This is a genomic window from Paenibacillus sp. Root52, from assembly GCF_001426865.1.
Lineage (GTDB): Bacteria > Bacillota > Bacilli > Paenibacillales > Paenibacillaceae > Paenibacillus.
Genome location: NZ_LMFO01000003.1, coordinates 57672 through 115342 on the forward strand (window position 1 = coordinate 57672; position 57671 = coordinate 115342).

Consider the following 57671-nt stretch of genomic DNA (forward strand, 5'->3'; position numbering starts at 1 on the left):
GGCATTCAGCAATATCACACTGGAACCGGCTGACCCGCTTGGTAAGTCTATTAGTGACTACATCAAAGCTGGCAACATTGAAGAATCCATGAGTACGCTACCAGCCGATCATTGGTCTAAACTGGGGGCTTCCATGCAGAAGTATTTGGCTGACGTTATTGATCGTGATGCACTGGCCAAAGAAATTCAGAGCTACTGGACTAACGTGAAATAAATAGGTGCTTCTTGGTCAGAGAACGGGGATGAGTTCTCTACCGGTTTCTAAGAGCAGCAGATTAACACATAGAGAGTGGTTGGTATGCCTTAGGCGATAGCAGGCGGGGGATGATTTCAACTCGCTAGCTAGCATTCGTCTTAGGCAAACCAACGGTATACACCTTGGGATAGAGTGGAGGATGACGATGCTGACCGAAAAAGGATTATGGGCTCGCTTGCGCACCCGGCTCATCTTTACCGGCCCGACGCTGTTTGCGTTTGGTACAGTCATGATTATTCCGTTCTTGTATGGGATATATCTGACGTTTACGAACTGGGACGGGATTGCTGTTGAGCAAAGTCTCGTGGGCTGGGATAACTATATCGGCGTGTTCAAGGACACCGTGTTCTGGAAATCGTTTGTGATGACGCTGGAATACGTATTTATTACCGTGGTGCTGACCAATGCTGTTGCATTTTTGCTCGCTTATGCGGTAACTCGTGGAATTAAGGCACAGGGCTTATTCCGGGCAGGCTTCTTCCTACCCAATCTGGTCGGCGGAATTGTGCTGGGCTTCATTTGGCAGTTTATTTTCAACCAAGTATTCGTATTTGCTGGACAAAAAATGAATATTCCCCTGTTCCAAGCCTCCTGGCTGGCAGACCCAGACAAAGCTTTCTGGGCACTAGTGATCGTGACGGTATGGCAATATGCAGGTTATATGATGGTCATCTACATTGCAGGTTTGATGAATGTACCCAAAGACGTGATGGAGGCGGCCAGCATTGACGGAGCAAGTAACCGCAGGATGTTGGGACGAATCGTATTGCCACTGATGGTACCATCGTTCATCGTATGTGTTTTTCTATCGCTCCAGCGTGGTTTTATGGTCTACGATCTCAACGTCTCATTAACGAGCGGGGGCCCATTCAAAAGCACGGAAATGGTATCCATGCATGTGTATGAGCAAGCCTTTCTGGCACGTGATTACGGATTGGGTCAAGCAGAAGCGTTTGTTCTGTTTATCCTTGTTGCCACCATTACATTGCTCCAGGTGTATTTCAGTAAGAAGTTGGAGGTGGAGGCATGATGGCTGGACAATCTCGTATGCTGGGCATGGCTAAATTATGTTCCTTAATCGTAGCGATGATGTTGTTCATTTTCCCATTTCTGCTACTGATCTCGAATTCGTTTAAGGCTAATCAGGCCATTACGTCAGATCCGCTGGGTCTACCCGCATCCTTCCAATGGGATAATTACGTGAGCGCTTTCGATAAAATGGGGTATATATCTGCATTCAGCAATTCATTGCTGATTACGGTGTTGGGTGTAGTGCTAATTGCGTTGTTCGCAGCGATGACGGCTCATTATTTTGTACGGCACAATAGCAAGCTGAATCAATATCTGTTCTTCCTGATGGTTGCAGCGATGATTATTCCTTTTCAGGCAATTATGATTCCGCTCGTGAAAATCTATGGTTCCTTGAGCTTGCTCGATAATAAATGGTCGCTTATTTACATGTACATCGGTTTTGGTAGCCCACTCGCTGTATTTATCTATCATGGGTTTATCAAGAGCATTCCGCTGGAATTGGAAGAAGCAGCACTCATGGACGGGTGCGGACGAGTACAGACCTTCTTTCGCATCGTGCTACCGGTGTTACTGCCAACAAGTGTTACGATTGCGGTGTTAAATGTTCTGTGGATCTGGAATGACTTCCTGCTGCCTTCCTTGGTGCTAACTTCTTCCGAACAGCGGACATTGCCATTATCTACGTTCTATTTCTACGGTACCTATACTGTGGACTACGGCCCGTTGATGGCTGGGCTTGTACTGACATTGTTGCCTGTGTTGGTCGTATATCTATTTGCACAGAAGTATATTATTCAAGGTGTAATGCAAGGCTCCATCAAATAAAAACCACTACAACACTGCCCTTTTGGAACAGGACTAACTAGACATCAACTCATAGATAGAGACAGGAGTGACATTTAAGATGGATAAAGAGCAGGGACGAGAAACGATACAGGAGCATACCCATTCAACAACAGAAGTGAAATATACTCGGGAGCGGGCGAATACCTACATCGAGCAGCATCGACATGAGGTTGACCCTACCTACAGACTGGGATACCATCTCATGCCGCAGGTGGGGTGGATGAATGATCCCAACGGATTTATTTATTTCAATGGAGCATATCATTTGTTCTATCAATTCTATCCTTACGCGCCGGTGTGGGGACCAATGCACTGGGGACATGCCGTGAGCGCTGACTTGGTCACATGGGAACACCAACCTGTAGCACTTGCACCAGATCATACGTATGACATCGATGGGTGCTTCTCAGGGAGTGCGATCATTAAGAATGGAAAGCTCGCGCTGATGTACACGGGTCATGTGGTTACCGGACCTGACAAGGATCATGATTATTACCAGACGCAAAATATCGCGGAATCTGACAATGGCATTGATTTTGTGAAAAGCGCACATAACCCCGTCATCCCACTGGATCTGATCCCAGCACATACGAGTAAGAAGGATTTCCGTGATCCCAAAGTATTCGAACGAAACGGGATGTATTACTGTGTACTCGGATCAAATGATGCAGCAGGCAATGGACTTATACTATTGTACCGTTCAACAGACTTACAGCAATGGAACTTCGTAAACGTGATGGCTCAAAGTGACGGAACCCTTGGCGATAATTGGGAGTGTCCCGATCTGTTTGCCATGGGTGATAAAGATATATTGATCATGTCCCCGCAACGGATGCCAGCTCAAGGAGACAATTATCGTAATTTGCACTCCACAGTTTACATGATGGGAACGTTGGATGAGGAGCAGGGTGTACTGGACTACGAACATTATTATCCGCTTGACTGCGGATTTGATTTTTATGCTCCTCAGACTACGGAGGACGCGCAAGGACGGCGAATTATGGTCGCCTGGATGGAGACATGGGAGACGGAGATCCCAACTCAGAACGCACATAAGTGGGCTGGGGCGATGACGTTGCCACGTGAGCTCATCCGCAAGGGAGACCGCTTGACCTTCCAGCCGCTGCCTGAGCTTAAGCAATATCGAATAGACGGCATGGAGCATAAGGATATTCGTTTGGTTGATGGAGAGCATGATCTAGGGATTAGCGGGGATCGTTATGAATTACATGCTGTATTTGAAGCCGAGCAGGCACAGCAATTTGGATTGAAATTGCGTACTGGCAAGGATGAAGAGACCATCATCTCTTATGATGTGTCTCAGAGCCGACTTTGTTTTGACCGAGAGCGTGCGGGGAAAGGGCCGGGAGGCGAACGGGCTGTTGAGGTTGAACTGCGTGACGGGAAACTGGAACTTCAGATTTTTGTAGATGCCAGCTCAGTCGAAGTATTCATTCAGCAGGGTGAGCAGGTGATGACGGGGCGTATTTATCCTGATCCGAGTTCAACTGGCATTAAGGCATTCTCATCAGGAGTTTGCACACTGACAGAGCTTCGTAAATGGGATTTGCGTGTTTAATTTCGAATAAAATATTATAATAATAACCTTGACCTTGAAGTATACTTCAAGGTTTATTTTATATGTGTCCTAGGGATGATGGAGGTGAAGGTTCACCTCCAAAGTATCGGAACTATGGAAGACACACATCAGGGTAAGAGTAGAGTCGTGTGAAAGGACGGTGAAGTTGAGGTGAGCATGATGACGAGAGGAGAACTAGCCAAGCGTACTGGACTCAGTATGGCGACTCTCCGGTATTATGAAGATAGCGGGGTTCTGCCTGCACCGATCCGTGCATCGAATGGATACCGTAAATATTCTGAGGATTACGTGGTCAAAATCAAATTTATTAAGGATGCTCAAGCATTAGGTTACTCTTTAAAAGAGATAAAGGAGACACTACAACTACTCAGCCGAGAGGATATGGACAGTGAAGTTCTGAGAGTATTGGTTCGCGATCGAATTGCAGATATTCAACAGCATATCAATAATCTAAAGGACATGCAGACACTTCTAGCTTCATTGCTCTTAACGCCAGAATCCGACATCCATACTTATATAGAATCTTTTCGCAATAACTCAGAGGAAGCGGACGGCTCTCCCAAGCCACAAGAATGACATGGATACACTTCATATATATCGAAAAGAACCCCTTTCCCAACGTTTCGGAGAAGAGGTTCTATTTGTTTTGATTACAGCATGATGCATTATTCATTTACATAAAACCCGCTTCCCGTAAAAAATGATGCACAATCTGGCGCTGATATTTGATCCGCACGGAACGCTTCAAGCTCCAACACGTCTCCACAGTGACGGTGCGAGCCTGTAGAAGCCTTGCACCCGCTGTGCGTGCCGATCCAGGCAGTTCATGCTGCTTCAGATTGAAATGTCTGTCCTGGTTCGCGATGGAACGATTCATTTGTTTAATGATGCGTTTGCATACTGGAACCGCACGACTGCCGGGATTAGTAATCAGCGTTTGTCCAAGAACACGGGAACTGAGCTGGGATAAGCCATTGGCTTCATGCAGATCTAACCACCAATCTGGTTGATATTGACGGGCGAGATGAAAGACTGCTGAGGCCAGGGGATGCTTGGCTTTACCTGAGATTCGGCGTGGAAAGGTACGATTCAGATCTGGCTTGCCTCTAATTTTCTTCCGATATGCCTGTTGGTGCACCCGTGGAATGATGATGAGAAGCCCGCGCTGGATGATGTGCCGTCCTGCGATACAATCATCGGCGAGCTGCTGCGCAGCAGCCATACTGGCTGTTTCATTACCGTGTACTCCCGAGGTAATCAGCATTACTGGGCCAGGGTTCACTCCGCGCACAACATAATAGGGGGTAGCATGTACGCTGGATGAAGCAAGGATATGTTTGTTGACAAGCATGAGGCTCACCTCCGTTACTACAATACGTCATGTCCTTCTTGTCTGTAACGGCACTTCAATAGCCGCCTGTCTTATCTTTTGCAAAATGGGTAGCACACCAAATACTTCATCTGGTTAAATACCAATTAATCCCTTCACAGAGAAGACATTTTTTTGCCACAATTCGGAACTTATGCCCCTGTTCAAGAGTGCGTCACAAGACAACAGGCTGTCTGTTCCTTTATAATTAAGAAGGTATTATCGTAAACGTTTACAACTTGAGTTATTTAAATTTAAAATATTACGCCGGCCACGTGCCTGACCAATGAAGATACAGAACGATCAATCCGGCAAGAGAGAAGGATGTCATGAAGAAAATTGCATGGGTCACCGATAGTACGAGTACACTGGATCCTGTTTTCGCTGAGCAAAATCATGTTTATATTGTACCGCTGCGTGTTGTATTTGGAGAGGAATGTTACCGAGAATCAGAGGATATAACACCGGAACTATTCTATGAAAAGCTGGAGACAGCATCCAAAGCCAGCAGCTCACAGCCGCCAATCGGCGAGTTCATTGAATTGTACGAGTCATTGAAGGATCAATACGATGAGATCATAACCATTCATTGTTCTACTGCGCTTAGTGGTACATTACACACATCTATGCAGGCTGCGGAAATAGCAGGTGTGAAGGTGACTGCAATTGATTCAATGGCAGGTGCATATCCTCATCGGGAGATGATCCTGCAAGGTCTGGAGTGGCAGAAACAAGGCGCTAGTGCAGCCGAGATCAAAGCTAACATTGAACAGATGATTGAAAATATGTCCTTTTACCTTATTCCGGCCAGTCTTCAGAATCTTCATCGTAGCGGGCGAGTATCTGGAACACAACTTGTCTTGAGTCAGTTATTGAAGATTCATCTGCTGTTGCGATTTGAGGAAGGTAAAGTTGTTGTGAACGAGAAAATTCGTACATTCAAACGTGCGAAACAACGTATGCTGGATGTACTGAAAGTGGATATGGAGAAAGTGAAGCATGTATGCATCATGCATGCCAACAATCCAGATGAAGCTGTGACTATCAAACAGCAGATATCCGAATTGTTACCACGGCTCAAGACCGAGATTATGCCATTTATCCCTGTGGTCGGTATTCATGCAGGCGCAGGCACGATTGGTCTATGCTGGTTCAGAAATGAGCACGTATAGATTCCATTCTAGATTACATTGTTGATAACATCAGTTCCTAGTTTAGGTCTTGATATGATTATAAATTAATCCCATATACCGGTAGGATGCCCTTGAGTTACAGCAGTTGCAATTGCTGAATTCAAGTAGTATTCTGCCGGTTTTTTCTATGTTTAATTCAGTGATAAGAAGAGCGTGAACGCCAGACATCCTTTCATTGCCAATTGAAACAAAATGTGAGGTAATAAAGATAAATGAACATGTTGGAGGGGAATGTTGTGTCAAGTCACCGATTGTTGCTTGTTGAAGATGATCGTTCGATTAGTGAAATGGTAGGTCCTTATTTGGAAAAAGAGGGCTATGACGTTTCATATGCCTATGATGGTTATGAAGCGGAGGTGCAGTTCAAACAGGCGAAGCAAGCATACGATCTGGTTATTCTAGATCTGATGCTGCCTCGCAAAAATGGCATGGAAGTGTTGCAGACGATTCGCTCGGTCAGCTTGGTGCCCGTACTCATTCTATCGGCCAAGGATGGGGAGGTAGACAAGGCGTTAGGGCTTGGATTCGGCGCAGACGATTATCTAAGCAAACCCTTCTCCCTAATTGAACTGACTGCCCGTATTAAAGCAGCAATCAGGCGCGCCAACTATACGGCACAGCCCATAGAAACTCCCAACGCACCTGTGCAGCATGAACGTCTGGAGTTCGGTGGGTTGGTAATGAATATGGACACCTATGAAGTGGAGCGAGAAGGCGCTGCTATTCGTTTAACCTCTAAAGAATTTGGTATTTTGAAATTGTTAGTGACCCACCCGGGCAAAGTGTTCACGAAGGCTCAGATTTATGCTGCGGTTTGGAATGACCAATATTATGGGGACGAGAACATTATTAACGTACATATGCGTCGTCTGCGCGAGAAGATTGAACGAGATCCTTCAGCGCCCCAATATATTAAGACGTTGTGGGGAATCGGGTATAAGTTGGAGGTGGAACAGACATGATGCTCGTCCTTTTGGGCATTTCTACGGGAGGGTTAGCACTCGTTGTCGTGATCTTAGCCATCAAATTGGCTCAGCGTAGTCAGCAAATGAAGTATATTCATCTTAAACTGGAACATCTGTTGGATCAGGGGACATACGAGCGATTGTTAGTGTTCAGCAACGATGCTCCTATTCAGCAGCTTCTTCGTGATATTAATCAAGTTCTGGATTATGCCCACCGAACTGGAGCTCGTTATGCTAATCAGGAGAAAGAGATGCGTAATATGCTGTCCAACATCTCCCATGATCTGAAAACACCGTTAACGGTTGTACTTGGATATAGTGAGACATTACTACATAGCCCAACATTGACGGAGCAAGAGCGGGAGGTCATGATCGGCAAAATCCATGATAAAGCCCAGGAGGTGCTGCGTTTGATCCACTCCTTCTTTGATCTAGCGAAGCTGGAGTCTGGTGATATGGAGCTGTCCATGACGCGGGTTAATCTAAGTGAGCTATGCCGACTGAAGATGATTTCCTTTTACGAGATGTTAACAGGACTTGGCTTGGAAGTGAAACTGGACATCCCGGAAGGGGATATCTTCGTGCAAGCGAATGAGGAAGCGCTTGACCGTGTGCTGAATAATCTTATGACCAATGCGATGAAATACGGCTCTGACGGCAAAATGTTAGGACTCTCCCTTCGGCATAATGAGAAAGATGGTGTACTGTTGGAAGTTTGGGACCAAGGCAAAGGCATTCCCGAAAGTGAGCACAGCCGTGTGTTTGAGCGAATGTATACGCTGGAGGACTCCCGTAATCGACAGTATCAGGGAAGCGGGCTAGGTCTCACCATCACCAAAAGGCTGGTTGAGCGCATGGGAGGCAGCATTGAATTACGGAGTGTTCCGCACCAACGAACCGTATTTTCGATCTCTTTGAATCCTTGTTAGAAGATATTTATTTTGAAATAAATCAAGATTAAGGTTTTTGTAAGAAATGATTAATAGAAAAGAAGACATTTCTCTTTACAATACAGATATCAGAACCCGGTAGTGAATGTTCATTTAGAGCAGTTTCATCAATAAGACTGAATGAAGCTGCGTATGTTCAACTAAACTTTTTTACACGAAAACGGAGAGGACAGAAATAACGTGAAGAAGCGAAGCGTTCGCCTTTATCCCCGGATTTTCCCTTTGCAGAAGGGGTCAAAAAAATCTGGGGATAACAGCGATTGGAACGTTATTCTGTCATCGCAGTGGTAAGTGTAACACTCTTTAGTTGATTCTATATAGATTCTTGAACAACCACAAAAGGGATCGTAAAGGAGAACAAGAGATATGACTTATATTGCACGTACGATAGGTGTGTCCAAGACATATGAGGGAATAGAAGTAGTGTCCGACGTTAATATGAATATTAAGCAAGGGGAAATTTACGGTTTCTTAGGGCCGAATGGTGCGGGCAAAACAACGATCATGAAAATGCTGACCAATCTAGTGAAGCCAACCTTTGGCGAAATCGAGTTGTTTGGAGAAAAGTTAACGCCCACCTCCTATGAAGTATTGAAGCGGATGGGAAGTATTATCGAATACCCCTTTTTCTACGATAAATTATCAGCTAGAGACAACTTGGAGCTTCATTGTGAGTACATGGGCTTCCACAACAAGAAAGTGATCAACGATATGATAGAAAAGGTGGGCCTGAAGGATACCGGGAAGAAAGCCGTTCGTGATTTCTCCCTTGGCATGAAGCAAAGACTCGGTATTGCGCGAGCACTCATCACAACACCTGAGCTGCTCATTCTAGATGAACCAATCAATGGACTTGATCCTGTAGGGATTAAGGAAATGCGGGATTTATTCAAACGTCTCAGCACGGAATACCGGATCACCTTGTTAATCTCAAGCCATATTCTCGGAGAGATTGAGCAGATTGCTGATACGGTAGGGGTCATTCGCGGTGGGAGATTAGTGGAGGAAGTGTCGATGGAGAGTATCCGTGGTCTTCACAGCGAGTATGTCGAGCTACAGGCTGTGGATATCCGCAAAGCGACTTATGTTATTGAGCATCAGCTTGGACTCCAAAACTTCAAGTTAATGGATGAGCAGACGGTACGCATCTATGATACAGGTCTTGTTCCGTCGCAGTTAACCAGCCAGCTAATCGAGCATGGTGTGCAGATTGAGTCCATCTTCAAACGATCACATTCATTAGAAGAACACTTCTTGAATCTCGTGAAGGGAGATGGAGACGTTGCTTAAGCTCATTGAACTGGAGATGCGGAAACACCACTTTTCTAAAAATCTGATTGCAGCGGGAATAGCTAATATTGTTATCTTTGGGTTTCTAGCCATGATTGCTTTCGTGGACTGGGGAGCGGATGACTATGCTTATTCGAACTATGCGGTATCCTTTATGCTCATTGATGTATGTGCGAGAGCGACCTTTATCGTATTTGCCGGGGCGCTGTTATCCAAGTTCATTATCCAAGAGTACCGGAATAAAACGATGAACGTCATGTTTACCTACCCGATCAAGCGCCATAAAATTATCGCTGCCAAATTGATTATCATATTCGGGTTTACCTTCTGCATGATCATGTTCACCAATTTATTGATGGGCGCAATTCTATTGACCGTGAATCACTACTATCCTTTTGTTGCAGACGCATTAACGACCAATGAAGCATGGAGGTTGTTATTGAAGTATAGTATTAGCTCCCTATCTGCTGCGGCTATGGCGCTAATTCCATTGTACTTCGGTATGCGTAAAAAGTCGGTTACAGCCACGTTGGTCTCTTCGATCATTCTCGTGTTTATTATCTGTTCAGGTGGTAGTGGATCCTCGCTTTCACTGAATTCCATTATTATTATCCCTATTACTTTAGGGGCGATTGGTTTATGGATTGCATCCTTGTCGATGCATCGTCTAGAGACAAAAGACGTAAACTAAAATCCTGCTCAAAAGCATACCCGGTATGGCTTCAGATGCCATTGACATCCGCTCGTACAAGGGATAGGATAATGTCAACTGAGACATGAAGGAGAATGCAACTACCATGACGATTCCAAAAACTTTGACAATAGCTGGTTCAGACACAAGCGGCGGTGCAGGAATTCAAGCCGATTTGAAAACTTTTCAGGAGCTAGGTGTGTACGGTATGACCGTATTAACTACCGTTGTGGCAATGAAGCCTGAAACATGGGATCACCAGGTATTTCCTGTTGAATTAAATGTAGTGGAAGCACAGCTTCGTACAGTTCTCGACGGTATCGGATTTGATGCAATGAAGACGGGCATGTTGGGCTCTGTAGACATTATTGAGCTTGTGTCTAAACATATTCGTCGCAGCGGTCTTCCACAGATTGTTATCGATCCGGTAATGGTCTGCAAAGGTACAGATGAAGTGTTGCAGCCTGAAAATACAGAAGCGATGATTGAGTTTTTGTTGCCAGGCGCAGATCTCGTTACTCCGAATTTGTTTGAAGCTTCACAACTCGCGAAAAGTGGCCCAATTCGCTCGAAGGAACAGATGGAAGCTGCTGCATCCATCATCCATGACCAAGGGGCGAAGCATGTCCTAATTAAAGATCGTGGTGTAATCAATCCAGGTAAAGCGATGGATCTTCTCTATGACGGTAAAAACTATGAATGGTATGAAGCTGATGTTGTTGGCTCTGGTTATACGCACGGAGCAGGATGCACAACCTCTGCAGCGATTACCGCAGGTTTGGCACGCGGTCTGACCGTGAAAGAGGCTGTTCGTGAAGGGAAAGCCTTTATTACTAAAGCGATTGCAGGTGGATTCCCACTGAATCGTTTTGTTGGCCCAACACTGCATGCGGCACATCGCCTGGAACATCAACGTTAATTCGCGACAGGTGCGATTCATGCCAGAGACGATAGGTCTTTAATTTCATGGTGGTTGTCAATGAGCGGTGAAAGGCTCGTTGATGGCCACCTTTTTGTGTTATTTTTAAAAATAGTAACATTTGGTATGTATTAGGCGTTTATATCAAGGCACACGCACTTTAAGAGGACGTTGTTGGACACATGAACGACACACCGAATCGTTATGTTATTATCAGAACTTAAAAAGGAGAGTCGGCCATGGTCAGAACAGTGCTTCTGGTGGAAGACGAAAGCCGCATTCGTGAGATTGTGGCCGATTATTTTATAAAAGAACAGTGGAATGTCCTAGAAGCCGAGCACGGATTCGAGGCACTTGAACAGTTAGAACAACATGAAGTGGATTTGGTTATTCTGGATGTGTTGATGCCGGAGATGGATGGATGGACACTTTGTGGTCATATTCGATCTCAATCGACCGTACCTATTATCATGCTGACTGCGCGATCGGAGGATGATGACAAGATTCACGGTTTCCAGCTTGGCGTGGATGATTATGTAACCAAACCGTTTAGTCCTCGTGTACTTGTGGCTCGTGCAGAGACATTAATGAAAAGGGTCGAAGGTGCCGTTAGTAAAGATCAGAGTGTCATTCGATTTGGAGACGTGACGTTGGACCCTTGGGCAAGAAGGCTTGAGCGAAACGGCGTAGAGATTGAGTTGGCACCCAAAGAATATGAACTATTGCTCTATCTAACTCGAAATCAGGGTCTTGTGTTATCCCGTGATGCAATACTGAACCGCGTATGGGGCTATGATTTTGATGGGGATTCTCGGGTGGTCGATACACACATTAAGAAACTTCGCAGCAAGCTTGGTGAAGAAGCCAAATGCATCCGTACGGTAATTGGTACCGGCTATCGATTCGAGGTTGAGGCATGAGACGTACGGGTGTAACGATGAAGCTGTTTCTGGTGATGGCGGGGTTCTTGCTCCTACTGTACGGAACTACGGTGATTGCTCAGCTGGTATGGTTCCCGGACTTCTACCAACACCAGAAGATTACCAGCATTAAGAAAAAATTGTCGAGATTTGAACAACAGTATTCCACAGGGCATTGGAATGATATACAACTGGCGAAGGAAACCGGCAAATTCATGCGTCAGAACCAGTCTCATCTGGTCATCCTGACCAACACTGGCAAGCTAGTGAATGACCCATTTCACATTACGTTGCTGCAAGAGGATGGTTCGGAGGTTGAGGTGTCACTGTCCCTTTTTATCAACAGTGAGAATGCAGGCTGGATTGCTTCCCACCTGAAGTATGGACAGCAATTAACCATAACGGGATCAGCCAATGGATTGCATGAACCGATGATCTATCCGTTCAAGATCAAAGACAACAACACTTCGGTATGGGGTACGGGAAGCTTTGAAGAATTGAACGAACCTGTGCAGGAGTGGTCTGGCATATTGACCAAAGTCGTTCTTCCCAATCTGGGGACATGGAGTCAGCGACAAGGTTTGCTCGTGCAAGCGTTGGATAGTTTCTTCCCCCTTTCATCAGAGAATCAACTTAGTCTGAAGAATGGGAAGATGTTAAACCAGGAGTGGACGGATAGCTGGAGTGGAGTAAGAAATGTAATCGCCATAGCCCCAGTTCGCAATGCTGAATCTGGGGAACAACAACTCATTTTCTCGTTGACATCTCTGCAGGAGATGCGTGAAGCCAATGAAGCGACAAGGTTATTCTATGGGTATTTCGGAATTGCTGCATTTGTACTTATCTTGTTCTTGGCTCTGTTACTGTCGCGTATTGTTACGAAGCCACTACTGGCACTGAATCATGTTGCGAAGAAGATGTCAACGTTAGACTTCACTGTAAAATCACCCATTCGGCGTAATGATGAGATCGGTAGTTTGTCTGAAAGTCTGAATGCTCTGTCGACGACACTTGGGCAGACGCTGGAGGAGCTCAGACAGGCGAATAGTCAGATGCGCACAGATATGGAGATGAAGCAGCGGATCGAGAAGCGACAGCGTGAATTTTTTGCAGATGCCTCTCATGAACTCAAAACGCCAATCAGTATCATCAAAGGATATTCTGAAGGGCTAAGAGATGGTGTAAGTGAGAACAAACGTGAACGTTACATTGAGATTATTGCAGATGAAGCTGTAAAAATGGAAACGATGGTCGAAGAGATGCTGGATCTTGTTCGGCTAGAATCGCAAGCCATTAAGCTGAACACCGATGCAGTAGCTCTCGGAGATATGATAGAAGATATTGCTGGACGTCTGAGTCCACAATTGAAGGGAAAAGAACTACATGTCGTGTTGGTCTCCACAACAGAGCAGACCGTTGAGGGAGATCGCAGTAAGCTGGAGCAAGTAATCTACAATATGCTGATGAACGCAATCCGCCATGCTGTGCCGCAATCAGACATCTTGATTGAGATCAGCCGTCTGGAAGGGCAGGTTCGTATCTCTATCGAGAACAAAGGTGAGGGCATATCGGAACCTGAACGTCAGAATATATGGGAACGATTTTACCGGGTAGAACGTTCGCGTAATCGCAAAATGGGGGGAACCGGGCTTGGCCTGGCCATTGCGAAGCAGATTCTGGATCTACATGGATGTCGTTACGGTGTTGAGAACACACCAGAAGGAGTCCGCTTCTATATTATTTTTCCTAATGCTTAGTTAGAAAGGGAGTTAAGTCTTATGAAATCTTTGCCATCAATTTTAACCTTGGGTAATTTAACTTCGGGTATGCTGGCGGTCATTATGGCCATACATGGGGAATTTGCACTTGCTGTAACGTTGATCTGGGTCGCAATGTTCTTTGATTTGTTTGACGGTTTTGCTGCTCGTAAATTGCACTGTGAAGGGGAATTTGGCAAAGCACTAGACTCCCTTGCTGATGTGATTTCATTCGGTACAGCTCCAATACTGATTCTGTATCTGAACGTTATGAACGGAGGAAGTATTTTGGCGATGGCACTCACGGCTCTGTTTCCGATCTGTGGTGCTCTCCGACTGGCACGCTACAATTGCCAGAAGACAGCGACTCAAGGTTTTGTCGGCATGCCGATTACATTTGCGGGTGGCCTAATGTCCTTTTTCGCTCTATGGAGCCCTTATTTTACTCTTGGTGTAGCCTATCTCGTCATCGTTGTGTTATCTGGTCTAATGGTTAGCCAAATTCGATTCCCCTCTCTAAAACAGGTATTGACCCCTCAAGAGAAGGATATCGTGGAACCGAAATAAGGAGCGAGTCAGTGATGGAATTTGCAAAAGAATTTATTGGTCAGTACGGCTATTTCGCAATCTATGGACTACTGGCTCTGGGTGTAATCGGTATGCCTATACCGGACGAGGTGATGATGACGTTTGTTGGTTATCTTGCCTCGATCTCGGTTTTGAATTATTCGGTAAGTATTGTTGTCAGTTTTGGTGGTGCGTTCACCGGTGGACTACTCAGCTATATGATTGGCAAGAAGGCCGGCAGGCCGCTAGTCGTGAAATACGGTAAATGGGTGGGGGTAAACGCCAAACGGCTGGTCAGGGTAGAGTCCTGGTTTATGAAGTATGGGTACTGGTCCATCGTTCTAGGCTACTTCATTCCCGGGATTCGTCACCTGATGTGCTGCTTCTCAGGAATCAGTCGTATGGCTATGGGGAGATATATCCTCTTCTCCGGCATCGGTGCATTTCTATGGTGCGTTGTGTTCATATCGATTGGATTCTATGTTGGAGTGTTGACTTAAAATCGGACAGCCTATCAGCGTGATGGGCAAGCTAAGCTAAAGACCTTTTGTGTGAAAGGGTCTTTTTTGTTTTTTTGAATACAATGTAAAGATATCAACAAACTGAAGCAAACTTATTATAATGAACATGTATTTGGTTTATAATAAACATGTATACGTAGAAGGATTTTTAGGTACTTTCAGAAAAGTAAAAGATTTATCTGTATTTCTATCATATAAAAACAGGAAATTTAAGGGGACTTCATATGAGAAAATTATCGGATGTTTTAAAGGGTACAGAAAGATCTACTAGGTTCTTTATGTCCGGTACGTTTATGGAGAAGCAACCAGATTCCAAACCAAGAGATAGTGAACAACGAGACATGTTAATAATGACGGATATTAAAATAATCTCTAATAGATTGGGAAAATCAAAGCTTATGAGAGATGGCAAGCTCATAAGAGTAGGTGATCAAATTGAGAAATATAGAATATCTATATGAAGCCACAAAAGCAACTGATGATCTGTTCGAACGTAGATTGATGGTTGTAGCTATTCTAACAAAAATGATTGAAGAAGAGCATGATACCGTTCCCGTAATAGTAGGTGGATCAGCAGTAGCTATCTATTCTCAAGGGCTCTATGCAACAAATGACACTGATTTAATTTTGCTGTCTTATGTTGATGTACAACCTTACATGACAAAATTAAATTTCAATAAATTTGGTAAAGATTATTACAATAATGATCTTGATGTTCTTGTAGAATTTCCTTCAGGACATTTAGCGGGTAGTCCGGAAAAAATAACAATCCATGATGTATGGGAAAACTATCCTGTCTATATTTTAGGAGTTGAAGATCTTATATTAGATCGAGTGAATTCTCATGTTTCTACCAATGATACGGGTTCTAAAGAATGGGCACTTAGGTTGATGGGGGCTTTGTATGATAGCATTGACTGGTCCTACATTCATAAGGTTGCTCATGAGCAAGAAGTTCTTCAAACGATAGAGAAATTTCAAAGAACAGTGAAGCGTTACAGGCGTAACCTCGATAAATTATTCTAAATTATGTTGTATTTCTTTGATAAAGTTTAATGAAATAACAAAACACGCTCAAACCTTAACTTGTAATTAAGGAGAGCGTGTTTTTTTTATTGTCATAATAAATGAAAAAAGTGAAGCTTAAAATTAATTAAAAGTTTAAACTTAAGCAACTTTGCAGCTCCCAGTGCACGTGGGCACCACTCCAAGACTCTATCATTTATCCAGAGATATTGGACTCTTGAATTCCTCGTTCAATACGGCGTTCGCCTTTTTTACGGCTAAATGTGATTTTGAGCAATGGTGGTGTTACTAGAGTCGTAATAATAACCATAATCACAACACTGGTGAAATACTCGGAGTCCAGCAGCCCAGAAGCAAGCCCAGTTGACGCGATAATAAGTGCGACCTCCCCCCGGGATATCATACCTGCACCTATAGCTAGGGAAGACATGCGATCGAATCCAGTTAGACGCGCACCAGCTCCGCCTCCAATCAGCTTTGTAACGATGGCGATCAAACTAATTACGACGATAAACCAAATTTGAGATCCAACACCGTCAAATGTAACATTTAATCCAATACTTACAAAGAATACAGGAACAAAAATACTATAAGCAATTGGCTCTAACTTGGATTCAACTTCATGCTTGAAGTTAGTTTGAGAAATGGCGATCCCTGCTGCAAACGCGCCGATGATACCAGCAACGCCCATCCACTCTGCAAAGTAGGAAAATCCGAAGCAAATGATTAGACCTGCTGTAATAACTGTTTCGGTTACCTTGAGCGGTGCCATCCATTTCATAATTCGTGGAACCAGGAACCACCCTACAGCGATAATGACAACAAAGAACAGTAATTTTTTTCCGATGAGAAGGGTAATAGATGTATCTCCTGCCCCTGTACCAAGCAAGCTCATCATAACAGCGAGCAAGACAACAACCAGCACGTCATCTACAACAGCTGCTCCCAAGATCGTTGTTCCTTCACGCGAACTGAGCTGATCCATGTCTTTTAATGTCTGAACTGAAATACTTACAGATGTGGCACAGAACAGAAGACCAAAGAACAAAGCATGTGTTTGGGTCATGCCAAAAGCAATAGCAGATCCGTATCCACCGATAAATGGAAGGATGATACCACCTACGGCAACGGCAAAAGCCGCTTTCCAATTTTTCTTTAATTGATCTAGATCCGTCTCAAGACCTGCGATGAACATGAGCAACAGAACTCCAATCTCAGCAATATAATGGATGAAATCAGATTTCGGTACCCAGTTCAACAGAGCAGGACCTAGGATAACGCCTACAATTAACTTCCCGAGCACCGATGGTTGACCTAGCCTTACGGACAAGTCACCCGCAAGTTTTGTGAAGATTAGAATCAAAGCAAGAGATAAAATAAATTCCATAAATGTGCTCCTCTCCAACAAGTGGCGTTAATAAGATGGCCTCACCAAGGCGGCTTCATACCTTCCTATAAACAAAAAAAATGGCATAGAAGGGCATAAAACAACCAAACCCTAACATGTCATTAAAAAAGACAAGGAGGGGCCTTGGTGACAGGCTCCTCCTTGTTAAACGCGTATGTGATTAATGACATTAATTATAACATATTTGCGATCATGGGTAAATACATTGCACGACCGATTCATCAAAATCCGGGCGTTGGGCAATATAAATGGATACTGGCGTCCATTTTTGTTCAGAGTGTTGTCACTTAACAGCCGACAAATGCCGAGATATAATGACATAGAACATAGAAGTTAGGATATGAGGAGGATTTTACATTGGGCAAACAGGCCAAAGGGGACCCGAACAAGCAATCGAACCAAATTACCCCGACCAGTAATAAAAATTTTGCAGGTATTATCATCACCATTTCCATTCTCGCCAATGTCATTATTTTATTGTTGTTCTTCGCGCCATCGATCGGCTACAAGGGAAGTGTAGACTTTGATATTACCATACTGCCGCGTTTTAATGCTGTATTTAACAGCTTCACCTTCATCTTCTTGCTAGCGGCACTAATTGCCATTATCAAACGAAATGTGAAACTACACAAACGATTTATTATTGCCGCATTTTCGACGACACTGTTATTTCTTGTAACGTATTTGTCATTCCACTACCTCTCCCCGGAAACTTCAAAATATGGCGGAGAAGGCATCATTCGTTCCATTTATTTCTTCATCCTGATTACGCACAGTATTCTCGCAGCATTGATTGTGCCATTGGCTCTATTCACCCTGGTATGGGGCTGGACGAATCAATTGAAGAAACACCGTAAAATTGCTCGTTGGACCATGCCGATCTGGCTGTATGTCAGCTCTACGGGTGTTGTAGTCTACCTGATGATGGCACCATATTATTAATGTCATAAATAAAGTTTAACGAAGTATATCCTGTAGCACTTGCGGGTAATGTTTCCATGGAAGGAGGTTCACGGTCGTGTACAGAGTTGTATTAATTCGCCATGGACAGAGTATGTGGAACGTAGAAAATCGTTTTACGGGCTGGACGGACGTGGATCTAACCACAGATGGGTACGGAGAAGCCCGTAAAGCAGGTAAGATTTTGAAGGAGCAAGGCTTTGATTTTGACTATGCTTATGCTTCTGTACTGAAACGTTCCATACGAACATTGGATATCGCATTAGATGAGATGGATCGCATGTGGATTCCTATTACGAAGACATGGAAACTGAACGAACGCCACTATGGTGCTCTGCAAGGCTTGAACAAACAACAGACCGCAGTCAAGTACGGGGAAGATCAAGTGATGGAGTGGAGACGCTCCATTAGCGTGTCGCCCCCAGCTCTAGACGAGACGGATGACCGGTACGTACAAGATCAGGACAAGTATGCCCGATTGGGTTGTACCATTCCTCGCACGGAGAACTTACTGGATACATCGAAGCGGGTTCTGGAGTATTGGGACAATGAGATCAAACCGGTTGTATCAGCGGGTAAACGGGTGCTTATCTCCGCTCATGGCAATACGCTCCGTTCATTGGTCATGCACTTGGATCAGATGTCTGAAGCCGATGTGATGGCGCTTAATATTCCAACGGGCATTCCGCTTGTCTACGAATTGGATGAAGATCTTCACCCGATCGGACACTTTTATCTGACAGCCGATGGTTCAACGTATAAGCATGAAGAAATGACTCATGTGGCTACGCCATCAGATTAATATCCAAGATGAGATGACCCCTGCATTCACATGTGGGGGTCATTTTTGTGCGTATAGCGAATCAACTTCATTTCATAACATAAGACTTTAGCTGGGTTTAGATCAGGACAAGCTATGGATCATACCCGTTCAATTAGCCTATATAACTACTTGCATAATTTATGTCTGAAGTGAGATATGAGATGAATGTATCGTATTCTTTTATTTTTTCAATGGCTTATTCAGGACGTTTCGATTTCGGCACAACGGGTAAATTTCAAACAAGACACGATGTACATTTATCCTTAAAGGAGGAAGAACACATGTCTAAACGTAAAGGAATTATCATGACAGCTATTGGTGCAGGCGTAACGTATCTGATGAGGAACAAGCAGGCAAGGGATAAGTTATTTTCGACAGTCTCAGGCATGATGAAAGGCTCAAGCTCGTCTACTGGCAAAAGACCACAACGTATCGATATAAAATAGATCCATCCAATCAACATGCAATGTCAAGCCCGGAGCTTCTTAGTCCGGGTTTTTGCCTGTTCACTTACTTTTCGACGTTAGTTGCTGAGCTAGATCTTGAACTAAACATTTACACGATACAGCGATCGAAGGGTTATTCTGTCATCGGAGTGGCAAGTGGGAATATTCTTTCGTCCGACATATATAGATGCTGCTTTTTAAAGGACAGGATGCGATTTTTACAATGAAGAATGATACAATGGATACTTGCAGAAATTATGGGAGGTGGTGCACGTATGAAGAAAAATCGTCTAGGCTCATCTGAATTGATGGTGGGAGAGATTGGTCTTGGCTGTATGTCACTCGGAACTGATGTGAATCCAGCCGTAGCCCTGATCCATGAAGCGTTGGATCACGGTGTGAATTTGCTCGATACAGCCGATCTGTATGACGCGGGGCGCAATGAAGAGATCGTAGGGCAAGCGATTAAGGGACGACGGGATCAGGTTATTGTAGCTACCAAGGTTGGGAACCGAAGAATACAAGGTCAAGAAGGTTGGGCATGGGATCCATCCAAGGCGTATATCAAACAGGCGGTACATGACAGTCTCAAACGTCTCCAGACTGACTATATTGATCTGTATCAACTGCATGGCGGTACCATTGAAGATCCAATGGAAGAGACCATCGAGGCATTTGAAGAACTTAAGCAGGAGGGGCTAATTCGCTATTACGGTATTTCCTCCATTCGGCCTAATGTCATACGGGAATATGTGAGAAGAGCTCAGATTGTAAGTGTCATGAACCAATATAGCCTAGTGGATCGTCGTGCGGAGGAAGAGGTATTGCCGTTATTGGAGCAAAAGGGGATTAGTGTGATCGCCCGCGGGCCAGTGGCCAGTGGAGTACTCGCTGATTCTGGCGCAGCTAAGGTTGATAAAGGCTATCTGGATTATACGCCGGCTGAGCTTCACAGCATTCGGGAAACGCTGGGACGTTATGTTACGGACGGGCGCAGTTTGACCCAAACGGCAATTCGATATGCCTTGTCTCATCCAGCCGTAGCGGCGGTTGTACCTGGCGCGAGTTCTAGAGAACAATTGCTGCATAATATTGCTGCTTCAGCATCAGCACCGCTCACAACAGCGGAGATCCAACAAATAAAGGAATCGAATCCGGCTAACCTGTACAAGCAGCACCGCTGAGATAGGAAGTCCTATTTTCAAATGTAACTATTCAAGGTACAATGAAATAAAGTTAAAATATTAACTATTCCGTTTCAGGTACACATGATCATGCTGTGGCTGAACATATATAGACAAGGGAGAGAACATCTATGGAAAGAATTCTTAGTGAACAACAATATCGCGATACCATTAATTCAGACAGTCTAACGGTTATTAAGTTTGATACAACCTGGTGTGTTGACTGCAAAAACCTGGACCGTTTTATCGGAGATGTAGTTGACCAGCACGCCGACAAAACGTTCTATGCTATGGACGCGGAAGAATTACAGCCTTTGGCTGAGGAGAATGGGGTACGCGGTATTCCAAGCTTGCTTGTTTTCCAAAATGGCAAGAAAATCGCACACCTGCACAGCAAATGGGCGAAGACTCCTGCTCAAATCTCGGAATATCTGACTACATTGGAATCCAAAGTATAACTAAAACGTAGCGTTTTTATCTAAACACATATAAGCACCTTCAATCATACCCATGATTTGAAGGTGTTTTTTTAATGTTCTACTCCAATTCATAACTTTCTAAAGGTGTTCAGAATTTGTTTAGACCCTAGCAGTACAATGTTAAAGCGACATAAGCTGAACATCGGTTCAACTCATGTGGTATAAACCTAACCTAATACTGGAGTGAACAGAGATTACTATGAGTAAAGCTATCTTTCAAGAAATGCATCAACTGAGTCGTAATGATGAACTAAGATATCAATTATTGATGCGAGGAGTGAGAAGACGGCTAGAGGAGCAGAAGCAGAATAGATATAATTTGATTGAGCAGATGAGATATCGGAAGAAATTAAGAGAAATTCAAGTGAAGCAGTGGTACTAGATCTATAGGTTCACCAAAAGTAAAAAAGCCTCTATGTCATCTATACATAGGACTCGATTAATTGGATTTAGCACTTAGCACATGTAACACATAAATCAAATGGCGGCTCAGTTCCAGAGGAACGTGAGACCGCCATTTATATTGCGCTACGATGTTTGCCGTTACATTAGAATGATGAAGAATACGGCTGCTAGAACGAAGCGATATACCGCAAAGACCGTAAGACTCAGTCGTTTGAGAATGGACAAGAATGTTTTGATCGCAAGCATCGCAACGATGAAGGCTGCAATAAAACCGATAGCGAAGATCGGGAAGTCACTGCCATTCAGATGATCGATACTTTTGTATAGATCATATCCTGTAGCACCAATCATAATTGGCACAGATACGAGGAACGTAAATTCGGCTGCAGCTACACGGCTGATCCCTGCGAATAGACCGCCAGAGATCGTTGAGCCGGAACGAGAGAAGCCAGGCCACAGTGCCAAAATCTGAAATAGCCCGACTACAAAGGCTTGTTTATACGAAATATCGTCTACATCATGGGTAGTGATGCGCTCACTACGGTGGCTCCAGCGCTCAGCTACAATCATCAGAACGCCCCCAATGACAAGGCTGTACAGTACCGTCTCAGGGCCGAATAAATGGGCTTTGATCCAATCCCGGAAGACAAGTCCAATGACTACAGCAGGAACCATTGCGAGAAAAATGTGTCCAAGGTTTAGACGACGGGAATAACTTCGTTTTCCCCCAGTGAAGCGGAACATGTCGATAAACTTGTTCCAGTACAACACCACGACTGCAAGTACAGCTCCGAGTTGAACAACCACCTCAAACGTTTTGACTGACTCGTTGTCCTCCGATAAACCCAGCAGGTGGGCGGTCAGAATCATGTGTCCTGTTGAGGACACGGGCAAAAACTCAGTCAAACCCTCGATGATGCCCATAATAATAGATGATATAAAGTCCAATTCTCTTCCTCCTTGAAATGCAGATGGCAGAAGTGAGCTGCCCTGCTTCACAATGCCTGTCCTCTAGAACATGGCTATGCTCTATTATGATCAGAAATGCATACAACTTCAACTTCTCTCATGAATCTATTGTTTAAAACTATATTGACAAAAACCTAGTTATCCCATAGGATATACATTAACTGACTGACTGATCAATCGGGAGGGTTAAACGTATGAGTAAAGGTAATACTTTGGAACCTGGCGAAGACCGTCGGAACCAGATTATACGCATAGCACTAGAGCGTTTTGCAACGCAGGGTTATCATCAGACCAAAATTTCCGATATTGTTCGGGAAGCGGGTGTCGCTCAGGGAACCTTCTATTGGCACTTCAAAAGCAAGGAAGCCATTGCCTCCGAGATTGTACTCACAGGAAGAGAGAAACTGCTTGAAGCGATTGGACAAGGATATCGCAAGGATGCCGGAACGGTAGAGGATATGGTGAAGGCTTCGGAACGACTGTTTACCGATTTATTCTCTTTTGCCGCAAATAATCGTTACTTCATGGAGCTACTTCTCAAAGGCATCGTTAGCGAAGATGCAGTTCGCCGTCTGGTTGAGGAGACACGCAATGCGGTGGAAACGGCATTTCGTCACAACATGGAGAGAGCCATGGAGCTGGGAATGTTGCCAAAATCAATGGATATTCCGCTCAGAGCAGCATTGCTTGTCAGCATGATTGAAGGCATGATAACGCGCTGGCTATTTGGTTCAGAGGATCTGCACAACGAGTTCTCTTCCATGACAGCATCGTCGCTCGCGGCGGAAGCAGCAAGCTTTGAATTTTACGGATTGTTAGGCACATGAAGTCATCGCCTGATTCCGAAGCATTTATTTTGAAATAAGGATGAGCATTTGAATAGGTAAATGAAAGTATGTCCTATCACATGTTTCAGCCACGAGCAGGGAATAATGGGGATAACTGCTGTATCACGATACATTAGGTACCACATATAACCATGCTCCTGTATGCACAACCACATAACGACTTGAGAGGAAGAACACAACATGAATACTGGATTGAACATTCGTAAGAACAAAACACGCAAAGGCTGGACGCTAACGGCATTGCTACTGATCACCATGCTGGTACTTAGCGCTTGCGGCAGCAAAGCTACAACTGATAATGGCGGAGATGCTGCGGCACCAGCAAGCAATGAACTGGAACAGATCAAGTCGGCTGGCGTTATCAAAGTGGGGATGATGGGAACGTATCGTCCATACAACTTCCTGAATGATAAGAAGGAAATGGATGGCTTTGATGCAGATATCGCACGTGAGGTTGCGAAGCGTCTGGGAGTTGAGGTTGAATTTGTATCCCAGGAGTTCTCTGGACTGACACCAAGTCTACAATCCAAGAAACTGGATGCGATCATTAGCCAAATGACGATCACCGATGAACGCAAAAAAGCACTGGATTTCAGTGATCCGTACATTACCAACTCCGTAAAAATCATTGTGAAAAATGATAATAACGATATTACGACGTTAGAGGATTTCAAAGGAAAAACGATCGGCGTAGGTTTGGGTACCAATGATGAAACGTATCTGCGTAATGAAGTACTGCCCAAAGTTGGCGATTTCACGATCAAAACGTATGACGATGTTATCTCTTCCCTGAAAGATCTGGATGCAGGTCGTATCGATGCAACAATCAATAACCTGTATGCGCTCAAACCTATTGTGGATGCAAATGGCTTCAAGATCAAAGCTGTAGGCGAACCAATCAAAAGTGACCAAGCCGGAATCGCAGTTCGTAAAGACAATCCGGAACTCGTAGCTGCACTGAACGATGCACTCAAAGGCATGAAGGACGATGGCACATACAACACCATTTTCAAAAAATGGTTTGATGAAGAGCCTGCGCAATAATGAACCTGCAAGGCGAAGGGAAGTTTGATCCATGGAACTTGATTTGATACTTGAGAATGTCCCCTTCTTTTTGAAGGGGGCGTATTACACTCTATATGTAACTGTGATATCAATGTTTTTTGCCTTTATCATTGGGGTAATCGTCGCCGTAGCTCGTCTCAAAGGGCCAATGTGGCTTCGGTTGATTGCCCGATTTTATGTATCCATCATGCGAGGAACACCGTTGCTCGTGCAATTATTCGTTATCTATTACGGGTTAGTGGACTACGGGGTAACCTTAGGCTCACTTACCGCTGCTTGTCTTGCACTCAGCTTGAATGCAGGTGCTTTTTTGTCTGAAACCTTCCGTGGTGCAATCCAAGCTGTTCCCAAAGGGCAGACAGAGGCGGCTTATGCGACAGGCATGACACCGGCTCAGACGATGAGACGCATTGTGTTCCCACAGGCTGTCCGGATCGCTATTCCCCCGATGGGTAATACGTTTATTGGTATGCTGAAGGAAACGTCACTTGTGGCCGCAATCGGGGTAACCGAGTTGTTGCGTTCGGCACAATTACTGGTTTCTCAATATGCACTAAACATGCCGTTTTATCTAGCGATCGGTGTGATCTACTGGATCATGAGCATCGGCTTCTCGGCCATTCTGGAACAAGTGGAGCGCAGACTTGCTCGGGCTTACTGATAGGAGGAGGAGAACCGATGATTACTACGACAGGGCTTAGCAAGCGCTTTGAGAACAACGAAGTACTTAAAAATATAGATTTACATGTGAACGCCAAAGATATCGTTGTACTGCTCGGACCAAGCGGTTCAGGCAAGAGCACATTGCTGCGCTGCTTGAACGGTCTGGAGCAGTTGTCTGGTGGACGGATTGAAGTGAACGGTACTGTGGTAGACAGTGCGGATTCTCTACGTGTACAGCGTGCGAGAGTGTTAGAAATTCGTCGTCAGACGGGCATGGTATTTCAGCAATTTAACCTCTATCCGCATAAGACGGTGCTGGGTAATGTGATGGAGGGGCTTGTCACAGTCAAAAAGATCAAGCGTGATGAAGCCGCCGAACGAGGCAAGCTCTTACTTGATCGTGTTGGTCTTTCGGATAAGCAGGATGCTTATCCATCCCGTTTATCTGGTGGACAGCAGCAACGTGTTGCCATTGCCCGAGCGCTCGCGATGGAGCCAGAGGTAATGCTGTTCGATGAACCTACATCGGCACTTGATCCAGAGCTCGTAGGTGAAGTGTTGTCTGTCATGAAGGAACTGGCTCAGGAAGGCATGACGATGCTTGTGGTGACCCATGAATTGAAATTCGCCCGTAATGTAGCGAACAAAATTGTGTTCATGGCGGACGGATCGATTGTGGAGGAAGCAAGTCCTCAGGCGTTCTTTGAACATCCAGAACAAGAACGAACACGCAAGTTTTTACAACAAATCACTGAATTTTAATTAAGAAAGAAGGATGACATCATGAATGTAACTACGGTATGGAAAGGCAAACGCGCATTTACGTCTGAAGGTCCGTCCGGCTACGCTGTAGGTATGGATGCAACGGCTGCTTATGGCGGAGATAGCCAAGGAGCGACACCAATGGAACTGCTGTTGGCAGGTCTTGGCGGCTGCATGGGCATTGATATTACGATGATTCTGGACGCGTTCTTAGACAAGATCAAGTCTATTGAAATTGAGGCACAAGGTACACGCAGTGAAGGGATGCCCAAAGGCTTCACTTCCATTGACCTAATTTTCAAAGTCGACGGAGATATTCCGGATTACCGGATCTGGAAAGCGATCCAGATGGCAGAAGAGAAGTATTGCGCGGTATCCGCTTCACTAAGTGCAGACATTCATCCGCAATTGATCCTTAATGGTGTAGAGACGCCACGTCCATAATCAATCGGATTCACTCGGTGCATCAAGTTTTAGCGCTGCGCCGAACCATTGGGATGCGATAGTAAAACAGATCCAGGCACAGAGCTCACTGAGCTGAGCATCGGTAAAATGTTCACGCAGAACGGGGAAAACGGCAGAATCCACATTGCCACCCGTCTGGACAAATAACTCCGCAAGTCCGGTCGCCATACTCATGGCGGCCTCTTCGGGTTTCGGATCAGGAGCCCCTTTGGCACGACAGTACATACAGCCGTTCCGATGAGCGAGCGTTCGCCTTACCTGTTCCTTGAGCTGGGCGGATAACAAATGATCCCCAGCTAGGGTATCTCCCAATGCGTTCCAGTGCAGCATAATCGATGGATTATGACCAAGTAGACGTTGAAAGGCAGTTTCGCCATTAGATGAATAAGAAATGTTAGGCATATGATGTAATCGCTCCTTTTAAGAAACTTGTTGTACACAGTATATGTACGAATAGAGGTTGTTCTAAAGTTTTAGTACACGCACGAATACTGATGAATTATCGTTGTAACTAAATTTTATCGTATGGTTGAAGGAGCTCTCCACTGCAAATGATTGCGAATGTATGATAATCTAAGACAAATGTCTTGAAAAAAGGAGCCTGGGTAGACAAATGAACCTGGATCGCACGGATTATCATATCAGACCTTATTTTGAAGACCGAGCAACTTTCTTTGGGTTGAAAAGTAAGATTGAGCCCTGATTAGGGCTTTTTCCGTGGTATGATAAGATATATAAGAAGGCAAGGTTGGCGTAAGCCTGCCCTTATATATGTAAGCGCTTGTACAAGATGACGGAAGGTGCAGACATGTTAAAGAGGCTAATACAAGTATCGAATAATCTCAAAATGAAGCATAAATTGCTGATCTCCTATGTACTCGTCGTCATGGTTCCAGTCTTAATCGTTGGTCTTGCTGTCACGGCTTATTTCCGCCAACAGGCACTGAATAATGCCATCGAACAGACCATTAATAACGTGGACAAAATCAAGAGTCAGACAGCCACATTATTACGTGTGCCAACGGATATCTCGAACATCCTGATGTTCAACAAGGATTTGGAGAAGATTGTGAACACACGATATGAATCGGTGATGGAGCTGACGAGGGCGTATTTGGCATATAAGGATTTTCAGGAGTACAAGCGTCAGTATCGTGAAATTGCTGGAATCCGTTTCTACTCTACCAACCCAACGTTGATCAACAATTTGGAAATTATTCCGGTGGATCAACAAACGAAGGATAGCTACTGGTATCAGAAGGCGCTCACGTCCACCAGCATTGGATGGTTTTACATTCCTAATAAGGAAGACAATCCAGTACACAAACTAAGCTTAGTTCGTAAGGTTCCCTTTCCCGAATACCGTACCGAAGGTGTTCTTATGATAGGGATTAATCAGGATGAGCTGAATGAGTTATTGCGCCAAGAGCCATTTGAGACGCTGATCACGGACGAGCAGGGTTATATCGTTGCAGCCAAAAATACCGAACTGGTGGGTCAAACGTTGAATCAACTCGATTTTGGTATTGATCTGCAGAATCAAGTGAAGGGCACCTTAGAGGCCGACTTTCAAGGTGAGCCTTCCAACATCGTTATCGATGAGCTTAATCCCTCGTCCAGTATTAATAGTCTGAAGGTCATTTCAGTATTTGCGACCAAAAATATAGTGAAGGATGCCAATAAAATCAGCTTGATTGGTATGAGTTTTATGATATTGGTATTGGTGATTGCACTGTTGCTGGTGTATATCATCTCATTCCTCACTTCTAACCGATTACTGCGGCTTAGTAGACATCTGAACAAGCTTGCTCTAGGAGATCTGAATGTCACATCACGTATTGACGGGAATGATGAGATTGGGCAACTTTCTAGACAATTCAATTATATGGTGAAAAGTATTAATGATCTGATGACCCAGGTTGTGGAGACTTCTGAGCAGAATACACAATTGGAAATCGCCCAAAAAGAGATTAAACTAAAAATGATGGCAAGCCAGATCAACCCTCATTTTTTATTTAATGCTTTGGAATCCATCCGTATGAAAGCCCATATTCAAGGGGAAGCGGAGATCGCCAATATTGTGCGGTTGTTAGGCAAGCTTATGCGTAAGAGTTTAGAGATTGGTAGCGGCAAAACAACCCTTAAGGCAGAACTTGAAATGGTACGTTCTTATTTGGAAATTCAGAAATTTCGTTATGGTGATCGTCTCGCATTCGTCATTGATATTCATCCAGAGGTAGAGAAAATCTCTATACCTCCATTAATCATCCAACCCCTTGTGGAGAATGCCATCGTGCATGGTCTAGAAAATAAAGAGGGTACGGTGCGTGTGAACATTAGCATCTATCCGATGGATGAAGTAATTCAGGTTCATGTAAAGGACGATGGAGCAGGCATTACCCCAGAACGGTTGGGTGAGGTTATGCAGTTCATCTGTGAACCTGAGGAACAGGAGAAAAGCCGAATCGGTCTACGCAATGTACACCAGCGGTTGACGCTGACTTACGGCGAGCCTCATGGATTGCAGATCAAGAGTGTGTACGGGGAAGGAACAGAGGTTTCTTTCACCTTGCCAGCAGGAGGGAACCAGCATGTATAAAGTGTTTTTGGTAGATGATGAACCCAGTATTCGAGAGGGATTAACAACGATTATTAACTGGGAAGAATATGGATTTGAAGTCATCGGTACCGCAGCAAGCGGTCGTGAAGCGATAGAACGTTTTGACGAGCTCAAGCCAGATCTGACGATCATCGATATCCGGATGCCTGGCATGACGGGTTTGGATGTCATTGAAGAGGTGCGCCAACATCATGCGGATGCCCATTTTCTTATCTTAAGCGGGTATGCGGATTTTGATTATGCCAAAAAAGCGATCAGCTTCGGTGTAGATGGTTATCTGCTTAAACCGGTAGATGAGGAAGAGATCATTAGCGAACTTCAGCGTATATCTGTCGTGCTGACACGAGAACGAGAGACGAGTGCGCGTCATGCGGGTGAGGATACGGCATATCGAGAGCATCAGATTGAAGCGTTGCTTTTTGATAATCATGAAGGTGCTGTCACCATTCAAGAAGATGTGCTTGGGCTAAAGTGGCCTCAATATCAGATTATATTGCTGGAGATTCATGCTGCACCTGATCTGCAGCGAGGTAATGCCCTTAAGCGCAAGCTGGTTGAAGCCTTTGATCAGCAGCAGCGGGGGATCGTGTTTTCGTTCCATTCGGGATTAGGGCTGCTGTACAAAGAGCCGATTATTTCTATCGACGGAGCCCGTAATCTTCATGATGAATTGAGGAGTCTATTAGGGGAGTGGAATATTCACATGTATGTGGCAGCAGGTCAGCCTGTCCCATCTACAGCAGAGATCTCGAAGTCCTATCGTCAGGCAAACGCCATGTTGGCTGATCGGTTCTTGTTCTCCGAAGAACGAATGATGCTCTGGAATGATCAGGTCATTGGTGAGAATCACATGCATTCAATTGAAGACTCCAGACCAGACGGTTTCGAACCGGATGAAGCTGAACTTGCAGACAAACTGTACTATGCACTCGATATTCGAAGTCATGAATCGGTGATGCGGGTTCTTGGCGAGATGCAGGATCGAATTGTGCCCTATCATCGAACAGAACAAGCGATCAAGACGGCGTTCTCCCAGACATTCTCTTTGGCGATTAATAAACTTGCTGCTGCCAATCAGCAGATGCAGTCTATTTTGCAGGAGCATTCGATGTTAATTACCGAGGTGTATCATCAGCATACACTGCGGGATCTGCAAGTGATGGCTGCTGAGCATCTGAACCGCCTTATTCAGCGTATGGGTGGGGGAAGTACGGATACCGTGTTAAAACAAATGATTGAATTTATCCGGCGTAATCCCGGTGAGAATTTGAAACTAGAAGTACTCTCTGATGTATTCAACTACAATAGTAGTTATCTGGGGAAACTGTTCAAAAATCATACAGGAGAGTCGTTTAATGCTTTTCTGGATAAGGTGCGGATGGAGAAGGCGAAGGAATTGCTGAACGAGGGGTTAAAGGTACATCAAGTTGCCGCGAGAGTAGGATATGCCAATGTGGATTACTTCCACGGAAAGTTCAGAAAATATGTAGGTGAATCTCCGTCAGCGTACAAACACGCCAGAGAACATACTAAATTACAATCCAAAGAGAAGCCTGGAGAAAACCCGAGCGAGTAATAGTTAGACATAGAGAGGTTAGTACGTATTCAGTTTTTGTAAAACGTTTTCAGAAATATTGACATGGACACCTGTAGATCATCTGTAGGTGTTCTTATCATTTCATGAGATAGTCCATGCTCTTCCGTGTTTATGCAATGGTACAGCCTAGAACGTACCTTTTAAACTGAATGTAAATGATAAGGTGAGGAGCGACAAGCAGATGCAATCATTCGATCCTAGTACTGTTCGTCAAACATATAACCTGAACGGAACCTGGCAATTCTGCCTTGCTGCCAATGATACAGGTAGTCTAGTTTCACCATCCTGTGATGATCCTGTATGGGGGGAGATACAAGTTCCTGGCTCGTGGGAAGAACAGGGGTACGGTGAAGAGCCAAGTTATCAACGTGTGGACACGTGGACTAAGGTACGTGAGTACGAAGGAGCTGCCTGGTACACAAGGAGTTTTGAGATCGCTTCCACGGATATGGATTGTGCTTATATATTGCGATTAAAGGGGGTACGCTGGACAACGGATCTCTGGGTGAATGGTCAATACGTTGGTGATTGCGACAGCCTGGTTAACACACAAGAATGGGACATTACGCCTTGGATTCGAGAAGGATCATTGAACGAATTGAAGCTGCGTGTCGATAACACGATGAAGCTTCCTCTAGCGGGGAGTCATATTCACTCTTTGCACACAGCTACTGCTTGGGGTGGGATTACAGGTGGAGCAACGTTAGAATGCATACCAATGAACCGCATCGACCAATTGAGCCTATATCCTGATGCCAAGCAGGAGATCCTAACAATCAAAGGAACGATTAATATTGCCCCAAATGTTACGTCTTCAGCACTGCGGTTACAGATCGAGATTCGGCATCCTGATGGAACCTGGCTCGATGATCAGAGCTTCAAGGTGGAGATAAGGAAGCATGAGGACGATGAAAGAACAGAAGCAATAGAAGCAGACGGGCAACGGATCGCAGAGATTCAACCATTGCAATTAAACCTTGCACAGGAACAAGGTCTTGCCTTGTGGTCAGATGAGTCTCCTTCACTTTATCAAGCTATGATTCGCTTATATGATGGAGAGCTACAGCTTGATCAGCAACATCGAACATTTGGTGTTCGCTCTTTCCAGGCTCATGGACAGAAGCTTATGCTGAATGATATTCCAGTTTTTCTGCGTGGTTACGTAGATTGCTGTATTTTCCCACTTACAGGGTATCCAGTCTGGGACAAGCAGCACTATGTTCGGCAGTTTCAGATTGCCAAGTCATACGGGTTCAACCATGTGCGTCTGCATGGCTGGAGTGCACCACAACCTTTCTGGGAGGCAGCAGATGAAGAGGGAATGTTGGTACAGGCTGAGCTTCCGCATTGGTCACGATTATTCGAGAATCGAGAACAGCCTGCGCCAGCAGAAGTGTTGACCTACCTAACTCACGAGCTCGAAGGTCTGTTATCGTCGCTGCACGATCATCCTTCGTTTGTACTCTTTTCTATGGGGAATGAGTTGATTGGTTCTAACGGTCATCCGGAATTAAATGAGCTGGTGAGAAAGGCACAAGCACTTGACCCGTCTCGTCTGTATACCGATAACACGGGATTCGGTCAGCTCCCAGCTCAAGGTCGGGAAGGGGATTTCTATATTCAATCCCTGAACTGGCATCCTCCACTGGAATCAGAGTTGTCCGCCGTCCCGGATACAACACTAGATTATCAAGCAGTGACCCGGCTGACTGATCGCCCGGTCATTGGTCATGAGCATGCACAATACACGATGTACGTGCGTCCAGAGGAACGTGAGAAATATACAGGGGTTCTTCGTCCTAGCTGGTTGCCACCGATTGAAGAGTCTCTAACTCGTAAAGGCATAGCTGCGGATCTGGAGCAATTCCAGCAAGCGAGTGGCACACATCTGGTGCGTTCCTTAAAAGAAGCGATGGAGCGAGTACGTCGTACCCCGAATGCAGCAGGTATACAGCTGCTGGATATCCGTGACTTTCCTGGACAGGGGCATGCCACAACAGGCATACTGGATGTGTTCTGGGACGGCAAAGGGATTGCAGAGCCGGCAGATTTTCAACAGTTTAACGAGAATACAGTCTTACTTCTAAGCTGTAGAGAGCGAACGTTTTATGCTGGTGAAGCGATACAAGTCGAAGCGCGAGTATCTCATTATGGACAGCAGCCCATTAAGGACGCAATCGTTCATTGGAAGCTGATAAGCAATAATGTAGTTTTAGAAGATGGACATTGGCATTATGGAGAAGTAGATCGAGGCATGGTGTTACCTCTTGGATACGTAACGATACATGCGCCTTCAGACTACGCGACGGCCTTTAAGCTAGAAGCAGAGATTCGTTCAGGAGATGACAAGGTGATTGCAGCGAATGTGTGGTATGGCTGGTCATTTCCCCATTACCGCACACATGAGCAGACCCACCGCATCTGGAACAGTGTGACTGAACTTCAGCCACATCTGCTAGGGGCGCATCAGGATCACGTGGATCATCTAGATGGGAGTACATTACGAAGAGGCTCACAATTTAACCTTGTTATTGCTAAGTCTCTTACACCGAACGTACTAGATTATCTAGTTAATGGAGGACAGGTGTGGATTCAGACTCCACCAGAAGGGCTATATGATCCGGTAGAGACAAAGTATTTGCCTGTGTTCTGGAATTATCTGATGTTTGCTACCCAACCCGGGGCAACGATGGGGTTAAACTTGAAGGAGCAGACCGCGATGTTAGGTCGTTTCCCTTACGATCATGCTTCGGATTGGCAGTGGTATCACCTTGTCAATGGTACACCTGCGATCTGTCTTGATACGCTTCGCGGAGTAAGTCCCTTAATTGAGGTGATTGATCACTTCCATCGAGCGAAACGTCTTACCTATGCTTTTGAAGCGAGGGTTGGACAGGGAAAATTATTGGTATCTTCATTGCCATTTACCGAGCTGTCTCTGATGAAGCGCCCGGAGGTAGCCTATTTGTTCCAAGAGATTGTATCGTACCTGCTGAGTGATCAATTCGAACCTGAATCGGCTATTTCTGTGGGGGAACTGTTGGGCATATTGAAGTTACAAACGATACGTTTTGCACTCTAATTTGAAGAGCCCGAGAGGGCTCTTTTTTAATGCAAAAATGGGAAATAAACGATTTCGAAAAAACGTTTTCGGAAATTGTAATTTTGGCGTGTAAATTCCTTTTTATTTCATATATTGAATTTAAAATGCTTAAAATGAACTGATTTTGAATCAAATATGTCGGATTATATAGGGGTATATCTAATTTTTATATGATTTTCTCTAAAATCAAGCTGGTATTTTGAAAACGCTCTATCTAGTATGATGGTTTTATAAAAACAGAGGAGGGGGAACGGAGATGGAAACGTTAACAGAAAAATCCGCTTCCGCGAAAAGAAGCAGTGACCCCAATCCGCCTACTAAAAAAGGCCGGAACGGAATTTGGGACAGCATTAAGCAACAAAAGTTTCTCTATCTCATGTCATTGCCATTCGTTGCTTGGGTATTTGTATTCAACTATCTACCTTTATGGGGATGGACGATGGCATTCCAAAACTATAAACCAGCTAGATCGTTCGGTGAACAAGAATGGGTTGGTTTTAAACACTTTGTAGAATTGTTCAGTGACGAACGCTTCTATCTTGTACTACGAAACACACTAGCCATGAGCATCATGGGTCTAGTCGTAGGTTTTGTCGTGCCAATTTTCTTCGCAATTCTCTTGAATGAACTTAAAGGTGTGTTCTTGAAGCGCACAGTACAAACCGTGTCGTACCTTCCTCACTTTGTATCCTGGGTCGTTGTTGCCGGGATCGTTACGAAAATGCTCTCCACTGATGGAGGCGTAATCAATGACATCTTGATGGGTCTTCACATTATTAACGAACCTATTCAATTCATGGCGCAAGGTAACCTGTTCTGGTACATTGTAACCGCTTCAGATATGTGGAAAGAAACCGGTTGGAATGCCATTATCTATCTGGCAGCTATTACGGGTATTGACCAAGAACTGTACGAAGCCTCTCGTGTCGATGGAGCTAACCGCTGGAGACAGATGTGGCACATTACATTGCCTGGTATTCGGACAACCATGTCGGTCCTGTTCATCATGGCTATTGGTCACTTGACTAGCACAGGTTTTGAGAAGCAACTCTTGCTCGGTAACAGTCTTGTCACCGACTATGCGGAAGTATTAGACCTATACGCACTGAATTACGGTATATATCTAGGACGATTCTCGTACGGTACAGCCATAGGGATATTTAACTCCGTAGTTAGTATTCTTCTTCTGTTTGCAGCGAACGGATTGTTCAAAAAAATCACTAAAGAAAGCATCATGTAGGGAGGGGACGACATTATGGCGAACAAAGCATTCAATGCAACACGGGGCGATAAAGTGTTCAATATATTTAATATCCTCGCGATGACCATGGTGCTGATTGTAACACTGTATCCATTCCTGAACGTACTGGCGATCTCGTTTAATGACTCAACAGATACAGTGCGTGGCGGAGTTTATCTGTGGCCGCGGGAATTTACATTGGAGAACTACAAAACGATTTTCCAATACGAAGGATTGCTGACAGGTTTGAAAATATCCGTATTGCGTACGCTAATTGGTACGTTCCTCGGATTGCTGAGTTCATCGATGATTGCTTACACGCTCAGCCGGCCTGATTTTAAAATTAGAAAATTTGTCTCTGTCTCACTCGCTCTGACGATGTATTTCTCGGGTGGTCTGATCCCGACATATATCCTCATGCGCGACCTGAGCTTGATCGGTACGTTCTGGGTATACATTTTCCCATTGATGATCTCTGCCTTTAACGTGTTTGTCATTCGTTCCTTCATGGACGGTTTGCCATATGCATTGCAGGAATCAGCTAAACTCGATGGTGCAAACGACTTCACCATTTACTACAAAATCATTCTTCCATTATGTAAGCCAGTACTTGCTACTATCGCGTTGTTCTTGGCGGTAGGACAGTGGAATCAATGGATTGATACGTACATCTACAACAACAATAAACCTAACCTGACAACGCTCCAATACGAGCTTATGAAGGTACTACAAAGTACACAACAGGGCTCGAGCGCTGGACGTAACGCCAATGACATGGCGCAGCAGATGGCACAGATTTCACCGGAATCTATTAAGATGGCGATTACGATCGTCGCTACAGTTCCAATCCTGCTAGTTTATCCATTCCTGCAAAAGTACTTTGTAGGTGGTATGACACTCGGAGCTGTTAAAGCATAATTCAATGATTTGAATCGTTTGGTAGGTAGGAGACCTGCGATACACAGTGTAGGCGTGGCTGAGGGGCTGCGCTTACCGTATCGGGGGATTAGCCTGCGGTGAGTTTTACATTAATTTGTCCAAAACCGAGTTAGCTAGACGTTTGGAATCAAAGTTCGACTTTGATAGTCCAAACCATAAAGTGTTGAAGATACCTTGAATATGTTCAAAGAAATATAACAATTAAATCGTTTTCCGAAAAACGTTTTCTGTAAAATAAATTCACTATTGACAAGGGTAATAACAACATTTATGATTCAAATATGAAAGCACTTTCATTAATGACTTGTTAGATTTCTAACCTACATGATGGTGAGTGAATGGTAATAAACTGAATTAGGGGATAACGATCTACATTTCGGGCATTTACCCAAAAAACAGAAAGCGCTTTTAAAATGTCTAGTCAGAGGGGTCACATCGAGTACAGTCAGCCACGTAAAGGTATGTGCAGGGCAGCCTGTTATACAAAATATAGCTTCATTATATCCATAAGGGGGATTACACATGAAGGGCAAAACACCAAAAACGTTTGCAATGCTACTGTTAGCCAGTGCATTAGCAATCACAGCCGGTTGCGGAGGCAGTACAGCATCAGAAACACCAGTAGATACAGGGGATACAACATCTCCAATGACGATCACATTCTTCGGTGCAGACGCAAGTCCTAACTGGAATAAAATGCAGGATGCAATCGGTAAAGAAATAACTAAACAAACCGGTATTACAATTGAAGCTGAGTACGATGTGAACAATGGTGGCGATCAAAAGGTTGCGTTGATGGCAGCAAGTGGCGACTACCCTGATTTGATATATCCAAAAGGTAATCTGTCCAAACTCGTTGATGCAGGAGCGATGCTGGATCTGACGGATCTGATTGAAGAACATGCACCGAACCTGAAGAAAATTTACGGGGATCAGATGAACCGTCTGAAATATAGCTTGGAAGATCAAGCGATCTATACGATTCCAACCAATATGGGCGTTGATAACGTTGCATTTGATGCTACTGGTGGATTCGAAATTCAACAACGTGTGTTGAAAGAATTGGGATATCCTGAAGTGAAAACGCTACAGGATTACGAGAATGTACTCAAAGAGTACGTGGCTAAACATCCAACGATTGATGGCCAACCAACGATTCCACTGACGCTGAATGCAGATGATTGGAAAATTATGATCACGGTAACCAACCCAGCATTCCAAGCTACAGGTGGCCCGGATGATGGTGAGTACTATATCAACCCTGAAACGTATGAAGCACAGCTTCACTACAAACGTCCGGAAGAGAAAGAATACTTCCGTTGGTTGAACCACATGTATGCTGAAGGACTTCTCGATAAAGATACATTCGTACAAAAAGATGACCAGTATAAATCCAAAATTGCTAGTGGTCGTGTACTGGGTCTGATTGACCAAGAGTGGAACTATCAAGATGGAGAGAATGCGCTGAAAGCAGCGGGTAAAGACGATGCGACTTATGCTCACTTCTCCGTATCATTGAACGAAGATATCGTTGATCATACGTTCCAACCGACTGGTTTTGACGGTTACGGACTCGGAATCTCAACAGAAGCTAAAGATCCAGTACGTATTATTAAATTCATGGATTGGATGGCTTCCGATGAAGGTCAAGTGTTGAGAAACTGGGGAATTGAAGGCGAACATTATAAAGTAGAGAATGGTAAACGTATTATCCCTGAAGATGTTCAGGATCGTAAAACAAACGATAACACTGCTTTCACGAAAGAATCAGGTGTAGGATTGTATAACGTATTTAGCGCAAGATATGGCGATGGTGTTAAAGATTCCACAGATAACTACTACACAACGAACTTCCCTGAGCAGATTGTAGCAGGTTACACTGCAGCTGAGAAAGAAACGTTGAAAGCTTATGGAATTACAACATGGAAAGAGTTCTACCCATCTGAGGAAGAATTACCACTGAAACCTTGGGGTGCAGCGTACAACATGCCTGTTCCTTCAGACACAGATTACAACGTGACATTCCAAAAAACACAGGATATCATTCGTAAACGTATTCCAGAAGCAATTCTGACTAAACCAGAAAACTTCGACAAAGTGTATGATGATTTCCTTGCTGAGCTTGACAGAAATGGTGCAGTAGAAATGGAGCAACAATACACCGTGTGGATTAAAGAGCGCGTAGCACTGTGGACTGGTGAAGACGTTAAGTAATTCGGAATGGAATTCCGAATGACATAAGGGATAATTGTAGAAGAACCCCTGAGAAGGGGTTCTTCTACAGATTGATGAGAAATTTAAGATCACCTATAATTTATTGTAATCACTTTCAGCAAACGCTTTTATCGGATAAGAACAATATCAGCACCTATTCAAGGCTCGGCTAACGAGGAGGATATACACGATGAGAGGCAAAATGAAGAGTAAGACACCAAAGACATTTGCAATGTTGATGCTGGCAAGTGCGCTATTGGTTACAGCTGGTTGTGGCAACTCAGGCAGCAAAGATGCTTCATCTGAGGGTTCAACAGGCACTGATCCAGTGACATTTACATTTTTCGGAGCTGACGCAAGCCCTAACTGGAACAGAATGCAAGACGAAGTAGGTCAAGAGATTACGAAGCAAACGGGTGTTACGATTGATGCGGAGTATGATGTAAACAATGGTGGTGACCAGAAGATCGCCTTGATGGCAGCAAGTGGAGATTACCCGGATATCATTTATCCAAAAGGGAATTTGTCCAAGCTTGTTGATGCAGGGGCTATGCTGGATCTGACTGATCTGATTGAGGAGCACGCTCCTAATTTGAAGAAGATCTATGGCGAACAGATGAATCGTCTAAAGTATAGCTTGGAAGATCAAGCGATCTATACGCTGCCAACGAATATGGGTGTAGATAACGTTGCGTTTGATGCAACAGACGGATTCGAGATTCAGCAAAAGGTATTGAAAGAGCTTGGTTACCCAGAAGTGAAAACCTTGCAGGATTATGAAAATGTACTACGTGCATATGTTGAGAAGTACCCAACAATTGATGGTCAACCAACCATTCCACTGTCGCTCAATGCAGACGATTGGAAGATTATGATTACAGTTACCAACCCAGCTTCCGCAACAACGGGTGGCAGCAATGATGGAGAATATTACATCGATCCAGAGACATATGAAGCGATGTTACATGTTAAACGTCCGATTGAAAAAGAATATTTCCGCTGGTTGAACCATATGTACAATGAGGGATTGCTCGATAAGGATACATTTGTTCAAAAAGAAGACCAATATAAATCCAAAATTGCCAGTGGACGTGTGCTGGGTCTCATCGATGCTGAGTGGGGATATTCAGACGCTGAGAATGCTCTGAAAGCTGCAGGCAAAGATGATAGTACGTATGCTCACTTCTCTGTCATGTTGAATAAGGATCTGAAAGATACGACGTTCCAACCAACAGGATTCGATGGTTATGGTATCGGGATTTCAACATCAGCGAAAGATCCAGTTCGCATCATTAAATTCTTCGACTGGCTTGCTTCTGATGAGGGTCAAGTACTTAGAAACTGGGGTATTGAAGGTAAGCACTACAACGTAGTTGATGGCAAACGTGTCATTCCTGAAGAGATTCAGGATCGCAAAACGAACGATAATGCTGCATTCACCAAAGAAACAGGTGTCGAGCTGTACTCGATCTTTAGTGCAAGATACGGAGACGGTGTGAAGGATGCAACGGACAATTATTACACAACGAGATTCCCGGAGCAGATCATCGCGGGTTATACTCCAGCTGAGAAAGAAACATTAAAAGCGTATGGAATTACAACCTGGAAGGATTTCTTCCCATCTGAGGATGAGTTCGAGGTTAAAGAGTGGGGCGCGGCGTACAACATGCCAGTTCCATCGGATACAGATTACAACGTGCAGTACCAAAAAACACAGGACATCATCCGTAAACGTATCCCAGAAGCAGTGCTTGCTAAAAAAGAAAACTTCGATAAAGTATACGATGATTTCCTCGCAGAACTTGATCGAGCAGGTGCTGTAGAAATGGAGCAACAATACACGGTTTGGGTCAAAGAGCGTGTAGCACTCTGGACAGGTAAAGACGTTAAATAATACGTCTTAGTTGAAAGGCAATGGAACCGAAGAAAAGACCCTAGAATGAAGGGTCTTTTCTTCATTTTACTGTGATGTTTTACATTGACGATAAAGGTGAAATCTCCTATAATTTTGTTAGTGTAAGCACTTTCAGGTTGATCTGAAATGAGCTTGGAATGTAGTAGCATAGAAGGCGAATTTACGAATAAATTAGTGTCGTTAGCACATTTACCGAAAACGTTTTATAAAATCAAACTAGAATAACATTACTTCAGGGACAGGAGCTATGTAATGACCTCACTAACGAAGAACACACAGCCGAATCGTTTATGGTATCGTCAGCCAGCAACCCGTTGGGAAGAGGCTCTTCCTATAGGAAATGGGCGTCTTGGGGGGATGGTCTACGGCGGCGATGTGGAAGAACGCATTCAATTGAACGAAGACACACTATGGTCAGGATACCCGCGCGACACAGTACAGTACAGCAGCCAGCGATATCTGAAGAAGACTCGTGAGTTAATTATGGCAGGACAGTATAGTGAAGCAGAAGAACTGTTGAACCGTGAAATGTTAGGGCGGGATGTTGAAGCTTACCAGCCAATGGGACACTTCCTATTGAAGCAGGAGCAGCTGATTGGAACCCCTGTACAGGACTTCGAACGAGAGCTTGATCTGGAAACTGGAATTGCAGCGACAAATTATATCTGTGATGGTGTTCGTTATAAACGTGAAGTGTATGCGAGTGCTTCGGACGATGTAATGGTGTGTACGCTCTCAGCCGACCAGGCGGGAGCAGTGAACGTTAGTCTTTCACTAGACAGCCCACACCCATATACTTCACAAATATCAGAAGAGGGCGTGACATTGTTCAGTCGTTGTCCCAGTCATGTTGAATCGAACTATTTCCGGGATCATCCTGAATCCGTCATTTATGAAGATGACCGTGGAACCGCTTATGCTGTCAGCGTAAGTGTGAGTACCGTAGGCAGCAAGGCTCAGGTTGTGGTTGAAGAGGGTAACCTACGTGTTCAAGGAGCAGATCAGGTTGTGTTCTACCTGGCGGCTGCAACGTCATTTGAACGTTATGATGTCATGCCAGTGAAAGAAGGCGTGTTGTTAGAGCAGGTATGTCATGAGGTCATTGCAAAAGCCAAGTCCTTCAATCCTGAGCAGCTCAGGAAACGCCATGAGCAGGATCATAGGGCGTTATTTGCAAGAGTTGATCTGAATCTAGGTATGACAGGCAATGGTGAGTTGCCTACCGATGAGCGATTGTTAGCTTACCAAGAAGGGGTGGAAGACCCTGGACTGGAGGCTCTGTATTTTCAATATGGTCGTTATCTGCTCATGGCAAGCTCACGTCCTGGTACGCAACCAGCCAACTTACAAGGTATATGGAATCATCAGGTGGAGCCGCCGTGGCACAGTGATTACACGACGAATATCAACACAGAGATGAATTATTGGCCTGCCGAAGTCTGCAATTTGAGTGAATGCCATGACCCATTATTTGCGATGCTTGATGATTTGAGCCAGACAGGACGTAGAACCGCTCGTATTCACTATGGGGCTCGTGGCTGGACTGCACATCACAATGTGGATATATGGAGAACATCAACGCCAACAGGAGGCGATGCTAGCTGGGCATTCTGGCCAATGGGTGGTGTATGGCTGACCGCACATCTGTGGGAGCGATATCTGTTTACGGGGGATCAGCAATTCTTGGCAGAGCGTGCATACCCGATCATGAAGGAAGCAGCTCTATTCTGTTTAGATTGGCTTATTGAAGGGCCAGGGGGTTATCTGGTGACGGCTCCATCTACCTCACCAGAGAATAAGTTCTTGACGGAGGAAGGGGATGCTCGAAGCGTATCCATGGCTTCAACGATGGATATGAGCTTAATTCGAGAATTGTTTGACCGCTCTATCACTGCTGCGAAGCAGCTTGGGCTAGATTCGGAATTAGCACAGGAGCTCTCAGAGGCGAAGAGCAAGCTATATCCTTTCCAGATTGGTAGCGAGGGGCAGCTGCAAGAATGGTTCCAAGATTTTGCCGAATCAGAGCCAGGTCATCGCCATGTATCACATCTATATGGGCTGTATCCGGGGGATCAGATCAATCGAGTACATACACCTGAGCTTGTTGAAGCCGCACGTGTATCGCTTGAGCGTCGTATTTCACAAGGCGGCGGGCATACAGGTTGGAGCTGTGCGTGGTTGATCAATCTATACGCACGTCTGTTGGATCGTAAGCATGCACATCAATTCGTACGTACCTTGCTTGCGCGATCGACTCATCCCAACTTGTTTGATGACCATCCTCCGTTTCAGATCGATGGCAATTTTGGAGGAACGGCCGGCATTGCTGAGATGTTACTGCAAAGTCACATGGGGGAGATCCACCTCCTGCCTACGCTGCCTGAAGCTTGGGCGAGTGGTAGCGTGAAGGGATTACGTGCACGAGGGGCTTATACGGTGGCTGTGGTATGGGAGCACGGCAAGTTAGTGACAGCTGAAGTTACTGCAGACCACAGCGGTTCACTAACGCTTCGTAGTGCTTATCCTGTAAGTATTGAAGGACATGAGCAGAGCATGTCAGAGAGTACGGCGCAAGGCGATTACGTAACGACAATACGGATGACAAGCGGGCAGACGGTTCGTGTGTCAACAGAGACGGAGGAATAAACGATGACTATTTTTCAATTTCCGAAGGATTTCCGCTGGGGAACGGCAACCGCTTCTTATCAGATCGAAGGAGCAGCACAGGAAGGTGGGCGTGGGGTATCCATATGGGATACATTTGCCCGTACACCTGGTAAAGTTTTTAATGGAGATAACGGGGATATTGCTTGTGATAGCTACCACCGCTATGAAGAAGACATCGAACTAATGAAAAAGCTTGGCATTAACACATACCGGTTCTCGATTGCTTGGCCACGTATTATTCCGGATGGGGATGGAGAGATCAATAGAGAAGGATTAGACTTCTACCATCGGTTCGTTGATAAACTGCTTGAAGCAGGAATTGAACCGTTCTGCACGTTGTATCACTGGGATCTACCGCAAACGCTGGAGGATGACGGGGGTTGGGGCAATCGTAGAACGGTAGACGCATTTGTGAAATACGCCGAAGTGATCTTTAAAGAGTTTTCCGGAAAAATTAATTTCTGGCTGACTTTTAATGAACCGTGGTGTATTGCTTTCTTGTCCAATCTGTTAGGGATACATGCGCCAGGAAATCGTGATCTGCAAACGTCAATCAATGTTGCTCATGGATTGCTCGTTGCTCACGGCAAAGCTGTCCAATCCTTCCGTCGCTTGGGTATCACCGGACAGATTGGGATTGCTCCGAATGTGTGTTGGGCAGAGCCTTATAGCAAGTCTCCTGAAGATCAGGCTGCGTGTGACCGTTCAATTGCTCTGAATACGGATTGGTTCCTCGACCCAATCTACAAAGGCAGCTACCCACAGTTTATGGTGGACTGGTTCGCTGAAGCTGGTGCTACTGTGCCAATTCAGGAAGGTGACATGGAGATCATCTCACAGCCGATCGACCTGCTTGGCATTAATTATTACACAATGGGACTCAACCGCTTCAATCCAGAAGCAGGAGTGCTGCAATCGGAAGAAGTAGATATGGGGCTGACAAAGACGGATATTGGCTGGCCTATCGAATCCCGCGGGCTGTATGAATTTATGCACTACCTGCAAAAGTATGGAAATGTGGATGTATACATTACGGAGAACGGTGCTTGCATCAATGATGATCTGGATAATGGCAAAATTAATGATGATCGCCGGATCTCCTATTATGAACAGCATCTGGCTCAGATTCATCGGATCATCAATGATGGCATCAACCTCAAAGGCTACATGGCTTGGTCGCTGATGGATAACTTTGAATGGGCTGAAGGGTACCGTATGCGCTTTGGACTCATTCATGTGGATTACCGTTCACTTGTAAGAACACCGAAAGAAAGCTTCTATTGGTACCAAAATGTGATCAAGAACAATTGGCTGGAAACGCGCAGCTAAATGCAAGAAACATGAAGTAGGCTGGACTATAGAACGGATTCAGTCTTGATTAGCAATCATATGAAACGGTGCTCCGGTCAGACGGAGTCACCGTTTTTTTATTTCTTTAAAATTTGTACACAAAGATTCACCGCAGGTCGTTCACGAATGTTTCAAAAGCTTGTTTGCAATTCCTGTTATGAAGCAGTGATTTTTGGGTTATACATAACAAGAAGGTAAATATTTATTTTGTCAACAGGTAAACAAAAAATAAAGTGTCCAAATTGAGAATAAAATTTGAACATTTGTTGACTAAAAATCATACTAATGTGGTATATTGGTATCAGTAAATAACTTACAAAAAGGGAAAAGGAAGTGTTTACTATGGCATCGAAGACAGCAATGGTAAGCCAATTGGAGCGTAAGGATAAAAATATGCGGCGCGCAGTCTTAACGATGACAGTTTTTGCCTGGATCGCGCTGATTACAGGCGTAGTGATGTGTTTGATCAACTTGAATGAATTTAATGACCGTAATCTTGGCTTGATGGTGGGTATTGGTTTCCTGGTTGGTAGCGTATTCATTTACGTTATTGCAAAAGCGATCGGATTAGTTCATACACGTCATGAAGACGAAGGTGCGGATTAATTATAATCTGCAGGTTATTCGTCCATACTAAGACTGGATAAGTAATCGGAATCCAGTCAATATAGCCCTTTGCGGATTCGTTGACCTATTCAACGAGACTGCAAAGGGCTTTATTTTTTTACGTGACATGTGATGTTTTATAATACGGAAATATCAAGTGTGCAAGTAATTTGTGAGAAAAAATTCACACATTTAGGGTGTAAAATCGACAAATTTGTTAACAAGAACAAAAAAGTTGCTCATTTCTGATATCTTTAGAAGGAATAGAGTAGTATACTGATTTTTCAGTATGAGCGAATTTAAGGAGAGGGGATCAAGATGAACAAGAAACCTAGGTCGCTAGCCCGGATTATTATTCCGGTTGTCCTGACGTTGGTTACCATCGCATTGATTGTCTGGCCAATGCTGGCAGGCGGGCAGTACGTTGTTCTGGATCCAAAGGGACCGATTGGCGCTTCACAGAGAGATTTGATCGTAATTTCAACCATTCTGTGTGCTGTCATCATCGTACCTGTGTTGATTTTGTCTGCAGTAATCGTATGGCGTTACCGCGACAAACCGGACAATAAAGCTGCATATGAGCCGAACTGGTCTCATAGTACCAAAGCTGAGGTCATCTGGTGGACGGTTCCAATTATCATCATTGGAATACTCGCTATTGTAACAGTTCGTTACACTTATGATCTAGAGCCTTCGAAGCCACTGGCTTCTGAGAAAGCACCTGTGACGATCCAAGTATCATCATTGGACTGGAAATGGTTGTTCATGTATCCAGAGCAAGGGATTGCAACGGTCAATACGTTGAATATTCCGGCAGACCGGCCCGTGAAATTTGAACTTACCGCGGATTCACCAATGAACTCGTTCTGGATTCCGCAACTTGGTGGTCAGATTTACACAATGTCGGGTATGGCGATGACTTTGTACCTGCAAGCTGACCATGAAGGACAGTATTGGGGCTCAGGCGCCAACTTTACAGGTGAGCATTTTGGCAAAATGCGTTTTGATGTGAATGCTACATCAGACGAAGAGTTTGACAATTGGGTAACAGAAGTGAAACAAAATTCCCAAGAGTTGACACAAGAAGGATACGATGCACTTACTGAGCCTGGAACAAGCAATGTTGCTTATTACTCAGCCTTCCCAGAAGGTCTGTTCCAGAAAATCGTAACCAAGTATGTTGTAGATGGTAATGGAGCTCATAGTAAGCACGAAAGCTCAAGTGAAGCTGCTGGAGCTAATCAAGCCACTCAAGAGTCCAAGCAAGACGAGGACAAGAGTGCTAACTAAAGATTCGAAAGGAGAGCCCAATGTTAGAGACAATTAAAGAGTTTGCATCGGAGTTTTTCGTAACTGGTGATCCACTCATCTATGGTGCGATGGTATCGATCGGGATTACGATGATTGCTATTGTAGCGGTGCTAACTTATTTTAAAAAATGGGGCTGGCTCTGGCGTAACTGGTTAACTACTGTCGATCACAAGAAGATCGGTATTATGTATATCATCGCTTCCATTATCATGTTATTCCGTGGTGGTGTGGATGCGCTGATGATGCGTCTTCAGCTAGCAATGCCTAATATGGATTTCTTACACCCTGAGCATTATAATCAGGTCTTTACAACTCATGGTACGATCATGATCTTGTTCATGGCGATGCCATTTATGTTTGGTTTATTTAACGTTATCGTGCCACTTCAGATCGGAGCGAGAGACGTTGCGTTCCCGTTCCTGAATGCACTGAGCTTCTGGTTGTTCTTCCTAGGAGCAATGCTGTTTAACCTTTCCTTCGTTATTGGTGGTTCACCTGACGCAGGATGGCTGAGTTATCCGCCTCTATCGGAGCTGTCGCACAGTCCGGGGGTAGGACAGAACTTCTATATATGGGGTATCCAAATATCGGGTATCGGTTCCCTGGCTACCGGTATCAACTTTATGGTTACCATCATTAAAATGCGCGCGCCAGGTATGCGTTGGATGAAGCTGCCGATGTTCACATGGTCAGTATTCTCCACTTGTATTATTATCTTGTTTGCATTCCCGATCTTGACTGTGACACTTGCATTGCTCTTCCTCGACAGGTTTGCCGGGGCGCATTTCTTCACACTTGATCTGGGCGGTAACCCAATGATGTATATCAACTTGATCTGGATGTGGGGTCACCCTGAGGTATACATTGTCGTCTTGCCGGCTTTTGGTGTGTTCTCCGAGATCGTAAGTACGTTCTCGCGGAAAAAACTGTTTGGTTACAAATCAATGGTATTCGCGATGTTGATCATCAGCTTCCTGTCCTTCTTCACATGGGCGCATCACTTCTTCACGATGGGTTCCGGAGCGGACGTGAATGCATTCTTCGCAGTAACCACGATGTTGATTGCAATCCCAACAGGGGTTAAGATATTTAACTGGTTGTTTACGATGTATCGAGGAAGAATTCGCATGGCAACGCCAATGATGTGGACACTTGCCTTTATCCCATGCTTTATCGTCGGGGGGATGACGGGCGTTCTCTTGTCGGTTGCTCCTGCAGACTTCCAGTTCCACAACAGTTACTTCTTGATTGCCCACTTCCACCAAGTATTGATCGGTGGCGTTGTATTCGGATACTTCGCAGGTCTGTACTACTGGTGGCCTAAAATGTTCGGTTTCCAACTTGAAGAGAAACTGGGCAAATGGGCATTCTGGACTTGGAATATTGGTTTCTATGTCTGCTTCATGCCGCAGTACGCTGTCGGTCTGATGGGTATGACACGTCGTCTGAGCACTTACGGCTGGGACACTGGCTGGTGGGAATTGAACTTCGTATCAACGATTGGTGCATTCCTGATGGGTGTCGGATTCTTGTTCCAAGTTGCACAAATCGCAGACGGTATTCGCAAATACAAATCACTCAAAGCTTCTGGCGACCCATGGGATGCTCGTACACTTGAGTGGTCGATTCCTTCACCAGCTCCTGAGTACAACTTCGCAGTTACACCTCGCGGAGATGATATTGATGAGTGGTGGGAAGAGAAAGAACGTCGTGCTAAAGGCATCTATCCGCCAGAGCAAAAACTCGAGCCGATTCATATGCCGAAAAACTCTGGAATTCCGTTCGTTATGTCTGTCTTCTGGTTCATCGCCGGCTTCGGCTTTGTATTCGGATGGCTGTGGATGGCGATTCTCGGACTTGCCGGCGTAGGTATTTGCATGATCGCCCGTTCATTCTCATACGACACGGATTATTACATTCCGGTTGACGAAATTAAGCGTACCGAAGCGTCGTTAAGGGGGTCGGTATAGATGGCTCAAGCAGCCGCTAAGCACGGTGAGAATCATGCACATGGTCATGACCATGGCCACCATGATCCACAGGAAATGAAAATTCTCGGTTTCTGGTTCTTCCTGATTTCCGACGTAATCTTGTTCTCCGTATTGTTCGCAACCTTCATTGTGTTGCGTGACAATACGGCGGGCGGACCAATTTTGTCTGACTTGATTAAAATGCCTGGTGTTATTGCTGAAACATTCCTCTTGCTCACAAGTTCATTTACGAGCGGACTTGCTGTTCTGGCAATGAACCAAGGTAAAGTTAAACAGTTGATTAACTGGCTTATCGTTACAGCCGTTCTAGGTGCAGGCTTCCTTGCACTGGAAATTTATGAGTTTGTTGAGATGGTTCACGAAGGATTCAGCTACACGACGAGTGCTGCTTCTGGCGCATTCTTCACCTTGGTGGGTACTCACGGACTTCACGTATCGCTCGGTCTGATCTGGATGATTGGATTGATGTTCCAACTGAAAAAACGTGGAATTACCGATGTAACTCGCGGTAAAATCAACGTAATCAGCTTGTACTGGCACTTCTTGGACGTTGTATGGATCTTCCTTCTGTCCATCGTCTATCTGATGGGGGTGATGTAGATGGCAGAGCACAACACACATGATTCCCATGGCCATGAACAACATGGCTCGCTGAAGTCCTATGTCATCGGTTTTATTCTCTCTATCGTTCTAACGATCATCCCGCTGGTGGTTGTTCTGAACGACATGATGGGTAAAACAGGAACAATGGTTGTTATTCTTGGTACAGCTGCACTTCAGTTTGTGGTTCAACTCTTCTTCTTCATGCATATTCGTGAAACAGAGAAACCACGCTGGAATGTTATGGCTCTCATTTTCGGGCTTCTGATGATGATGACCATCGTTATCGGCTCGATCTGGATCATGCTTAATAACGCAGTTGCACATTAAGTTTCAGATTCAAAGGGATTTCCCGGTCTATCTATGACCGTGGGAATCCCTTTTTTTTTTTGTTTGGAGTTTTTCGCCTAAAACTCGGACCGTTTTATCTAGCTTTCATGTGATTCCGGCGAACGGATTGATTGAACAAGTCAAACTTGTGAGATTGTATGGATACGGATATTAATATGAATGTACATATTTAACTACATTGGTTGTTTTATTTTGAAAAAAAGGTACACAAAAGATATAAAATGAACTAAAATGAACTTATATGAACATCATTCAAATGACGAAGGGAATGGATTAAACATGGAAAACCGTTACGCTGCACACCCTAATGAAGTAAAAACATATGATACGTCTCGTCTGCGTGAGGAATTTTTGATGGAGCAGCTATTCGCTGTAGATGAATTGGTAACCGTATATTCCCATGTGGATCGTTATATTGTAGGAACGGCTGTACCACAGAGCAAGGATATTACGCTCGAAGTGAACTTGAAGGATATTGGAACAGACTTTTTCTTAGAGCGTCGTGAAATCGGTATCATTAATGTTGGCGGACATGGAACGGTAACCGCTGATGGTCAAGGCTATGAGATCGGTGCGAAGGAATGTCTGTATATTGGACGTGGCGTTAAAGAGGTTCTGTTCAAGAGCAGCGACAATGCTCAGCCAGCACAATTCTACTTCGTTTCAACACCAGCACACCATACGTATCCAACGGTAAAAGCTACACAAGAACAAGCACAGCCTAACCATCTGGGTAGCATCGAAAGCTCGAATGAACGCACAATCTATCGTTATATCCACCAAGGCGAAGGCGGCATTAAGAGCTGTCAACTTGTCATGGGTATTACTGAGCTCAACAAGGGGAACATGTGGAACACCATGCCTGCACATACCCATAATCGTCGTTCCGAAGTATACTTGTATTGGAACCTGCCAGAGGATGGCGTAGTGTTCCACATGATGGGCGAACCAAACGAAACACGTCATCTGGTTGTTCGTGATCGTCAGGCGATCATTTCACCAAGCTGGTCTATTCACAGTGGCGTAGGTACAAGCAATTATACGTTCTGCTGGGCGATGGCTGGTGAGAACCAAACCTTCGAGGATATGGACGGCGTAGCAATGAAAGATCTGAAGTAATACACTGTATATGAGACAGGTTAGTCATTTTAATTCAGTTATATAGGAAGTTGATTGTGATGAATCCATTGAAGCGACATGAAAAAATTATGGAGGCGTTGTTACAACGCCAGGAAGTGACCGTTAGTGATCTAAGTGAACTGCTGCAGGTTACGGGTAAGACGGTAAGGGAAGATCTTGCCAAGCTGGAGAGCATGGGTTTGCTTGTCCGTGTGCACGGTGGGGCAATGCTGGCTCAGAACGACCAATATGGTATTCTGAACAGCCGCGGAGTCATTGAGAAACACCATCCGGAAAAAACGGAAATTGCCGAACGGGCACTTGCTTATATACGTCCTGGAGATATTGTTGCATTGGACGGCGGAAGTACGACGCTAGAGATGGCGAGACGTATGGATAATCTCTCGTTGACCGTGGTCACGAATGACCTGTTTATTATTGCGGAGTTAACGAAGAAGGAACAGGTTCGATTGGTTGTGCCAGGGGGAGCGCGAGTTCGAAATATGCTGGTAGGTGACGATACGGCTACCTTTATTTCGGGGCTTAATATCCATAAAGCATTTATCTCCACCACTGCACTTCATCCCGAGTTCGGATTATCCATCTATACAGGTGATCTCGTACCGTTGAAAAAAGCAATGATCTCAGCATCCCAACAAGTATACGGTGTTGTGGATCATCATAAATTCGGACAATTTGCCCTGAGAACCTTTGCGAATTGTTCAGAGCTTGATTGCATTATCAGCGATCATCGACTAGATGAAGAGACAGCGGCGCTATATAGTCAGAGCGGTGTCAAAGTGGATTATCAAAGTTAACTTAATTACGGTTTGCATATCATAACATGCGGAGGAATCACATATGAACTCATTTGATTTGAGTGGACAAGTTGCTCTCGTGACCGGAACATCTGGAGGGCTGGGACAAGGTATGGCGATCGGGCTGGCAGAAGCAGGAGCCGATGTTGTCCTGGTGTCCTATTCCAAACCTGTGGAAACAGCCAGTGCTATCGAGGCATTGGGACGCAAAGCTTATGTTATAGAAGCAGATCTGAGTATTGAGGATGAACTGTCTAAAGTGTTTGAAGAGGCACTATCCTTTCAAGGCAAAATTGATATTCTAGTAAACAACGCAGGTATCATTCGCCGTACACCGGCTGCAGATCATGGGCAGCAGGATTGGCATGATGTTATTGCCATTAATTTGAATAGCGTATTTTTCCTGAGCCAACTGGCGGGTAGACATATGATCGAACGTGGTAGCGGCAAAATCATAAACATTGCATCTATGTTGTCCTATCAGGGTGGAATTAATGTACCTGGATATACAGCTAGTAAACATGGTGTTGCTGGTCTGACCAAAGCGCTTGCGAATGAGTGGGCAGGTAAAGGTATACAGATTAACGCAATCGCACCAGGTTATATGGAAACGGACAATACGACGCAGATCCGGGCAGATGAGAATCGGTACCGTGATATTACAGCGCGCATCCCGGCTGGACGTTGGGGAACACCCGAAGACTTGAAAGGGCCGGTTGTATTCTTGGCTTCTTCAGCCTCGGACTACTTGAACGGTCATGTACTTAATGTCGATGGTGGCTGGCTCGCTCGCTAGGTTTCCGCCCATCCGATTATAAAGGAGATATGAATAATGAAACTTGGTATTCTAGCGCATACGTTCGGTAAGCAGCCTACAGCACAGCTTGCGCAGACGATCGCAGATAACGGGTTCAATTCGGTGCAGCTTGCGCTTGCCAAAGCACTCTCCGATGTTGATTCTGCGAATGGTAAGTTAAGCCCTGGGCTGGCGAATGAAATTGGAGATCAATTTGCACAGCGCGGTGTGAAGATTGCAGTGCTCGGCTGTTATATTAATCCGATTGACCCCGATCCGGTGAGCCGGCGTGCAGATATTGATCGATTCAAGGAACACCTAAGGTATGCTAGAGATTTCGGGTGCAGCATGGTTGCAACCGAAACGGGTGGTTTGGACACGTATCTCAGTACACATCCGGATACGTATGAAGAACATGCATGGAATGTATTGCGAGCAACAGTAGAGGAGATCGCGGAAGAGGCTGAGAAGTGGGGCGTTCATGCTGCGATTGAGCCTGTGTCGACGCACACATTGCATACGCGTGAACATATGGTGCGTTTGTTTGAAGAGATTCCTTCCTCCAATCTGGGAATGTTGTTCGATCCATGTAACTTGATTAAACAACATCATGTAGCTGATCAGGCAGGGTTCCTGCGTGAAGTAATGGAGACGCTGGATCAGCGCATCATTGTGATTCATGCCAAGGACGTGGCTTTCAATGCCCAAGGGGAGAAGTTTAATCCTGTACCTGGTGCCGGTATTTTAGATTATCCGTTATTTTTTGAACTGTTGAAGCAATATAAGCCGCATATTGATATTTCATTAGAAGGTGTGACTGCGGAAGAGGCAGTACCTGCAGCTAAATATCTGCGTGAAGTATGGAATGGCGTACGAGTATAAACGTTAGCTATGGTTGATTCGCAGCAGGAATGAAGTGAGTGAAAATAACTAAGGAACCTTTGCACTAGCAAAGGTTTTTTGGTATACCAAGGCGATGAATGCTATATTTATAATTTCTTATCGGAAAAATCGGAAATAATTCTTTTCAAATGCGACATCTTGTGAGAGAATATGGAAAACATACGCCACCAAGTGAGTACATCCAGAGATTCAGAGACGTATACCTAAGGGAGGATACAGATCTTATGTCAAACGAACGTGAGCTTTCATTTGAGACATTGGCAATTCATGCAGGCCAGGAAATAGACCCAACAACTCATGCACGTGCTGTACCTTTGTATCAGACAACATCTTATGGTTTCCGTGACACTGAACATGCTGCCAATTTGTTTGGATTGAAAGAGTTTGGCAACATCTATACACGTCTGATGAATCCAACAACGGATGTATTTGAGCAACGTATTGCAGCACTGGAAGGTGGAGCTGGAGCTTTGGCTACAGCTTCAGGTCAGGCGGCAATCACCTTCTCACTTCTCAATATTGCTGGCGCGGGTGATGAGATTGTGTCCTCGGCAAGTCTCTATGGTGGAACATACAACTTATTCTCCACGACACTGCCGAAGCTAGGAATTGACGTAAAATTCGTAGATTCTAGCGATCCTGAAAATTTCCGGGCAGCAATTACGGAGAAAACAAAGGCATTGTACGCCGAAACGATCGGTAACCCTCAAGGGAATGTGCTAGATATTGAAGCTGTAGCGGCGATTGCACATGAGCATGGTATTCCGTTGATTGTAGACAATACGTTCCCAAGCCCATATCTGCTTCGACCGATTGAGCATGGGGCGGATATCGTTGTGCACTCTGCTACCAAATTCATCGGGGGTCATGGGACATCGATCGGTGGCGTTATTGTAGACAGCGGCAAATTCGATTGGAAGGCAAGTGGGAAGTTCCCAGGTCTGACTGAGCCTGATTCCAGCTACCATGGAGTAGTGTACACGGAGGCTGTTGGGCCAATCGCCTATATTATCAAAGCACGTGTGCAGTTGCTAAGAGACATCGGTGCAACGATCTCCCCTTTCAACTCATGGCTGTTGCTGCAGGGACTGGAGACACTTCACCTCCGTGTGGAACGTCATAGCAGCAATGCACTGGCGGTGGCGGAATATCTAGAGAAACATGACGATGTATTGTGGGTAAGCTATGCAGGTCTGCCAAGTCATGCATCGTATGAACTCGCACAAAAGTATCTACCGAGAGGTCAAGGCGCAATTCTAACCTTCGGTATCAAAGGTGGAGTAGATGCAGGACGTAAGCTGATCGAGAACGTGAAGCTGTTCTCTCACCTTGCGAATGTGGGCGACTCTAAATCTCTAATTATTCACCCAGCAAGTACAACACATCAGCAATTGTCAGAAGATGAGCAGACGGCGGCTGGCGTTAATCCAGAGCTGATTCGTTTATCGGTGGGTACGGAGAATATTCAAGATATCCTGTATGATCTGGAGCAAGCAATCAAAGCAAGTCAACAAGCAAGCGTTAGTGTATAAGTTAGTGTGAAGTTTAGCTTCTCATGTGAATTACATGTGAAGATGATATCTGGAAGCTCAGATGAACTAATATGTCGTATTAACCTCTAAGACAAAGACACTAAATTTAAGTCACCATCCTTTTGGATCGGTGGCTTTTTGCTTTTTTTCTTCGAACAACTGTGAAAATACCCATTTACAAATGTTGATCATAGGCATATAATAATCAAAAGTTGGTTGAGGTAAAAATAATTGCATAAGTACAAAAATGATTATCATTCTCATTTGATCACCATGCTGCTGCGGGATTCCCGCAGCAGCATGTGTCATTTTTAGGGCATTAACAATGGATCTCATTCTCAATACAACTCATCTTTGGAACACGAAATGGCGAAGTCAGCCAGATTATTCGTTCCAACATTCAGAAAGGACAGTGACGAATATGCAAGCTATACATCAACCCATCCACAAGCAAGTTAAGGCAGAGAAGAGCTCAACCAATACGCCTAATCCAAACCGTGGTCGTAGGCCAAACTTTCGAGCGATGCTCCACAACAAGGAGATGCAGGCAGCACTAGGCAGTGGACTCATGATGTTAATTGCTTGGAGTACGGCTTCGTGGTCTCAGCCATTATCCATCATGATATACATTGTGGCTTATGCTGTGGGCGGTTGGACAAAGGCAAAAGAGGGAATAGAGACTCTGATCAAGGATCGAGATCTGGACGTGAATTTACTTATGATTGCAGCATCGCTTGGGGCTGCGGCGATTGGGTACTGGAATGAAGGAGCAATGCTTATCTTTATTTTTGCGCTCAGTGGGGCACTGGAAAGTTATGCGACAGAACGCAGTCATAAGGATATCTCATCCTTACTGGCGCTGAAACCTGAAACAGCGCTCCGTATTGAGGAAGGACAGATGAACCTTGTTGCGATTGATGAGCTGCAGCCTGGCGATCTGCTGTTAGTCAAACCAGGAGAAATGATTCCTGCTGATGGGGTTGTGTACCGTGGAAGTTCTTTTATTAATCAGTCATCGATTACCGGGGAATCATTGCCAGTGGATAAAGGTGCTGGTGACGAGGTCTATGCTGGGACAATGAACGGTGAAGGTGCATTATATGTGGAAGTTACCAAGTCGGCTGAGGGCTCACTCTTTGGCAAAATTATTAAGCTAGTAGAGGAAGCGCAAGCGGAAGTACCTGATTCACAACGTTTCATCGAACGATTTGAAGGGATCTATGCTCGCATCGTTGTGGTCGTGACATTACTGATTATCGGAGGAACACCGTTATTGCTTGGCTGGACGTGGGGGGATGCGTTTTATAAAGCGATGGTATTTCTGGTTGTAGCTTCTCCTTGTGCTCTTGTATCTTCTATTATGCCAGTGATGTTATCCGCAATGTCCAGCAGTGCCCGTCGAGGAATTCTCTTCAAGGGTGGAGCACATGTGGAGAACCTCGCACAGACCCAAGTGGTTGCTTTTGATAAAACAGGAACATTAACGATGGGTACACCTCAGGTCACGGACATCATAACAGCAGAAGCTTACGACCGTACCCAAGTGCTCGCTGCGACAGCAAGTATTGAGAATCTCTCGATGCATCCACTCGCTCGCGCAATTGTAGATCAGGCAATGCTTGAGAACATTGCACTTCCACAAGCGGAGCAGGTACAGGCACTAACCGGCTGGGGCATCGTAGGTAAGGTGAAAGATGTCCATTGGAGAATAGGGAAAACAGATGAGATCGATGCAGATCCGTCTAGCCGATGGCATAATGAACGTGCCCGTCTAGAAGGTGAAGGTAAGACCGTCTCGGTCGTAACAGCAGATGGAGAAATCGTAGGACTGTTAGCGATGCGGGACACGGTTCGTCCACAGGCAGCAGCGGCCGTAAGAAAGCTTAAAGCGATGGGTGTGCATGTAGCGATGCTGACAGGTGATCGTGCAGAGGCAGCTACTGTTATCGCACGTGAAACTGGAGTAGATATCGTCTATGCGGATCTGTTCCCAGAAGATAAGGTGAGACAGATACACGCTTTGCGCAAGCAATATGGCCAGGTATTGATGGTGGGCGATGGCGTTAATGATGCCCCTGCACTTGCCGCAGCGACGGTAGGAATGGGTATGGGGGTATCCGGAAGTGGTACGGCACTAGAAGTAGCTGATGTTGTGTTGATGAATGATCGTATCGAAGAAATTGCATGGGTGATTGCGCAAGCTCGACGTGCGCAGCGGACTATTAAGCAAAATATGGTGTTTGCGATTACCGTTATCCTTGCATTAATTGCCGGAAACTTCCTTCAGGATGTAGCATTGCCTCTAGGCGTTGTGGGGCATGAAGGCAGTACGATTCTGGTAATCTTGAATGGTCTTAGACTGCTGCGATAGGGCATTAAACGGTATTATCCTTTCAATCCTGATTCGATGATGTGTAGTCACTTACAATGAATTCCAACTATTTCATGGAATCTTCATTTATGGACAAAAAGAGAACCCCATCGGCAGCGGTGAGCTGTTGGATCGGGTTCTCTTTTTGTGATCTCATATATACGTTTTACGTTATGAGATGTGTTATGTGTGGAACTAGAAAAGTTCAGTCAGACCAATCATGGTGATAAGTCCGAGCAGGAATGAAACGGTTGCGACTCGTGCATTGCCATCCCCGTGGCTTTCGGGAATTAACTCTTTGTAGACAATGAACATCATTGCTCCTGCTGCAAATGCCAGTCCATACGGTACAAGACCCTCAACCAGACTGCTAAGCGTGTATCCGATCATTGCTGTAATAATCTCAACGGCTCCCGTGAGAGTAGCAATACCCAGAGCTTTGAAGCGACCAATGTTCTGATTGACGAGGAAAAGCGCGACCAGGAATCCTTCAGGTGCATTTTGCAAACCAATGGATAGTGCAATCAGGTTACCTAGATTAGCATCCTCACTGGCGTAACTAACACCAACGGATAGTCCTTCAGGCAAGTTATGCATTGTAATGGCTGCGATAATCATGAAGGCTTTGGCTTCAATTTTGAATGGCATCTTCTCGGGATTTTCCAGATCCACATGCGGAATCTTCATCTCTAACACGAGTAGAACCATACTACCGAGCAAAATGCCAACAGCCAATACAAATAGGTTCGATTGACCGAGTGCTTCGGGAATGAGATTGTACACGGAGGCAGAGGTCATGATACCTGCTGCGTAAGCAAGCAAAATATCACGGAGTCGATGTGTTACTTTGCGCATAAATAAAATCGGTATGGCACCAAGGCCGGTGGACATGGCTGAAATAAAGCTGCCAATGAGTGCTTCGTTCATGCTTCTATTTTCCCTCCTGATGAAGACTTCTTCATAATCGCTGCAGAGCATTGACACCTTACATAAAAGAGATCATAATGAACAACAGATTAGAATGATTATAAATTAGAATTCCGTTTCTGCATAGGGCAATTGTCATAACAGTCCAGTCATATGGACATGATCTGGGCTCTCATTTTTAGTGTATGCAAAGGCGTTTGCTTTTGATGCTGGAGAGTCGAACCTTTTTGTAGAAACCGGGGGAGGAACTATACATGTATAAATCAATTATTATTGGAACAGGTCCTGCGGGACTGACAGCAGCAATCTATCTGGCACGCGC

Annotated in this window: 56 protein-coding genes (2 of these 56 cut by a window edge); 50 read left to right on the forward strand and 6 right to left on the reverse strand. The window is 44.8% G+C overall.

Annotation, left to right across the window (positions count from 1 at the left end):
- From ASD24_RS06275 to ASD24_RS06295, 5 genes are all read left to right on the forward strand, one after another.
- A protein-coding gene (locus ASD24_RS06275; protein WP_056693155.1) for an ABC transporter substrate-binding protein crosses the window boundary here: on the forward strand, nt 1-214 show its 3' portion. It extends 1109 nt beyond the left edge of the window; only the last 214 of its 1323 coding nucleotides appear in the window; its start codon lies off the left edge, out of view; it ends in the stop codon at nt 212-214.
- A 187-nt stretch (nt 215-401) separates the two neighbouring features.
- Nucleotides 402-1286 carry a carbohydrate ABC transporter permease gene (locus tag ASD24_RS06280; protein ID WP_056693158.1) on the forward strand — a complete coding sequence of 295 codons (885 nt, stop codon included), beginning with the start codon at nt 402-404 and terminating at the stop codon, nt 1284-1286.
- Nucleotides 1286-2113: a carbohydrate ABC transporter permease gene (locus ASD24_RS06285; RefSeq protein WP_056693493.1), complete on the forward strand. Its 828-nt coding sequence runs from the start codon at nt 1286-1288 to the stop codon at nt 2111-2113. Before ASD24_RS06280 ends, ASD24_RS06285 begins: the two co-directional genes overlap by 1 nt.
- Nucleotides 2114-2192: 79 nt before the next feature.
- Complete coding sequence (locus tag ASD24_RS06290; RefSeq protein WP_082560306.1) at nt 2193-3713, forward strand: glycoside hydrolase family 32 protein; 1521 nt, start codon at nt 2193-2195, stop codon at nt 3711-3713.
- A 177-nt stretch (nt 3714-3890) separates the two neighbouring features.
- Complete coding sequence (locus tag ASD24_RS06295) at nt 3891-4310, forward strand: MerR family transcriptional regulator (protein ID WP_327205229.1); 420 nt, start codon at nt 3891-3893, stop codon at nt 4308-4310.
- 97 nt (nt 4311-4407) lie between these two features.
- Here the strand turns inward: ASD24_RS06295 and ASD24_RS06300 are convergent, their stop codons facing one another.
- Nucleotides 4408-5085: a succinylglutamate desuccinylase/aspartoacylase family protein gene (locus tag ASD24_RS06300; protein ID WP_056693164.1), complete on the reverse strand. Its 678-nt coding sequence runs from the start codon at nt 5083-5085 to the stop codon at nt 4408-4410.
- Nucleotides 5086-5432: 347 nt separating this feature from the next.
- Here ASD24_RS06300 and ASD24_RS06305 point away from each other — a divergent pair, with 347 nt between their 5' ends.
- From ASD24_RS06305 to ASD24_RS06360, 12 genes are all read left to right on the forward strand, one after another.
- Nucleotides 5433-6275 (forward strand): DegV family protein, encoded by an 843-nt coding sequence (locus tag ASD24_RS06305; protein ID WP_056693166.1) that lies wholly within the window; start codon nt 5433-5435, stop codon nt 6273-6275.
- Between the two features lie 239 nt (nt 6276-6514).
- The gene (locus ASD24_RS06310) at nt 6515-7258 is read left to right on the forward strand and encodes a response regulator transcription factor (protein WP_442952582.1); all 744 of its coding nucleotides are present in this window, start codon (nt 6515-6517) and stop codon (nt 7256-7258) included.
- Nucleotides 7255-8190 carry a sensor histidine kinase gene (locus ASD24_RS06315; protein WP_056693174.1) on the forward strand — a complete coding sequence of 312 codons (936 nt, stop codon included), beginning with the start codon at nt 7255-7257 and terminating at the stop codon, nt 8188-8190. Before ASD24_RS06310 ends, ASD24_RS06315 begins: the two co-directional genes overlap by 4 nt.
- A 387-nt stretch (nt 8191-8577) precedes the next feature.
- Entirely contained in the window at nt 8578-9501 is a 924-nt protein-coding gene (locus ASD24_RS06320) for an ABC transporter ATP-binding protein (protein ID WP_056693177.1), read from the forward strand.
- Nucleotides 9494-10192 (forward strand): ABC transporter permease, encoded by a 699-nt coding sequence (locus ASD24_RS06325; protein WP_056693179.1) that lies wholly within the window; start codon nt 9494-9496, stop codon nt 10190-10192. Before ASD24_RS06320 ends, ASD24_RS06325 begins: the two co-directional genes overlap by 8 nt.
- A 106-nt stretch (nt 10193-10298) precedes the next feature.
- On the forward strand, nt 10299-11111 hold the full coding sequence (gene thiD, locus ASD24_RS06330; protein ID WP_056693182.1) for a bifunctional hydroxymethylpyrimidine kinase/phosphomethylpyrimidine kinase: 813 nt from the start codon (nt 10299-10301) through the stop codon (nt 11109-11111).
- Between the two features lie 239 nt (nt 11112-11350).
- Nucleotides 11351-12031, forward strand: coding sequence for a response regulator transcription factor (locus tag ASD24_RS06335; RefSeq protein WP_056693184.1), 681 nt, complete (start codon nt 11351-11353; stop codon nt 12029-12031).
- Nucleotides 12028-13788, forward strand: coding sequence for a sensor histidine kinase (locus ASD24_RS06340; protein WP_056693186.1), 1761 nt, complete (start codon nt 12028-12030; stop codon nt 13786-13788). Before ASD24_RS06335 ends, ASD24_RS06340 begins: the two co-directional genes overlap by 4 nt.
- A 21-nt stretch (nt 13789-13809) precedes the next feature.
- Nucleotides 13810-14355, forward strand: coding sequence for a CDP-diacylglycerol--serine O-phosphatidyltransferase (gene pssA / locus ASD24_RS06345; RefSeq protein ID WP_056693190.1), 546 nt, complete (start codon nt 13810-13812; stop codon nt 14353-14355).
- Nucleotides 14356-14369: 14 nt separating this feature from the next.
- Nucleotides 14370-14855 (forward strand): DedA family protein, encoded by a 486-nt coding sequence (locus ASD24_RS06350; protein WP_056693193.1) that lies wholly within the window; start codon nt 14370-14372, stop codon nt 14853-14855.
- A 245-nt stretch (nt 14856-15100) separates the two neighbouring features.
- Nucleotides 15101-15337, forward strand: coding sequence for a hypothetical protein (locus tag ASD24_RS06355; RefSeq protein WP_056693195.1), 237 nt, complete (start codon nt 15101-15103; stop codon nt 15335-15337).
- Nucleotides 15312-15902 carry a DUF6036 family nucleotidyltransferase gene (locus tag ASD24_RS06360; protein WP_056693198.1) on the forward strand — a complete coding sequence of 197 codons (591 nt, stop codon included), beginning with the start codon at nt 15312-15314 and terminating at the stop codon, nt 15900-15902. The genes ASD24_RS06355 and ASD24_RS06360 overlap by 26 nt, the downstream gene beginning before the upstream one ends.
- 196 nt (nt 15903-16098) lie before the next feature.
- Here ASD24_RS06360 and ASD24_RS06365 read toward each other — a convergent pair whose 3' ends face one another.
- Entirely contained in the window at nt 16099-17289 is a 1191-nt protein-coding gene (locus tag ASD24_RS06365; protein WP_056693201.1) for a cation:proton antiporter, read from the reverse strand.
- 147 nt (nt 17290-17436) lie between these two features.
- Between ASD24_RS06365 and ASD24_RS30150 the strand changes: the two genes are divergently transcribed.
- The 7 genes from ASD24_RS30150 to ASD24_RS06390 all read left to right on the forward strand — a co-directional run bounded on the left by ASD24_RS30150 (nt 17437) and on the right by ASD24_RS06390 (nt 21584).
- Entirely contained in the window at nt 17437-17601 is a 165-nt protein-coding gene (locus ASD24_RS30150; RefSeq protein ID WP_156395354.1) for a hypothetical protein, read from the forward strand.
- 66 nt (nt 17602-17667) lie between these two features.
- A complete protein-coding gene (locus ASD24_RS06370) occupies nt 17668-18252 on the forward strand; it encodes a DUF420 domain-containing protein (RefSeq protein WP_056693203.1) in 585 nt (194 codons plus the stop codon).
- Nucleotides 18253-18328: 76 nt separating this feature from the next.
- On the forward strand, nt 18329-19072 hold the full coding sequence (gene gpmA, locus ASD24_RS06375; RefSeq protein WP_056693204.1) for a 2,3-diphosphoglycerate-dependent phosphoglycerate mutase: 744 nt from the start codon (nt 18329-18331) through the stop codon (nt 19070-19072).
- A gap of 302 nt (nt 19073-19374) precedes the next feature.
- Nucleotides 19375-19539, forward strand: coding sequence for a hypothetical protein (locus ASD24_RS30700; RefSeq protein WP_164848570.1), 165 nt, complete (start codon nt 19375-19377; stop codon nt 19537-19539).
- A gap of 275 nt (nt 19540-19814) precedes the next feature.
- Complete coding sequence (locus tag ASD24_RS06380) at nt 19815-20723, forward strand: aldo/keto reductase (protein WP_056693207.1); 909 nt, start codon at nt 19815-19817, stop codon at nt 20721-20723.
- Nucleotides 20724-20854: 131 nt separating this feature from the next.
- Nucleotides 20855-21181 (forward strand): thioredoxin family protein, encoded by a 327-nt coding sequence (locus ASD24_RS06385; protein ID WP_056693209.1) that lies wholly within the window; start codon nt 20855-20857, stop codon nt 21179-21181.
- Nucleotides 21182-21425: 244 nt separating this feature from the next.
- Nucleotides 21426-21584: a hypothetical protein gene (locus tag ASD24_RS06390; RefSeq protein ID WP_235540421.1), complete on the forward strand. Its 159-nt coding sequence runs from the start codon at nt 21426-21428 to the stop codon at nt 21582-21584.
- 161 nt (nt 21585-21745) lie between these two features.
- Here the strand turns inward: ASD24_RS06390 and ASD24_RS06395 are convergent, their stop codons facing one another.
- A complete protein-coding gene (locus tag ASD24_RS06395) occupies nt 21746-22531 on the reverse strand; it encodes an undecaprenyl-diphosphate phosphatase (protein WP_056693502.1) in 786 nt (261 codons plus the stop codon).
- Nucleotides 22532-22770: 239 nt separating this feature from the next.
- Here ASD24_RS06395 and ASD24_RS06400 point away from each other — a divergent pair, with 239 nt between their 5' ends.
- From ASD24_RS06400 to ASD24_RS06420, 5 genes are all read left to right on the forward strand, one after another.
- Nucleotides 22771-23403 carry a TetR/AcrR family transcriptional regulator gene (locus ASD24_RS06400; protein WP_056693219.1) on the forward strand — a complete coding sequence of 211 codons (633 nt, stop codon included), beginning with the start codon at nt 22771-22773 and terminating at the stop codon, nt 23401-23403.
- Between the two features lie 201 nt (nt 23404-23604).
- Entirely contained in the window at nt 23605-24468 is an 864-nt protein-coding gene (locus ASD24_RS06405; RefSeq protein WP_056693221.1) for a substrate-binding periplasmic protein, read from the forward strand.
- A gap of 31 nt (nt 24469-24499) precedes the next feature.
- Nucleotides 24500-25150 (forward strand): amino acid ABC transporter permease, encoded by a 651-nt coding sequence (locus ASD24_RS06410; RefSeq protein WP_056693229.1) that lies wholly within the window; start codon nt 24500-24502, stop codon nt 25148-25150.
- Nucleotides 25151-25167: 17 nt separating this feature from the next.
- On the forward strand, nt 25168-25914 hold the full coding sequence (locus ASD24_RS06415) for an amino acid ABC transporter ATP-binding protein (protein WP_056693238.1): 747 nt from the start codon (nt 25168-25170) through the stop codon (nt 25912-25914).
- A 21-nt stretch (nt 25915-25935) separates the two neighbouring features.
- Complete coding sequence (locus ASD24_RS06420; protein WP_056693241.1) at nt 25936-26358, forward strand: OsmC family protein; 423 nt, start codon at nt 25936-25938, stop codon at nt 26356-26358.
- Here the strand turns inward: ASD24_RS06420 and ASD24_RS06425 are convergent, their stop codons facing one another.
- Nucleotides 26359-26781, reverse strand: a complete 423-nt coding sequence (locus tag ASD24_RS06425; protein ID WP_056693244.1) for a carboxymuconolactone decarboxylase family protein — start codon at nt 26779-26781, stop codon at nt 26359-26361.
- 406 nt (nt 26782-27187) lie between these two features.
- Here ASD24_RS06425 and ASD24_RS06430 point away from each other — a divergent pair, with 406 nt between their 5' ends.
- The 19 genes from ASD24_RS06430 (at nt 27188) to ASD24_RS06520 (ending at nt 54051) form a co-directional block, all read left to right on the forward strand.
- Entirely contained in the window at nt 27188-28978 is a 1791-nt protein-coding gene (locus ASD24_RS06430) for a sensor histidine kinase (protein ID WP_056693247.1), read from the forward strand.
- A complete protein-coding gene (locus ASD24_RS06435) occupies nt 28971-30575 on the forward strand; it encodes a response regulator transcription factor (RefSeq protein ID WP_056693248.1) in 1605 nt (534 codons plus the stop codon). Before ASD24_RS06430 ends, ASD24_RS06435 begins: the two co-directional genes overlap by 8 nt.
- Before the next feature lie 202 nt (nt 30576-30777).
- On the forward strand, nt 30778-33678 hold the full coding sequence (locus tag ASD24_RS06440; protein ID WP_056693251.1) for a glycoside hydrolase family 2 protein: 2901 nt from the start codon (nt 30778-30780) through the stop codon (nt 33676-33678).
- Nucleotides 33679-33955: 277 nt separating this feature from the next.
- Nucleotides 33956-34939, forward strand: coding sequence for an ABC transporter permease (locus ASD24_RS06445; protein WP_056693257.1), 984 nt, complete (start codon nt 33956-33958; stop codon nt 34937-34939).
- A gap of 15 nt (nt 34940-34954) precedes the next feature.
- Entirely contained in the window at nt 34955-35857 is a 903-nt protein-coding gene (locus ASD24_RS06450; protein WP_056693260.1) for a carbohydrate ABC transporter permease, read from the forward strand.
- Nucleotides 35858-36400: 543 nt separating this feature from the next.
- Nucleotides 36401-38092, forward strand: a complete 1692-nt coding sequence (locus ASD24_RS06455) for an ABC transporter substrate-binding protein (protein ID WP_056693262.1) — start codon at nt 36401-36403, stop codon at nt 38090-38092.
- A 190-nt stretch (nt 38093-38282) separates the two neighbouring features.
- Nucleotides 38283-39986, forward strand: a complete 1704-nt coding sequence (locus ASD24_RS06460; protein WP_235540423.1) for an ABC transporter substrate-binding protein — start codon at nt 38283-38285, stop codon at nt 39984-39986.
- 273 nt (nt 39987-40259) lie between these two features.
- Nucleotides 40260-42653 carry a glycoside hydrolase family 95 protein gene (locus ASD24_RS06465; RefSeq protein WP_056693265.1) on the forward strand — a complete coding sequence of 798 codons (2394 nt, stop codon included), beginning with the start codon at nt 40260-40262 and terminating at the stop codon, nt 42651-42653.
- A 3-nt stretch (nt 42654-42656) separates the two neighbouring features.
- Nucleotides 42657-44003 (forward strand): GH1 family beta-glucosidase, encoded by a 1347-nt coding sequence (locus ASD24_RS06470; RefSeq protein WP_056693266.1) that lies wholly within the window; start codon nt 42657-42659, stop codon nt 44001-44003.
- Between the two features lie 363 nt (nt 44004-44366).
- The gene (locus ASD24_RS06475; protein ID WP_056693273.1) at nt 44367-44630 is read left to right on the forward strand and encodes a hypothetical protein; all 264 of its coding nucleotides are present in this window, start codon (nt 44367-44369) and stop codon (nt 44628-44630) included.
- 318 nt (nt 44631-44948) lie between these two features.
- The gene (cyoA, locus tag ASD24_RS06480) at nt 44949-45920 is read left to right on the forward strand and encodes a ubiquinol oxidase subunit II (protein WP_056693275.1); all 972 of its coding nucleotides are present in this window, start codon (nt 44949-44951) and stop codon (nt 45918-45920) included.
- A gap of 20 nt (nt 45921-45940) precedes the next feature.
- A complete protein-coding gene (locus ASD24_RS06485) occupies nt 45941-47911 on the forward strand; it encodes a cbb3-type cytochrome c oxidase subunit I (protein ID WP_056693277.1) in 1971 nt (656 codons plus the stop codon).
- Nucleotides 47912-48532, forward strand: coding sequence for a cytochrome o ubiquinol oxidase subunit III (cyoC, locus tag ASD24_RS06490; protein WP_056693279.1), 621 nt, complete (start codon nt 47912-47914; stop codon nt 48530-48532). It begins immediately after the preceding gene.
- Nucleotides 48533-48862: a cytochrome o ubiquinol oxidase subunit IV gene (gene cyoD, locus ASD24_RS06495; protein ID WP_056693282.1), complete on the forward strand. Its 330-nt coding sequence runs from the start codon at nt 48533-48535 to the stop codon at nt 48860-48862. It abuts the gene before it with no gap.
- A gap of 300 nt (nt 48863-49162) precedes the next feature.
- A complete protein-coding gene (kduI, locus tag ASD24_RS06500; protein ID WP_056693285.1) occupies nt 49163-50002 on the forward strand; it encodes a 5-dehydro-4-deoxy-D-glucuronate isomerase in 840 nt (279 codons plus the stop codon).
- A gap of 59 nt (nt 50003-50061) precedes the next feature.
- Complete coding sequence (locus ASD24_RS06505; protein ID WP_056693286.1) at nt 50062-50820, forward strand: DeoR/GlpR family DNA-binding transcription regulator; 759 nt, start codon at nt 50062-50064, stop codon at nt 50818-50820.
- 43 nt (nt 50821-50863) lie between these two features.
- Nucleotides 50864-51616, forward strand: coding sequence for a 2-dehydro-3-deoxy-D-gluconate 5-dehydrogenase KduD (gene kduD / locus ASD24_RS06510; protein WP_056693290.1), 753 nt, complete (start codon nt 50864-50866; stop codon nt 51614-51616).
- Between the two features lie 36 nt (nt 51617-51652).
- Nucleotides 51653-52498, forward strand: coding sequence for a sugar phosphate isomerase/epimerase family protein (locus tag ASD24_RS06515; RefSeq protein WP_082560309.1), 846 nt, complete (start codon nt 51653-51655; stop codon nt 52496-52498).
- A 245-nt stretch (nt 52499-52743) separates the two neighbouring features.
- A complete protein-coding gene (locus tag ASD24_RS06520) occupies nt 52744-54051 on the forward strand; it encodes a homocysteine synthase (RefSeq protein ID WP_056693296.1) in 1308 nt (435 codons plus the stop codon).
- Nucleotides 54052-54162: 111 nt separating this feature from the next.
- Here the strand turns inward: ASD24_RS06520 and ASD24_RS06525 are convergent, their stop codons facing one another.
- On the reverse strand, nt 54163-54387 hold the full coding sequence (locus tag ASD24_RS06525) for a hypothetical protein (RefSeq protein WP_056693299.1): 225 nt from the start codon (nt 54385-54387) through the stop codon (nt 54163-54165).
- A gap of 85 nt (nt 54388-54472) precedes the next feature.
- Here ASD24_RS06525 and ASD24_RS06530 point away from each other — a divergent pair, with 85 nt between their 5' ends.
- Nucleotides 54473-56422, forward strand: coding sequence for a heavy metal translocating P-type ATPase (locus ASD24_RS06530; protein WP_056693506.1), 1950 nt, complete (start codon nt 54473-54475; stop codon nt 56420-56422).
- Between the two features lie 195 nt (nt 56423-56617).
- On the opposite strand, the gene ASD24_RS06535 is transcribed toward ASD24_RS06530, so the two are convergent.
- On the reverse strand, nt 56618-57349 hold the full coding sequence (locus ASD24_RS06535) for a ZIP family metal transporter (protein WP_056693302.1): 732 nt from the start codon (nt 57347-57349) through the stop codon (nt 56618-56620).
- Nucleotides 57350-57603: 254 nt separating this feature from the next.
- On the opposite strand from ASD24_RS06535, the gene trxB reads away from it, so the two are divergent.
- Nucleotides 57604-57671 carry the 5' portion of a thioredoxin-disulfide reductase gene (gene trxB, locus ASD24_RS06540; protein WP_056693304.1) on the forward strand. 874 nt of this gene lie beyond the right edge of the window, so only the first 68 of its 942 coding nucleotides appear in the window; the start codon lies at nt 57604-57606; the stop codon falls past the right edge of the window.

Bases quoted from the DNA above. Each gene is read 5' to 3' on its own strand.
- ASD24_RS06335 (WP_056693184.1), top strand. From the start codon at position 11,351: ATGGTCAGAACAGTGCTTCTGGTGGAAGACGAAAGCCGCATTCGTGAG.
- ASD24_RS06290 (WP_082560306.1), top strand. From the start codon at position 2,193: ATGGATAAAGAGCAGGGACGAGAAACGATACAGGAGCATACCCATTCA.
- ASD24_RS06305 (WP_056693166.1), top strand. From the start codon at position 5,433: ATGAAGAAAATTGCATGGGTCACCGATAGTACGAGTACACTGGATCCT.
- ASD24_RS06435 (WP_056693248.1), top strand. From the start codon at position 28,971: ATGTATAAAGTGTTTTTGGTAGATGATGAACCCAGTATTCGAGAGGGA.
- ASD24_RS06395 (WP_056693502.1), bottom strand. From the start codon at position 22,531: ATGGGCATCATCGAGGGTTTGACTGAGTTTTTGCCCGTGTCCTCAACA.
- cyoC (WP_056693279.1), top strand. From the start codon at position 47,912: ATGGCTCAAGCAGCCGCTAAGCACGGTGAGAATCATGCACATGGTCAT.
- ASD24_RS06350 (WP_056693193.1), top strand. From the start codon at position 14,370: ATGGAATTTGCAAAAGAATTTATTGGTCAGTACGGCTATTTCGCAATC.
- cyoD (WP_056693282.1), top strand. From the start codon at position 48,533: ATGGCAGAGCACAACACACATGATTCCCATGGCCATGAACAACATGGC.
- ASD24_RS06520 (WP_056693296.1), top strand. From the start codon at position 52,744: ATGTCAAACGAACGTGAGCTTTCATTTGAGACATTGGCAATTCATGCA.
- ASD24_RS06390 (WP_235540421.1), top strand. From the start codon at position 21,426: ATGCATCAACTGAGTCGTAATGATGAACTAAGATATCAATTATTGATG.
- ASD24_RS06505 (WP_056693286.1), top strand. From the start codon at position 50,062: ATGAATCCATTGAAGCGACATGAAAAAATTATGGAGGCGTTGTTACAA.
- thiD (WP_056693182.1), top strand. From the start codon at position 10,299: ATGACGATTCCAAAAACTTTGACAATAGCTGGTTCAGACACAAGCGGC.
- cyoA (WP_056693275.1), top strand. From the start codon at position 44,949: ATGAACAAGAAACCTAGGTCGCTAGCCCGGATTATTATTCCGGTTGTC.
- ASD24_RS06425 (WP_056693244.1), bottom strand. From the start codon at position 26,781: ATGCCTAACATTTCTTATTCATCTAATGGCGAAACTGCCTTTCAACGT.
- ASD24_RS06515 (WP_082560309.1), top strand. From the start codon at position 51,653: ATGAAACTTGGTATTCTAGCGCATACGTTCGGTAAGCAGCCTACAGCA.
- kduI (WP_056693285.1), top strand. From the start codon at position 49,163: ATGGAAAACCGTTACGCTGCACACCCTAATGAAGTAAAAACATATGAT.
- ASD24_RS06300 (WP_056693164.1), bottom strand. From the start codon at position 5,085: ATGCTTGTCAACAAACATATCCTTGCTTCATCCAGCGTACATGCTACC.
- ASD24_RS06460 (WP_235540423.1), top strand. From the start codon at position 38,283: ATGAGAGGCAAAATGAAGAGTAAGACACCAAAGACATTTGCAATGTTG.
- ASD24_RS06450 (WP_056693260.1), top strand. From the start codon at position 34,955: ATGGCGAACAAAGCATTCAATGCAACACGGGGCGATAAAGTGTTCAAT.
- ASD24_RS06365 (WP_056693201.1), bottom strand. From the start codon at position 17,289: ATGGAATTTATTTTATCTCTTGCTTTGATTCTAATCTTCACAAAACTT.
- ASD24_RS06410 (WP_056693229.1), top strand. From the start codon at position 24,500: ATGGAACTTGATTTGATACTTGAGAATGTCCCCTTCTTTTTGAAGGGG.
- ASD24_RS06535 (WP_056693302.1), bottom strand. From the start codon at position 57,349: ATGAACGAAGCACTCATTGGCAGCTTTATTTCAGCCATGTCCACCGGC.
- ASD24_RS06440 (WP_056693251.1), top strand. From the start codon at position 30,778: ATGCAATCATTCGATCCTAGTACTGTTCGTCAAACATATAACCTGAAC.
- ASD24_RS06380 (WP_056693207.1), top strand. From the start codon at position 19,815: ATGAAGAAAAATCGTCTAGGCTCATCTGAATTGATGGTGGGAGAGATT.
- ASD24_RS06445 (WP_056693257.1), top strand. From the start codon at position 33,956: ATGGAAACGTTAACAGAAAAATCCGCTTCCGCGAAAAGAAGCAGTGAC.
- ASD24_RS06310 (WP_442952582.1), top strand. From the start codon at position 6,515: ATGTTGGAGGGGAATGTTGTGTCAAGTCACCGATTGTTGCTTGTTGAA.
- ASD24_RS30700 (WP_164848570.1), top strand. From the start codon at position 19,375: ATGTCTAAACGTAAAGGAATTATCATGACAGCTATTGGTGCAGGCGTA.
- ASD24_RS06280 (WP_056693158.1), top strand. From the start codon at position 402: ATGCTGACCGAAAAAGGATTATGGGCTCGCTTGCGCACCCGGCTCATC.
- kduD (WP_056693290.1), top strand. From the start codon at position 50,864: ATGAACTCATTTGATTTGAGTGGACAAGTTGCTCTCGTGACCGGAACA.
- ASD24_RS06320 (WP_056693177.1), top strand. From the start codon at position 8,578: ATGACTTATATTGCACGTACGATAGGTGTGTCCAAGACATATGAGGGA.
- ASD24_RS06415 (WP_056693238.1), top strand. From the start codon at position 25,168: ATGATTACTACGACAGGGCTTAGCAAGCGCTTTGAGAACAACGAAGTA.
- ASD24_RS06530 (WP_056693506.1), top strand. From the start codon at position 54,473: ATGCAAGCTATACATCAACCCATCCACAAGCAAGTTAAGGCAGAGAAG.
- ASD24_RS06420 (WP_056693241.1), top strand. From the start codon at position 25,936: ATGAATGTAACTACGGTATGGAAAGGCAAACGCGCATTTACGTCTGAA.
- ASD24_RS06525 (WP_056693299.1), bottom strand. From the start codon at position 54,387: ATGAGATCCATTGTTAATGCCCTAAAAATGACACATGCTGCTGCGGGA.
- ASD24_RS06285 (WP_056693493.1), top strand. From the start codon at position 1,286: ATGGCTGGACAATCTCGTATGCTGGGCATGGCTAAATTATGTTCCTTA.
- ASD24_RS06470 (WP_056693266.1), top strand. From the start codon at position 42,657: ATGACTATTTTTCAATTTCCGAAGGATTTCCGCTGGGGAACGGCAACC.
- ASD24_RS06485 (WP_056693277.1), top strand. From the start codon at position 45,941: ATGTTAGAGACAATTAAAGAGTTTGCATCGGAGTTTTTCGTAACTGGT.
- ASD24_RS06295 (WP_327205229.1), top strand. From the start codon at position 3,891: ATGATGACGAGAGGAGAACTAGCCAAGCGTACTGGACTCAGTATGGCG.
- ASD24_RS06355 (WP_056693195.1), top strand. From the start codon at position 15,101: ATGAGAAAATTATCGGATGTTTTAAAGGGTACAGAAAGATCTACTAGG.
- ASD24_RS06430 (WP_056693247.1), top strand. From the start codon at position 27,188: ATGTTAAAGAGGCTAATACAAGTATCGAATAATCTCAAAATGAAGCAT.
- pssA (WP_056693190.1), top strand. From the start codon at position 13,810: ATGAAATCTTTGCCATCAATTTTAACCTTGGGTAATTTAACTTCGGGT.
- ASD24_RS06465 (WP_056693265.1), top strand. From the start codon at position 40,260: ATGACCTCACTAACGAAGAACACACAGCCGAATCGTTTATGGTATCGT.
- ASD24_RS06340 (WP_056693186.1), top strand. From the start codon at position 12,028: ATGAGACGTACGGGTGTAACGATGAAGCTGTTTCTGGTGATGGCGGGG.
- ASD24_RS06385 (WP_056693209.1), top strand. From the start codon at position 20,855: ATGGAAAGAATTCTTAGTGAACAACAATATCGCGATACCATTAATTCA.
- ASD24_RS06405 (WP_056693221.1), top strand. From the start codon at position 23,605: ATGAATACTGGATTGAACATTCGTAAGAACAAAACACGCAAAGGCTGG.
- ASD24_RS06400 (WP_056693219.1), top strand. From the start codon at position 22,771: ATGAGTAAAGGTAATACTTTGGAACCTGGCGAAGACCGTCGGAACCAG.
- ASD24_RS06475 (WP_056693273.1), top strand. From the start codon at position 44,367: ATGGCATCGAAGACAGCAATGGTAAGCCAATTGGAGCGTAAGGATAAA.
- ASD24_RS06455 (WP_056693262.1), top strand. From the start codon at position 36,401: ATGAAGGGCAAAACACCAAAAACGTTTGCAATGCTACTGTTAGCCAGT.
- ASD24_RS06315 (WP_056693174.1), top strand. From the start codon at position 7,255: ATGATGCTCGTCCTTTTGGGCATTTCTACGGGAGGGTTAGCACTCGTT.